Source organism: Actinomadura sp. 7K507 (assembly GCF_004348425.1).
Classification (GTDB): Bacteria; Actinomycetota; Actinomycetes; order Streptosporangiales; family Streptosporangiaceae; genus Spirillospora.
The window spans coordinates 1-57,298 of record NZ_SMKK01000006.1 but is presented as its reverse complement, the minus strand read 5'-3'; the positions used below and the strand labels follow the sequence as shown (position 1 = coordinate 57,298).

50 protein-coding genes are annotated in these 57,298 nt (G+C 71.2%); 32 read left to right on the top strand and 18 right to left on the bottom strand.

Annotated features, from left to right (window positions below):
* The first annotated feature begins 191 nt into the window (after window positions 1-191).
* Entirely contained in the window at window positions 192-1,139 is a 948-nt protein-coding gene (locus E1285_RS02670; RefSeq protein WP_132147606.1) for a sensor histidine kinase, read from the top strand.
* Between the two features lie 36 nt (window positions 1,140-1,175).
* Here E1285_RS02670 and E1285_RS02665 read toward each other — a convergent pair whose 3' ends face one another.
* A complete protein-coding gene (locus E1285_RS02665; protein WP_132147603.1) occupies window positions 1,176-1,742 on the bottom strand; it encodes a hypothetical protein in 567 nt (188 codons plus the stop codon).
* 245 nt (window positions 1,743-1,987) lie between these two features.
* On the opposite strand from E1285_RS02665, the gene E1285_RS02660 reads away from it, so the two are divergent.
* The 3 genes from E1285_RS02660 to E1285_RS02650 all read left to right on the top strand — a co-directional run bounded on the left by E1285_RS02660 (window position 1,988) and on the right by E1285_RS02650 (window position 5,262).
* Complete coding sequence (locus E1285_RS02660; protein ID WP_132147600.1) at window positions 1,988-2,431, top strand: hypothetical protein; 444 nt, start codon at window positions 1,988-1,990, stop codon at window positions 2,429-2,431.
* A gap of 236 nt (window positions 2,432-2,667) precedes the next feature.
* Window positions 2,668-3,963 (top strand): acyltransferase, encoded by a 1,296-nt coding sequence (locus E1285_RS02655; RefSeq protein WP_165966424.1) that lies wholly within the window; start codon window positions 2,668-2,670, stop codon window positions 3,961-3,963.
* Between the two features lie 120 nt (window positions 3,964-4,083).
* The gene (locus E1285_RS02650) at window positions 4,084-5,262 is read left to right on the top strand and encodes a PucR family transcriptional regulator (protein ID WP_132147593.1); all 1,179 of its coding nucleotides are present in this window, start codon (window positions 4,084-4,086) and stop codon (window positions 5,260-5,262) included.
* Between the two features lie 13 nt (window positions 5,263-5,275).
* On the opposite strand, the gene E1285_RS45295 is transcribed toward E1285_RS02650, so the two are convergent.
* Both E1285_RS45295 and E1285_RS02645 read right to left on the bottom strand, forming a co-directional pair.
* On the bottom strand, window positions 5,276-5,431 hold the full coding sequence (locus tag E1285_RS45295) for a hypothetical protein (RefSeq protein WP_165966422.1): 156 nt from the start codon (window positions 5,429-5,431) through the stop codon (window positions 5,276-5,278).
* Between the two features lie 40 nt (window positions 5,432-5,471).
* The gene (locus E1285_RS02645) at window positions 5,472-6,395 is read right to left on the bottom strand and encodes a DMT family transporter (protein WP_132147590.1); all 924 of its coding nucleotides are present in this window, start codon (window positions 6,393-6,395) and stop codon (window positions 5,472-5,474) included.
* A gap of 163 nt (window positions 6,396-6,558) precedes the next feature.
* Here E1285_RS02645 and pfkB point away from each other — a divergent pair, with 163 nt between their 5' ends.
* From pfkB to E1285_RS02610, 8 genes are all read left to right on the top strand, one after another.
* Window positions 6,559-7,497 (top strand): 1-phosphofructokinase, encoded by a 939-nt coding sequence (gene pfkB / locus E1285_RS02640; protein WP_132147587.1) that lies wholly within the window; start codon window positions 6,559-6,561, stop codon window positions 7,495-7,497.
* Between the two features lie 72 nt (window positions 7,498-7,569).
* A complete protein-coding gene (locus tag E1285_RS02635) occupies window positions 7,570-8,760 on the top strand; it encodes a PTS mannitol transporter subunit IICB (protein WP_243722499.1) in 1,191 nt (396 codons plus the stop codon).
* 39 nt (window positions 8,761-8,799) lie between these two features.
* A complete protein-coding gene (locus E1285_RS47075) occupies window positions 8,800-9,099 on the top strand; it encodes a PTS lactose transporter subunit IIB (protein WP_243722498.1) in 300 nt (99 codons plus the stop codon).
* Window positions 9,083-9,586 carry a PTS sugar transporter subunit IIA gene (locus tag E1285_RS02630; RefSeq protein WP_243722497.1) on the top strand — a complete coding sequence of 168 codons (504 nt, stop codon included), beginning with the start codon at window positions 9,083-9,085 and terminating at the stop codon, window positions 9,584-9,586. The genes E1285_RS47075 and E1285_RS02630 overlap by 17 nt, the downstream gene beginning before the upstream one ends.
* Window positions 9,583-10,623, top strand: a complete 1,041-nt coding sequence (locus tag E1285_RS02625; RefSeq protein WP_132147584.1) for a zinc-dependent dehydrogenase — start codon at window positions 9,583-9,585, stop codon at window positions 10,621-10,623. Before E1285_RS02630 ends, E1285_RS02625 begins: the two co-directional genes overlap by 4 nt.
* A gap of 33 nt (window positions 10,624-10,656) precedes the next feature.
* On the top strand, window positions 10,657-10,941 hold the full coding sequence (locus E1285_RS02620) for an HPr family phosphocarrier protein (protein WP_132147582.1): 285 nt from the start codon (window positions 10,657-10,659) through the stop codon (window positions 10,939-10,941).
* Between the two features lie 50 nt (window positions 10,942-10,991).
* Entirely contained in the window at window positions 10,992-11,753 is a 762-nt protein-coding gene (locus tag E1285_RS02615; protein WP_132147579.1) for a DeoR/GlpR family DNA-binding transcription regulator, read from the top strand.
* 323 nt (window positions 11,754-12,076) lie between these two features.
* Entirely contained in the window at window positions 12,077-12,955 is an 879-nt protein-coding gene (locus E1285_RS02610) for a PHB depolymerase family esterase (RefSeq protein ID WP_132147576.1), read from the top strand.
* 2 nt (window positions 12,956-12,957) lie between these two features.
* Here the strand turns inward: E1285_RS02610 and E1285_RS02605 are convergent, their stop codons facing one another.
* The 4 genes from E1285_RS02605 to E1285_RS02590 all read right to left on the bottom strand — a co-directional run bounded on the left by E1285_RS02605 (window position 12,958) and on the right by E1285_RS02590 (window position 27,681).
* Window positions 12,958-13,155, bottom strand: coding sequence for an MbtH family protein (locus tag E1285_RS02605; RefSeq protein WP_132147573.1), 198 nt, complete (start codon window positions 13,153-13,155; stop codon window positions 12,958-12,960).
* The gene (locus E1285_RS02600; RefSeq protein ID WP_132147570.1) at window positions 13,155-14,474 is read right to left on the bottom strand and encodes a lysine N(6)-hydroxylase/L-ornithine N(5)-oxygenase family protein; all 1,320 of its coding nucleotides are present in this window, start codon (window positions 14,472-14,474) and stop codon (window positions 13,155-13,157) included. Before E1285_RS02600 ends, E1285_RS02605 begins: the two co-directional genes overlap by 1 nt.
* A gap of 72 nt (window positions 14,475-14,546) precedes the next feature.
* Window positions 14,547-15,563, bottom strand: coding sequence for an iron-siderophore ABC transporter substrate-binding protein (locus tag E1285_RS02595; protein ID WP_132147567.1), 1,017 nt, complete (start codon window positions 15,561-15,563; stop codon window positions 14,547-14,549).
* Between the two features lie 142 nt (window positions 15,564-15,705).
* On the bottom strand, window positions 15,706-27,681 hold the full coding sequence (locus E1285_RS02590; protein WP_165966423.1) for a non-ribosomal peptide synthetase: 11,976 nt from the start codon (window positions 27,679-27,681) through the stop codon (window positions 15,706-15,708).
* A 124-nt stretch (window positions 27,682-27,805) separates the two neighbouring features.
* On the opposite strand from E1285_RS02590, the gene E1285_RS02585 reads away from it, so the two are divergent.
* The 4 genes from E1285_RS02585 to E1285_RS02570 all read left to right on the top strand — a co-directional run bounded on the left by E1285_RS02585 (window position 27,806) and on the right by E1285_RS02570 (window position 32,440).
* Entirely contained in the window at window positions 27,806-29,116 is a 1,311-nt protein-coding gene (locus E1285_RS02585) for a salicylate synthase (protein WP_243722496.1), read from the top strand.
* A 562-nt stretch (window positions 29,117-29,678) separates the two neighbouring features.
* The gene (locus E1285_RS02580) at window positions 29,679-30,203 is read left to right on the top strand and encodes a peptidase inhibitor family I36 protein (protein WP_132147561.1); all 525 of its coding nucleotides are present in this window, start codon (window positions 29,679-29,681) and stop codon (window positions 30,201-30,203) included.
* 9 nt (window positions 30,204-30,212) lie between these two features.
* On the top strand, window positions 30,213-31,499 hold the full coding sequence (locus tag E1285_RS02575) for a hypothetical protein (RefSeq protein ID WP_132147558.1): 1,287 nt from the start codon (window positions 30,213-30,215) through the stop codon (window positions 31,497-31,499).
* Window positions 31,500-31,597: 98 nt separating this feature from the next.
* A complete protein-coding gene (locus tag E1285_RS02570) occupies window positions 31,598-32,440 on the top strand; it encodes a hypothetical protein (RefSeq protein ID WP_132147555.1) in 843 nt (280 codons plus the stop codon).
* Between the two features lie 51 nt (window positions 32,441-32,491).
* On the opposite strand, the gene E1285_RS02565 is transcribed toward E1285_RS02570, so the two are convergent.
* Entirely contained in the window at window positions 32,492-32,857 is a 366-nt protein-coding gene (locus E1285_RS02565) for a YciI family protein (protein WP_132147552.1), read from the bottom strand.
* 248 nt (window positions 32,858-33,105) lie between these two features.
* Between E1285_RS02565 and E1285_RS02560 the strand changes: the two genes are divergently transcribed.
* From E1285_RS02560 to E1285_RS02540, 5 genes are all read left to right on the top strand, one after another.
* Complete coding sequence (locus E1285_RS02560) at window positions 33,106-34,305, top strand: FAD-dependent oxidoreductase (protein WP_132147549.1); 1,200 nt, start codon at window positions 33,106-33,108, stop codon at window positions 34,303-34,305.
* A gap of 17 nt (window positions 34,306-34,322) precedes the next feature.
* Window positions 34,323-35,270 (top strand): sigma-70 family RNA polymerase sigma factor, encoded by a 948-nt coding sequence (locus E1285_RS02555; RefSeq protein WP_132147546.1) that lies wholly within the window; start codon window positions 34,323-34,325, stop codon window positions 35,268-35,270.
* Between the two features lie 129 nt (window positions 35,271-35,399).
* The gene (locus E1285_RS02550) at window positions 35,400-35,780 is read left to right on the top strand and encodes a hypothetical protein (RefSeq protein ID WP_132147543.1); all 381 of its coding nucleotides are present in this window, start codon (window positions 35,400-35,402) and stop codon (window positions 35,778-35,780) included.
* Window positions 35,781-36,410: 630 nt separating this feature from the next.
* A complete protein-coding gene (locus tag E1285_RS02545) occupies window positions 36,411-37,226 on the top strand; it encodes a hypothetical protein (protein WP_132147540.1) in 816 nt (271 codons plus the stop codon).
* Window positions 37,227-37,714: 488 nt separating this feature from the next.
* Complete coding sequence (locus E1285_RS02540) at window positions 37,715-38,086, top strand: YciI family protein (RefSeq protein ID WP_132147537.1); 372 nt, start codon at window positions 37,715-37,717, stop codon at window positions 38,084-38,086.
* A 177-nt stretch (window positions 38,087-38,263) separates the two neighbouring features.
* On the opposite strand, the gene E1285_RS02535 is transcribed toward E1285_RS02540, so the two are convergent.
* Window positions 38,264-38,836 carry a hypothetical protein gene (locus E1285_RS02535; RefSeq protein WP_132147534.1) on the bottom strand — a complete coding sequence of 191 codons (573 nt, stop codon included), beginning with the start codon at window positions 38,834-38,836 and terminating at the stop codon, window positions 38,264-38,266.
* A complete protein-coding gene (locus E1285_RS02530; RefSeq protein ID WP_132147531.1) occupies window positions 38,833-39,267 on the bottom strand; it encodes an ATP-binding protein in 435 nt (144 codons plus the stop codon). Before E1285_RS02530 ends, E1285_RS02535 begins: the two co-directional genes overlap by 4 nt.
* A gap of 555 nt (window positions 39,268-39,822) precedes the next feature.
* Between E1285_RS02530 and E1285_RS02525 the strand changes: the two genes are divergently transcribed.
* From E1285_RS02525 to E1285_RS02495, 7 genes are all read left to right on the top strand, one after another.
* Window positions 39,823-41,298 (top strand): hypothetical protein, encoded by a 1,476-nt coding sequence (locus E1285_RS02525; RefSeq protein WP_132147528.1) that lies wholly within the window; start codon window positions 39,823-39,825, stop codon window positions 41,296-41,298.
* Entirely contained in the window at window positions 41,282-41,731 is a 450-nt protein-coding gene (locus E1285_RS02520; RefSeq protein ID WP_132147525.1) for a hypothetical protein, read from the top strand. Before E1285_RS02525 ends, E1285_RS02520 begins: the two co-directional genes overlap by 17 nt.
* Window positions 41,716-42,216, top strand: a complete 501-nt coding sequence (locus E1285_RS02515; protein WP_132147522.1) for a hypothetical protein — start codon at window positions 41,716-41,718, stop codon at window positions 42,214-42,216. Before E1285_RS02520 ends, E1285_RS02515 begins: the two co-directional genes overlap by 16 nt.
* A gap of 323 nt (window positions 42,217-42,539) precedes the next feature.
* Entirely contained in the window at window positions 42,540-43,421 is an 882-nt protein-coding gene (locus E1285_RS02510) for a helix-turn-helix transcriptional regulator (protein ID WP_132147519.1), read from the top strand.
* A complete protein-coding gene (locus E1285_RS02505; RefSeq protein WP_132147516.1) occupies window positions 43,418-43,609 on the top strand; it encodes a DUF397 domain-containing protein in 192 nt (63 codons plus the stop codon). The genes E1285_RS02510 and E1285_RS02505 overlap by 4 nt, the downstream gene beginning before the upstream one ends.
* 516 nt (window positions 43,610-44,125) lie before the next feature.
* The gene (locus tag E1285_RS02500; RefSeq protein WP_132147513.1) at window positions 44,126-45,007 is read left to right on the top strand and encodes a helix-turn-helix transcriptional regulator; all 882 of its coding nucleotides are present in this window, start codon (window positions 44,126-44,128) and stop codon (window positions 45,005-45,007) included.
* Entirely contained in the window at window positions 45,004-45,195 is a 192-nt protein-coding gene (locus E1285_RS02495; protein WP_132147510.1) for a DUF397 domain-containing protein, read from the top strand. The genes E1285_RS02500 and E1285_RS02495 overlap by 4 nt, the downstream gene beginning before the upstream one ends.
* Before the next feature lie 36 nt (window positions 45,196-45,231).
* On the opposite strand, the gene E1285_RS02490 is transcribed toward E1285_RS02495, so the two are convergent.
* The 4 genes from E1285_RS02490 to E1285_RS02475 form a co-directional block, all read right to left on the bottom strand.
* Window positions 45,232-46,500, bottom strand: coding sequence for a cytochrome P450 (locus tag E1285_RS02490; RefSeq protein ID WP_132147507.1), 1,269 nt, complete (start codon window positions 46,498-46,500; stop codon window positions 45,232-45,234).
* A 1-nt stretch (window position 46,501) separates the two neighbouring features.
* Window positions 46,502-46,702 carry a ferredoxin gene (locus E1285_RS02485; RefSeq protein WP_132147504.1) on the bottom strand — a complete coding sequence of 67 codons (201 nt, stop codon included), beginning with the start codon at window positions 46,700-46,702 and terminating at the stop codon, window positions 46,502-46,504.
* Complete coding sequence (locus tag E1285_RS02480) at window positions 46,699-47,316, bottom strand: TetR/AcrR family transcriptional regulator (protein WP_132147501.1); 618 nt, start codon at window positions 47,314-47,316, stop codon at window positions 46,699-46,701. The genes E1285_RS02485 and E1285_RS02480 overlap by 4 nt, the downstream gene beginning before the upstream one ends.
* A gap of 74 nt (window positions 47,317-47,390) precedes the next feature.
* On the bottom strand, window positions 47,391-47,717 hold the full coding sequence (locus E1285_RS02475) for a helix-turn-helix domain-containing protein (RefSeq protein ID WP_132147498.1): 327 nt from the start codon (window positions 47,715-47,717) through the stop codon (window positions 47,391-47,393).
* 189 nt (window positions 47,718-47,906) lie between these two features.
* Here E1285_RS02475 and E1285_RS02470 point away from each other — a divergent pair, with 189 nt between their 5' ends.
* Window positions 47,907-48,551, top strand: a complete 645-nt coding sequence (locus tag E1285_RS02470; RefSeq protein WP_132147495.1) for an NAD(P)-binding domain-containing protein — start codon at window positions 47,907-47,909, stop codon at window positions 48,549-48,551.
* Between the two features lie 92 nt (window positions 48,552-48,643).
* Entirely contained in the window at window positions 48,644-49,567 is a 924-nt protein-coding gene (locus tag E1285_RS02465) for an AraC family transcriptional regulator (RefSeq protein WP_347814057.1), read from the top strand.
* Here E1285_RS02465 and E1285_RS02460 read toward each other — a convergent pair.
* The gene (locus E1285_RS02460; RefSeq protein WP_207946356.1) at window positions 49,545-50,111 is read right to left on the bottom strand and encodes a TetR/AcrR family transcriptional regulator; all 567 of its coding nucleotides are present in this window, start codon (window positions 50,109-50,111) and stop codon (window positions 49,545-49,547) included. The two genes, E1285_RS02465 and E1285_RS02460, sit on opposite strands and share 23 nt — an antisense overlap.
* Window positions 50,112-50,207: 96 nt before the next feature.
* Between E1285_RS02460 and E1285_RS02455 the strand changes: the two genes are divergently transcribed.
* Window positions 50,208-50,723 carry a DUF2867 domain-containing protein gene (locus E1285_RS02455; protein ID WP_132147486.1) on the top strand — a complete coding sequence of 172 codons (516 nt, stop codon included), beginning with the start codon at window positions 50,208-50,210 and terminating at the stop codon, window positions 50,721-50,723.
* A 7-nt stretch (window positions 50,724-50,730) separates the two neighbouring features.
* Here the strand turns inward: E1285_RS02455 and E1285_RS02450 are convergent, their stop codons facing one another.
* The gene (locus tag E1285_RS02450; protein WP_132147483.1) at window positions 50,731-52,335 is read right to left on the bottom strand and encodes an AMP-binding protein; all 1,605 of its coding nucleotides are present in this window, start codon (window positions 52,333-52,335) and stop codon (window positions 50,731-50,733) included.
* 8 nt (window positions 52,336-52,343) lie between these two features.
* Complete coding sequence (panD, locus tag E1285_RS02445; RefSeq protein ID WP_132147480.1) at window positions 52,344-52,751, bottom strand: aspartate 1-decarboxylase; 408 nt, start codon at window positions 52,749-52,751, stop codon at window positions 52,344-52,346.
* A 77-nt stretch (window positions 52,752-52,828) separates the two neighbouring features.
* On the opposite strand from panD, the gene entS reads away from it, so the two are divergent.
* Window positions 52,829-54,118, top strand: coding sequence for an enterobactin transporter EntS (gene entS / locus E1285_RS02440; RefSeq protein ID WP_132147476.1), 1,290 nt, complete (start codon window positions 52,829-52,831; stop codon window positions 54,116-54,118).
* Here entS and E1285_RS02435 read toward each other — a convergent pair.
* The coding region (locus tag E1285_RS02435; protein WP_132147473.1) for a non-ribosomal peptide synthetase at window positions 54,110-57,298 on the bottom strand (3,189 nt) is incomplete at its 5' end. The genes entS and E1285_RS02435 overlap by 9 nt on opposite strands.

Sequence of the window (57,298 nt, the reverse complement as noted above, 5' to 3'; positions counted from 1 at the left end):
ATTTTACGGTCATCACCTGGTTTTCGTGGGTCACCAGCGGGTAATCGTGGAGTTGGCCGTTGTTCAGCAGAAGTATTCGTCTGACCTCGGGGGATGCGCGTGCAGGTCGCCCTCGCGCGAGCGTCCCCCGCCGCGTACCCTCGATCTGATGCACGTGCATTCGACATCGTCCCGAACGGAGTGACCGCGCGATGAGCCAGAGGCCCGGGGGGCCGGGTCGGCTGCCGCGCGGCGCGTTCGCCCACCCCGCTCTCCTCTACCGCGACGACGGAGAGTACCTCGCCGGCACCGTGCCGTTCGTCCGCGCGGGCCGCGAGGCCGGCGAGCCGGTGGCCGTGGCGGTGCCGGGCGCCCGCCTGGGCGCGCTGCGCGCGGCACTGGGCCCGGCGGCCGACGGGGTCACCTGGCTGGACATGTCCGAGGCGGGACGCAACCCGGGCCGCATCATCCCGGGGGTCCTGCGCGAGTTCGCCGACCGGCACACCGCGGGGCGCGTGCGGATCATCGGCGAGCCGGTCTGGCCCGGCCGGTCGGTCGCCGAGTACCCGGCCTGCGCCCAGCACGAGGCACTGATCAACCTCGCGTTCGAGGGGCGCGAGGTGTCGATCCTGTGCCCCTACGACGTGGCCGGCCTGCCGCCGGCCGCGATCGCCGACGCCCGCGCCACCCACCCGGTGGTGATCGACCACCGCGGCGAGCACGTGAGCGGCGACTACGCGCCCGACCGGATCGTGCGCGCCTACAACCGTCCGCTGCCGGAGCCGCCTGGCGCCGTCTCGATGAGCTTCGACCTCGACGCGCTGCCGCTCGTCCGCGAGTTCGCCTGCCGGCACGCGGCGCGCCTCGGCCTCGCCGCCGACGCGGTGGGCGATCTGGAGCTCGCCGTGAACGAGCTCGCCGCCAACTCCTGCCTGCACGGCGGCGGGGCGGGCACCGCGCGGCTGTGGGCGGAGGACGGCCACGTCCTCTGCGAGATCCGGGACGCCGGGACGATCGCCGACCCGCTCGCCGGGCGGCACCCCTCCGACATGCGCCCCAACGGCGGCCGGGGCATCCTCATGGTGAACCAGGTGGCCGACCTCGTCCGCGTCCACACGGGCCCGGACGGCACCGCCGTCCGCGTCTACATGCGCAAGTGAGGCGGGCCGCCCAGGGGCGTTCATGACCGGGGCCGTTCACGGCCGGGGGCGCCGCCGGCCGATGCGGCGGCGCGGCTTGTACACCGACAGGGCCGTGGCGGCGAGGAGCATGACGGCCTGGGCGGAGACGACCGCGACCTGCGTCCACTGCCGCCCGGCGGACGGGCTCGCGCCGCCGGCGGTGGCGTCCGCCATGACCTCGGGCGTGAACAGCACCATCCCCACGAGGACCACCCCGATCAGCAGCAGCAGCTTGGCGAACACCCAGTAGTGGCGGGCGACGCCCCACCGGCTCCCGAGGCCGAGCGCGATCCCGCTGAACAGCGAGATGAAGCTGAGGGGGATGCCGCCGCCGAACACCAGCACGCTCATGAGCCGGTAGGCGGAGTGCGCGAGCGCCGCGTCGGAGGTCTGCGTCGCGGTGAGGTTGAGCAGCACCAGGACCCACACCTCGCCGAGCAGCGCGACGGACGAGACCACGTGCACGACCGTGATCAGCTTGCGGGTGGAGGGCCTGGGCCGCCACCACTGCCGGTCTGCGGCGGACGGACCGGGCCGCGGCCGTAGGCCGGCGGAGTGCGGCTGTGACTGGGTGACCGACATCTCGACGCTCCTGACTTCTGTGGCGACAGCCAGATCGTCCGGCGGCGGTACCGGGTCCGTCGTCGGGCCGCCGGAGGCATCCGGCCTGCTTCCGGAGGCGCAACCCCGCTCCCGGTTCCTGCGCCCGGCGCGGTAGGCGGCGGAGATGGCGGGACTCGGCGGGACTCGGCGGCTGGACCAGGTGTAGCGAACGCACGACGGGAATGATCCGTGCGGTCGTTCACTTTCGATCGTCAGGGGGAACAATGCGCATTCTCGCTCGCGCTCACCAGATGCCCGTCAGGCTGATCGTCGGCGCCTTCGTGCTGAACTCCGGCGTGTCGAAGCTCAAGGGCGTCGAGGAGGCCGCCGAGCCGACCCACGGCATGGCCAAGACCGCCTACCCCTTCCTGGAGAAGCAGGACCCTCGGGACTTCGTCCGCAAGCTCGGCGCCGCCGAGGTGGCGCTCGGCACCGCGCTGATCGTGCCGCTGGTCCCGTCGGCGCTCGCGGGCGCGGCGCTCACCGCGTTCTCGGGCGGGCTGACCGGCCTTTACCTGCGGATTCCCGGCATGCGGGAGCCCGGCGGGCTGCGTCCCACCCAGCAGGGCACGGCGCTCGCGAAGGACAGCTGGCTCGTCGGCATCGGCTCCGCGCTCGTGCTGGAGGAGCTCGGCCGGGCCCGCGCCGAGCGCCGCGCCCGCTGCTGAACCGGCGACGGCAGGGGCCGGGTTCGCGCCATTGGCGCCGTAGCTGTGGGATTGCTCACAGTGAGCGATGCCGCGGCTCCTCTCCGGCATCGCCGCCGCCCGCACGGCAGCCCTGCTCCCGCCGGTCTTCCGGCCTTGCGCTCGCGTCACGCTGAGTCAGCCGCGCGTGCGCCGCGTTAGGGCGATGTCCCTTCGCCCGTCAGAGACGGCGACCGTCCGCACCTATGGTGGCGCGGATGGCGGCGAACACCCTCACCCCGCGAAAAGGACAGATCGGCTCCCGCGCGGAGCAGGCGCCCCGGATGGGCTGGCTCGACGCCCTGCGCGGCATCGCCGCGATGGTGGTGGTGTTCGAGCACTCCCTGGACGTGCTGCTGCCCGAGGTCCGCCAGACGGCCAGTCCCTGGTTCGACTTCGGCCGGTACGGGGTGTTCGTGTTCTTCATCGTCAGCGGCTACGTCGTGCCGTTCTCCCTGGAGCGGCGGGGAAGCGTCCGGGAGTTCTGGGCCGGGCGGTTCTTCCGGCTGTACCCGGCCTGGTTCGTGGCGGTCGCGCTCGCCCTGCTGCTCGGCGCGGCCGGCGCGTCCTACGGGCTGCCGGGCGGGCTCGGCGACCGTCCGTGGGCCTCCGCCGTCGCGCACCTGACGATGCTCCAGGACCTCCTGGGCGTGCCGAACGTCGTCAACGTCTTCTGGACGCTCACCTACGAGATGGTCTTCTACCTGCTGGTGACGGCGATGTTCGTCGCCGGCGTCCACCGTTCCAGCGCCCGGGTGGCGCTGGGGTTCGGCGTGGGCGCGGCCATCATGGGCGTGGCGCTGCCGTCCGGCCTGCTGGTCTCCCGGTGGCCCGACGGGACGATCCTCGTCACCGTGCTGCTCCTGGCCGGCGGCCTGGCCGCGATGATCAGCGGGCGGCGCGGGGCGCGCCGGGCCGGGGTCGCGGTCGTGGCGACGCTGGCGCTGACCCTGCTCGTCCTCAACAGCCGCATCGGCGCGATCGAGAGCCTGTGCATCATCGCCACGATGTTCGCCGGGACGGCCGTCCGCGGCGTCCAGGACGGGCGCCTGCGCACCTGGCCCGCCATCGCGATGATCGCGGTCGTCCCCGTCTTCACGCTGGCCGCGGGCCTGCGCAGCCCGACCACGTGGGCGCTGCACGCCAACCCGGACCCGCTCGGCGTCGACTGGTCCATCGCCGTGGGCGCCGCGTGGCTGACGTTCCTGGGGGGCCTGGCGCTGCGCCGCCACCGGATGCCCCGGTTCCTCGTGTGGTCCGGGCTGATCAGCTACTCGCTCTACCTGCTGCACCCGCTGGTCATCCAGGGGATCTGGCACGCCGCCGGGCGCGACCCGGGCAGCCTTCCCGGGCTCGTCCGGCTGGGCTGGGGGGTGGCGCTGGTCGCGGCGGTGCTCGTCTCCGCGTCCCTCGCGCACCGCTATGTCGAACGTCCGGCGCAGCGCCTCGGACGCCGCCTGACCGCCCGGTGGTCGTCCCGGCGCCGCGGCGCACCGGAACCCGCCCGATCTTGACCGAGGCCGGCCCGGACCCCGGGCGGCGGCGGCCTTCAGGGTGATGACAGCGTTTCGTTTTCTTGCTTAAGGTGAGGCCGGTCCACCCCCAGCCAGCCCCCACGGCGGAACGGATAGCGGATGTCACAAGGGCCGATGCCCGCCGAGCTGCCCGACCTGTTGCGCCAGCACCTCCAGTCCGCTGTCGCCGAGATGGAGCGGGAGATCCGCGACCAGGTGCCCGAGTACGCGGGCGACGACGGCGGCGAGTACGCCCAGCGCGTGGAGCGGACGGTCAGTGACACCGTCGCGTTCTTCGTCGACTCCGTCGACCACCCGAACGCCGACGCGCGGAAGCTGACCGAGCTGTACATGCAGCTCGGGGAGCAGGAGGCCAGGTCGGGCCGGAACCTGGACGCCCTGCAGAACGCGATGCGGGTGAGCAGCCAGGTCGCCTGCCGCCGGTTCATCAAGGACGCCTACCGGCTCGGCTGGTCGCGCGAGACCCTGGGGCGGCTGACCGACTCGCTGTTCATGCTGCTCGCGCGGGTCGCCGACGCCGCCGCACAGGGGTACGCGCGCCAGCAGGGGCAGCTCGCGACCGAGCGGGAGCGCCGCCGGGACCGGCTGCGGGACCAGCTGATCGCCGAGCCGCCGCCCGCGCCGGAGGCGATCTCCGAGCTGGCGGTGGCCGCCCGCTGGGACCTGCCGAAGAGCATCGGCCTTGTCGCGCTGCCCGCGGGCGCGCCCGCCGGGGCGCGGATCCTGCCGCCCGGGGTGCTGGCCGACTGGGACGCGCCGGTCCCGTTCCTCGTGGTGCCCGACCCGGAGGGCCCCGGGCAGGACCGGCTGTGGCCGGCGCTGCGGCGGCTCGGGACGGCGGCGATCGGGCCGACCGTCCCGCTCGGGCAGGGCGCCGTCTCGCTGCGCTGGGCCCGGCACGCGCTGACGCTGGCGGAGCGGGGACTGCTGCCGGGCGGCGCCCCGGTCCGGTGCGTGGACCACATCGCGCCGCTGGCGACGCTCGCCGCGGAGGAGCTGGTCGGCGCGACCGCGGGGACCGTCCTCGGGCCTCTGCTCGACCTGGCTCCGGCGCGCCGCCGGCCGCTGGCCGAGACCCTCCTGACGTACCTGCAGTGCGGCGACAACGCGGTGATCGCGGCGGAACGGCTGCACATCCACGAGCAGACCGTCCGGTACCGGCTGCGCCGCATCGCCGAGCTGACCGACGGGCGTTTCACCGAGCTGGACGGCAGGCTCGACGTGATGCTGATGCTGAGCTGGCTGGTGCGGACCGCCCGCGCCGAGGAGACGGCGTAGCGGCCGCCGGCCCCTACAGGAACGCGGCGACGCGCTTGCCGAAACTTCTCCGGGGCGACGGTCTCGACGCCGAGCCCGAGTAGCGCCCCGAGGCGGCGACGGCGGTCTGGACGGCGGCGGCGTAGGCGGCCTGGTCGCCGATCTCGGTGCTGGCCGGTGTCTCGGTCATGACGACATCATGCCTGGTGCCACCGACATTTCCGGGCGCGTCAGGGTCCCCTGGACGGGCCCTCGCGGTGCCTGGCGGCGGCCGCGGAGCGCGACAGCAGCGCCACCCCGGCGGTGAGGAGGACGGCGCTGACCGAGACGGCGGCGAACGCCGCCGCCGTCCGGGGCGGCATCGTGTCGAAGGCGAGGACGGCCACCAGATAGGAGGCGATCGGGTTGGTCATCGTCATCGCCGTCATCGCCGCGGGCAGCGACCCGGCGGCGAACGCCCGCTGCTCGATCACCAGCCCGAGCAGGGTGCTTCCCGCCAGGGCGTAGCCGGGCCAGTCCGCGGCGGTGGCCGCGACGCCCTCGTCGACGAGACTCGCGGTGGTGAGCTTGATCAGCACGGCGCTCGCGGCGAAGCACAGGCCCGCGCAGACGCCGAGCAGCGCGGCCCGCACCGGTCCCCTGCGCAGCCACGCGGCCCGGGACAGCACGATGATGAGCGGCGCGGCGATCAGCCCGGCGAGCAGCAGCCGCGGCCGCGACGGCTCGCCCGCGGGCGGGATGGCGCCCGGAACCGTGAACAGGACCGCCAGGCCCGCCGACACGGCGATGCCGCCGAGGACGTCCATCCGGGCGGGGCGGCGGCCCGTTCCGGCCGGCCCGAGCAGGATGGTGAAGACCAGCTGGGTGACCAGCAGCGGCTGCACGACGGCGGTGGAGCCGAAGTGCAGGGCGGTGGCCTGGGCGAAGAACCCGGCCATGTTCACGCCCCAGCCGGTGAGCCAGACGGGGTCGCGGAGCAGCCTGCGGGTCAGGCCGTGCGCGGCGGTGGCGTCCATGCCGCCGTGCACGGCGCGCCTGGCGGCGCGGTACTGGATCGTGGCGGCCGCGGCGAACAGGAACGCTGCGAGCAGGCCGAACCCTGCCGGCAGCGCCATCTCCGCACCGGCGGCGGCCGCCTCGGACCGGACCACCATGCCTCCCGCGTCCTCAGACCACGCGCCGCCCCGTTCCGATCATCCTTCCCCACCTCCGGCCGTTTCCCGCGAACCTCTTGACCTCGGCGGCAAACGGGCATAAATACAAGAGAAACAAAATCAAACGGGAGGGAAACCACATGAACCGGGGAACGGCGCCCGCATGATCGTCACGGTGACGCTCAACCCGAGCCTCGACCGCACGATCGACGTGGACGTGCTGACCCGCGGCGCGGTGATCCGGGCGCGGTCGGCGCGGCTGGACCCGGGCGGCAAGGGCGTCAACGTCTCCCGGGCCCTGCTGGCCAACGGCGTCGCGTCCACCGCCGTGGTCGCGGTCGGCGGCACCGACGGCGACCAACTGCGCCGGCTGCTGGAGGCCGAGGGCATGCGGGTCCGCGCCGTCCGGGTCGCGGGCCGCACCCGGTCCAACGTGACCGTCGTCGAGCCGGGCGGCGTCGTCACCAAGCTGAACGAGCCCGGCGGCCCGCTCGACCCCGGCGAGCTGGACGAGATCGGCGCCGTCGTGGAGGCCGAGGCCGGCGCCGCGAGCTGGGTGGTCGGCTGCGGGAGCCTGCCGCCCGGCGTCCCCGACGGCACCTACGCCGAGCTGTGCCGCAGGTTCGGGCCGGACGGCATCCGCGTCGCGGTCGACTCCAGCGGCGCGGCGCTGCGCGCGGCCGTCCCCGCCGGGCCCGATCTGATCAAGCCGAACCGCGAGGAGCTCGCCGAGGCCGTCGGCGGCCCGGTCGGCACCGTCGCCGACGTCGTCGGGGCCGCCGGGGAGCTGCGGGCCCGCGGGGCCCGCGCGGTCCTGGTCAGCCTCGGCGCCGAGGGCGCGGTGCTCGTCGACGACGACGGCGTGCTCACCGGCGATGCGCCCGTCACCCGGCCGCGCAGCACGGTCGGCGCCGGCGACGCGCTGCTCGCCGGGTTCCTCGCCGCCGGCGCCCGCGGACCCGGCGCCCTGGCCGAGGCGCTCGCCTGGGGCGCGGCGGCCGTCTCGCTGCCCGCGAGCCGGGTGCCGGGCGCGGCCGACATCCGGCGCGACATCGTCCGCATCCATCCCCGGCCGGACCTCACCCGGCCGCTCGTCACCTAGCCCACGCCCGTCTCACCGACCCCGGTCACCGACACCCCGCAGCACCCACCCCCGATCGACAGGAGGCCCGGGATGGCCACCGATTACACCCCAGAGCCCACAGGCAGCGGGCTCCGAGCGCAGGTCCAGCGTTTCGGCGGCAAGCTCGCCGGGATGGTCATGCCGAACATCGGCGCGTTCATCGCCTGGGGCCTGATCACCGCGCTGTTCATCCCCACCGGCTGGCTGCCCAACGAAGAGCTGGGCGAGCTGGTCGACCCGATGATCAAGTTCCTGCTGCCGCTGCTGATCGGCTACACCGGCGGCCGGATGGTGCACGGCCAGCGCGGCGCGGTCGTCGGCGCGGTCGCCACCGTCGGCATCATCGTCGGCTCCGACGTGCCGATGTTCCTCGGCGCGATGATCATCGGCCCGCTCACCGCGTACCTGCTGAAGCAGTTCGACGAACTCGTCCAGGACCGCATCCGGCCCGGGTTCGAGATGCTCGTCGACAACTTCTCCGCCGGGATCGTCGGCGGCGCCATGGCGGTCGCGGGCAACCAGGGGATCGGCCCGGTCATGAACACCTTCTCCGAATGGGCCGGGGACGGGGTCGGCTGGCTTGTCGACCACGACGTGCTGCCGCTCACGTCCGTGCTCATCGAGCCCGCGAAGGTGCTCTTCCTCAACAACGCCGTCAATCACGGCGTCCTCGGCCCGCTCGGCGTCCAGCAGGCCGCCGAGACCGGCAAGTCCGTGCTGTTCATGCTGGAGTCCAACCCCGGGCCCGGCCTGGGCGTCCTGCTCGCGTACTGGTTCTTCGGGCCGCGGCGGCTGCGCCCGACGGTCCCGGCCGCCGCGATCATCCACTTCTTCGGCGGCATCCACGAGATCTACTTCCCGTACATCCTGATGAAGCCGCGGATGATCCTCGCCGCGATCGCGGGCGGCATGACCGGCGTCGCGATCTTCATGGCGTCGGGCACCGGCCTGGTCGCGACCCCGTCGCCCGGCAGCATCTTCGCCTATCTCGCGCAGACCCCGCGCGGCGCGGGCAACTGGATCGGCGTCTACACCGGCATGCTGGCCTCCACGGCCGTCTCCTTCGGCGTCGGCGCCGCGCTGCTCGGCTTCGGCAAGCTCGCCGAGCCCCGCGCCGACGGCGACGACTCCGAGGAGAAGGCGGCCGAAGACAAGGCGGCCGACGAGAAGGCGGCCGACGAGTCCGCGACCGAGGAGAAGGCCGCCGAGGAGAAGGCCACGGAGGAGACCACCGCCGGCTGACACCGCCTGCCAACACAACCCCGTCCGAAAGGCACCACGATGAACGGCAAGGACATCCGCAAGCTCGTCATCGCCTGCGACGCCGGCATGGGCAGCAGCGTCATGCTCGCCGGGCAGCTCCGCAAGGCGCTGAAGAAGACGGACGTGACGGTCGTGCACACGCCCGTCGACTCCGTCCCCGGCGACGCCGACGTGATCGTCACCCACACGGGCCTCGCCGACCGCGCGCGGCGCGGTTCCGGCGACGTCCCGGTCATCGCGTTCGAGGTCTACATCGGCGACCCCGCCGTCGACCGGCTGGTCAAGGCGATCAAGGACGGCGGTGAGATCGGTGCCTGACAAGGCCGCCGGGCTGCTCGCCCCGGAGGCGATCAGGCTGGACGCCCGCGCGGACGGCCGCGACGACGCCGTCCGGGTCTGCGGGCAGGTGCTGGTGGACATCGGCGCCGTCGAGCCCGGCTACATCGGCGCGATGCTGGAGCGGGAGCGGTCGATCTCCACCTATCTCGGCGAGGGGGTGGCCATCCCGCACGGCACGAACGAGGGCCGCGACCTCATCCGCCGGGACGCGCTCGCCTTCGTCAGGTTCCCCGAGGGGACGGACTGGAACGGGAACCCCGTCACCGTCTGCATCGCGATCGCGGCGCGCGGCGACGGGCACATGGAGATCCTCGCCGAGCTGGCCCAGGTGCTCATGGACCCGGGCAAGGCGCGCGACCTGCGCGAGGCCGCTGAGCCGGACCGGATACTCGCCCTCCTCGCCCCGCAGGACGACGAACAGCAACCGACAGATCCGCTACAGACAGGACAGGGACACGCCGTATGAAGGTCGCCCGTTTCTACGCACCCGGCGACATCCGCCTGGAGGACGCGCCGGAGCCGGTGCCCGGCCCCGGCGAGCTGAAGATCCGCGTCCGCAACTGCTCGACGTGCGGGACCGACGTCAAGATCTCCCGGTTCGGGCACCACCACATCGCGCCGCCGCGGGTGATGGGGCACGAGATCGCGGGCGAGGTCACCGAGGCGGGCGCCGGCGCCGGGGGCTGGACGGCGGGCGACCGCGTCCAGGTCATCGCCGCCGTCCCGGACGGCGGGTGCGCCGAGTGCCGCCGCGGCCGGATGACGGTCTGCACCGCGCAGGAGTCGATGGGATACCACTACGACGGCGGCTTCGCCGAGTACATGATCGTCCCGGCGAAGGTCCTGGCGGTGGACGGGGTGAACCGGATCCCGGACGGGGTGTCGTTCGCGGAGGCGTCGGTGGCCGAGCCGCTGGCCTGCGTCCTCAACGGCCAGGAGCTGGCGGGCGTCGGCGAGGGCGACGACGTCGTGGTGTTCGGCAGCGGGCCGGTCGGCTGCCTGCACGTGCGGGTCGCCCGGGCGCGCGGCGCCGCCCGCGTGTTCCTCGTCGAGGTCAACGCCGAGCGGCTCGGCCGGGCCGCGGCGATCGTGAAGCCGGACGCCGCGATCGACGCGAGCACGACCGGCGTCGTCGAGGAGGTCCTCGCGCGCACCGGGGGCCGCGGCGCGGACGTCGCGGTCACCGCCGCCGCGTCGGGCGCCGCGCAGGAGCAGGCGCAGCGGCTCGTCGCGCCCGGCGGGAGGGTCAGCCTGTTCGGCGGGCTGCCCAAGGACGACCCGGTCATCTCCGTCGACGCCAACCGCGTCCACTACAAGGAGCTGTCCCTGGTCGGCGCCAACGGGTCGAGCCCCTCCCACAACGCCCGCGCGCTGGAGCTGATCGCCTCGGGGCAGGTGCCGGTGGAGGACCTCATCACCCACCGTCTTCCCCTGGACGCCCTGCACGAGGCCCTCGACCTCGTCACGCACGGCGCCGCGATCAAAGTGACGATCGAACCCTGATCCGGGGCGAACCCCGACCGAAAGGAGGCAGCCGTGCCCGAACGAACCGTCGTCATCGGCTCGGCGCAGGGGCTGCACGCCCGCCCCGCGCAGATCTTCGTGCACATGGCCGCGCAGCAGCCCGTCCCGGTGTCCATCCGGGTCGGGGACCGGGCGCCGGTCCCCGCGAGCAGCATCCTCGGCGTGCTGTCGCTCGGCGCCGCCCAGGGGACGGAGGTGATCCTGTCCGCCGACGGCGACGAGGCGCCCGCCGCCCTGGAGGCGCTGGCCGGCCTGCTCGCCGGCGACCTGGACGCCGAGGAACCCGACCATGTCTGAGGCGGCCCTGTCCGAGGCGGCCCTGTCCGAGCCGTGGTAGGACGGCGGTCATGTACGCCGAAGAACGACAGCACGCGATCCTGGCGCTGGCGCGCTCGAAGGGCCGGGTGGACGTGGTCGCGCTCGCCGAGGAGTTCTCGGTGACCACCGAGACGATCCGGCGCGACCTGACCGTCCTGGAGCGGGCCGGGACGGTCCGCCGCGTCCACGGCGGGGCGATGCCGGTCGAGCGGCTCGGCTTCGAGCCCGAGCTGGCGGCGCGGGACGCGGTGATGACGGAGGAGAAGCAGCGCATCGCCAAGGCGGCACTGGAGGAACTGCCCGCCGACGGCTCGATCATCGTGGACGCCGGGACGACCACCGCCCGGTTCGTGCAGCTGCTGCCGACCGACCGCGAGCTGACCGTGATCGTGAACTCGCCGCCGCACGCCTCGGTGCTGGCCACCCGCCCGAACCTCACCGTGATCATCCTGGGCGGGCGGGTGCGCGGCCGGACGCTGGCCACCGTGGACGACTGGGTGCTGCGCCCGCTGGCGGACCTGTGGGTGGACGTGGCGTTCATGGCGACCAACGGCTGCTCCGTCGAGCGCGGGCTGACCACCTCCGACCAGGCCGAGGCCGCGGTGAAGCGGGCGATGATCGCCTCGTCGCGGCGGCGGGTGCTGCTCGCCGACCGCACCAAGATCGGGCACGACCATCTGGTGCGGTTCGCCGGCCTGTCCGACATCGACGTGCTGATCACCGATACCGGGCTGGACACCGACCTGGCCGCCGATCTCGCCGCCGAGGGCCCCGAGATCGTCCGCGCCTGAGTCCCCGGGCGGGCGGTTCCGGATCGGGGACGGGTCCCCGGCCGGCGGGCGGGAGGGCCCCGCGGCGTCCGCCCCGGCACCGCGGGGCCGTCCAGCCCGCCGGCGGGTCGCCGGCGCGTGCGGCTGACGCGCGGGCCCCCCTCCTGCCCGCCGGCACCGCCACGATCCGGCCCCCACCGAGCACAGCGCCTACGCCCCGTGATGTGTCACACACGCCGCGGTCACCGGTGCGGCCACTGTGGGGCCGTATGCCAAAAACGCGCCCGTCTTTTGTGCGCATGACGATGTAGCCGGGAGGGCGGCGCGGGCGTTGGATCGGCGCTATGAAGATCGCCGCGCGGGCGGCGATGGTCGTCGTGACCCTCCTCGCGACGCTCAGCGCCCACCCCCTGCCCGCCGGGGCGTCCGACGACGCTCCAGGAACATCCGAGCGCACCATCGCCATGGGCGACTGGGATCGCCGCTACCTCCTGCACGTCCCGCCGGAACGCGCCGAAGGCAGGGCCGGTGGACCGCGGCCGCTCATCGTGGCGCTGCACGGCGGCCTGAACGATCCCGAGTACGTCCGGGAGCAGAGCGGGCTCGACGAGGCCGCCGACGAGGCGGGCTATGCCGTCGCCTACCCCGAGGGCCTGCTCGGCACGTGGAACGCGGGGGCGTGCTGCTGGTTCGCCCGCTGGTCGGGCATCGACGACGTCGCGTTCCTCGACAGGCTGATCGACACGCTGGTGCGGGAGGGCGTCGCGGATCCGCGCCGGGTCTTCCTGACCGGCTTCTCCAACGGCGGCGGCATGGCCTACCGGTACGCGTGCGAGCGTTCGGCGCGCGTCGCCGGGATCGCCGTGGTGTCGGGCGCCCTCGCGATCGGCTGCACCCCCCGCCACCCCACGTCGGTCCTGGCGTTCCACGGGACGTGGGATCCGTCGGTCCCCTATCACGGCGGCGGGAACATGGACGCGGACGTCGAGTTCCCGTTCTTCTCCGTCCAGGTGACCATGGAGTACTGGCGGTGGCTGAACGGGCTGCCCGCGCTGTCGTGGCCGGTGCCGGGCGGACCGGACGGCTGCGTCGGCACCGGCCCGGGGCCGCTCCTGGTCGCGCTCTGCACGAAGCAGCAGGGCGGTCACGAGTGGCCCGGGTACGCCAGCGAGATGATGACCGAGTTCTTCACCGCCCGCCCGTCGCTCCCTAAGGCCGCCTGACCTCAGGCGGTCAGGCTCCGGGGGCGGAGGTCGGTCCAGGTGCGGTCGATGTGGCCGAGGCAGTCGTTGCGGGACGCGGGCCCGAACGCCGCCGTCCAGCCCGGCGGGACTTCGGCGAACTCCGGCCACAGGGAGTGCTGGCCCTCATCGTTGACCAGGACCAGGAACGTTCCGTCGGGGTCGTCGAACGGGTTGGTCATCATGCCCCTTTCTGGAGGACGCCCGGTTTCTGGAGGACGCCGGGCGCGACGCGGGCGGAGCGGCGGACGATGGAGCCGACGATCTCCCCGGTGCGCACGGCGGTCATGGACAGCAGCGACGACGCGATGCCGTGGCTGTGCTCGGTGGCGCCCTGCAGGTAGACGCCCCACTCCCGGCCGGGTTCGGTGGCGATCCGGTAGTCGCGTTCCATGACGGGACGCCCGTCCGGGCCGGTCCGGCAGTGCGTGCCCGCCTCGCCGAGGAGGTCGAACGGGTCGCGTTCGCGGTATCCGGTGGCGTAGACGAGGGCGTCGGCGTCCAGGTCCGTCACCTCGCCGCTGGGCAGGAAGCCGACCCGCGCCCGCAGCCCGCCCGCGCCGTCCTGGACGTCGCGCACCTCTTGAACGTCCAGGACACGCGAGACGTTGAGGATGCGGAGCCGTTCGGCGCCCGCGACCTTCTCGGCGTAGGCGCGCCGGTACAGCTCGTCGATGAGGTCGAGGTCCACCACGGAGTAGTTGGTGTTGCGGGAGTACTCGAACAGCATCCGCTTCACGTCGCCGGAGGCCGCGTAGTAGTGGTCGACGGCCTCCGGGTCGAAGATGCGGTTGGCGAACGCGCTGTCGTCGGCCGGCGAGTACCCGTACCGGGCGAACACCGCGCACACCTCGGTCTCGGGGAACGTGCGGTGCAGGTACTCGACGGCCTCGGCGGCGCTCTGCCCGGCGCCGACCACGACGAGCCGCTTCGGGGTCCAGCCGGGCCGCTCGTCCAGCCGGGTGAGCAGGTCCTCGGTGTGCCAGATCCGCTCGCCCGGCCGGATCCCCTCGGGCAGGACGGGTTCCAGCCCGGCGCCGATGACGACGTTGCGGGTCAGGTGCGTCTCCAGTTCGTCGTCGCGGCGCACGACGACCTCGAGGGTCTCGTCGTCGTGCGGCCGCAGCGCGACCACCTCGGACCGGTAGCGGACGCGGTCGGCGAACGCGGCGGCGGTCCATTCGAGGTAGTCGTGGAACTCGATCCGGGTGGGGAACATCGTCTTGTGGTTGACGAAGTCGACCAGCCGGCCCCTGGCGTGCAGGTACGAGAGGAACGAGTACGGGCTGGCGGGGTTGCGCAGCGTCACCAGGTCCTTGAGGAAGTGGACCTGCATGGTGGCCCCGTCGATCAGCATTCCCCGGTGCCAGCCGAACTCCGGCTGCTTCTCGAAGAACACCGCGTCCACGCCCCCGCCGCGCTCTTCGTCGAGAGCGACGGCGAGGGCCAGGTTGGACGGGCCGAACCCGATTCCCACCACGTCATGGACGGCGGTCTGCACACGTACCTCCGGCGTCTTTCATCAGACGGACTCGATCCTCGGGCGGGCTCGGTCCTCGGGCGGACTCGGTCCTCAGGCGGACTTCGCCTTGGCGGCGGCCTCGGCGATCTTCGGGACGATCTGGTCGATGACGTAGGGGACCGCCAGAGGCGAAGGGTTGCGCAGCGGCCAGAACGCCTTCAGGTCGAGCGCCACGTACGAGTCGCGCTCGACGACGCCCAAGCCGGCGAACAGCTTGTTGTCCTCGACCTTCTTCTGCGTGGCCGGGTCGTCGTTGTAGTGGCTCATCAGCACGTCCACGTCCAGCACCGAGACCTTCTCCATGCTGAGTTCGGCGGCGAAGCCCTCCCCAGGGAGTTTCTTCAGCGAGTCGGGCAGCACCATGCCGAACTGGCTCAGCAGCTTGACGCTGGTGTCCTCTTCGGACTTCATCACGCCGATGTTCCCGTTCGGGAAGACGCTGGTGAACGCGAACGTCTTGCCCTTCAGTTCGGGGTGCTTGTCCTTCACCTGGGCGATCTGGCCGTCCACCTTTCCGACCAGGGCCTTTCCGTCGTCGGAGCGGCCGATGGCCTTGGCGACCTGCAGGGTGATCTGCTGCCAGGCGTCCTCGGCGGGGCCGGTCTGGTACGCGACGGTCGGGGCGAACTTGGAGAGCTTCTCGTACTCCTTGTCGATGTAGAAGTCGCCGGCGGCGAGGATGAGGTCGGGGCGCAGCGCGGCGACCTCCTCCAGGTTGAACCCGGCCTCCCCCGCCTTCAGGAGCTTGGGCTTCTCGCCGGTGAGCTTGGACTCGGTCCAGGGGGCGAGGCCGTCGTCCTGGACGCCGGTCAGCTCCGACATGCCGACGGGTGTGACGCCGAGGGCGAGCAGCGCCTCCTGGTCGACCGCCCCGAGGGCGACGATCCGCTTGGGCTGGGACTCGATCTCGGCCGTGCCGAGCTTGTGGGTGATCGTGACGGGGAAGGCCCCCGCGGACCCACCGCCGGACGCCTCGTCCGCGGGTTCGTCGTCGCCGCACGCGGCGACCATGCCCAGGCTCAGGACGAGTGCCGCGGTGACGGCCGCACGCCGCATCATGGTGCGCATAAGGACCGGTGTCCTTCCACATTTCTCAGGGGGAGCCGCAATGGAGGTTTTCGACCGAGATCTTAGGTTAGGCTCACCTAACCATGCAATGGGTTCGGCGGTATGAGCCGCCTCACGGGAACGGGCTCATCGCGGGCGGGCGTCACAATCGGGCGAGCAGTCCCGCCACGGTCGGCGCGGCCATCAGTGCCGCGATTCTCGCGGATTCGCATCCGGGCTCCCTCCTGATCCGCCGGACGAGTTTCATGGCGAGCAGCGAATGGCCGCCGAGGTCGAAGAAATCGTCGTCCGGCCCGACGTCGGGGACGCCGAGTTCCTCGGCGAAGATCCGGCGGAGGACGGCCTCCCGGTCGTCTTCGCGCCTCTCCCCCGTCCCGCCTGCGGACGGGGCCGTCTCGGCGGTGACGGAGCGGGCGGTGAGCACGGCGGGCAGCGCGCTCACCCTGATGCCCGGATCGGCCGCGACCGGGTCCAGCAGCGCGATCAGGCCGTCCGCCAGCGCGGCGATCGTGTCCCGGTCGAACAGGTCGGCGGAGTAGTCGACGATCAGCCGCATCTCGTCCGTCCCGCCGCCCTCGCGGAAGATGAAGTCGAGGTCGAACTTCGCCGCGCCGGGCCCGAACAGCGCCTCGCGCTGCTCCAGCCCGGGGAACCGGACGTCGCCGACGCCCTGGTTCTCGTAGCCGACCATGACCTGGAACAGCGGGTTGCGTCCGGGCACGCGGCGCGGCCGCAGCGCCTCGACGACGGCCTCGAACGGGAGGTCCTCGTTGGCGAGGCCCGCGAGGTCGGCCTCGCGGACGCGGGCGAGCAGTTCGGCGAACGCGGGGTCGCCGGACACGTCGGCGCGCAGGACGAGCGTGTTGACGAAGAAGCCGACCAGGTCCCGCGCCGCCTCCTCGCCGCGTCCGGCGACGGGGCTGCCGAGCGGGATGTCGTCGCCCGCGCCCGTGCGGTGCAGCAGCGCGGCGACGGCGGCCTGGCAGACCATGAACATGCTCGCCCCGGCGTCGCGTGCGACACCGCGCAGCCGCCGCGCCAGGCCGGGAGGCAGGTCGGCGGTCAGCGTGCCGCCGTGCTGCCCGACGGTGCCGGGCCGCGGCCGGTCCACCGGAAGCGGGATCTCCTCCGGGACGCCCGCCAGGGCCCGCGCCCAATGGTCGAGCTGCCGGGCGTGGACGCTTGCGGGGTCGAGCGGGTCGCCGAGCAGCTCCCGCTGCCACAGCGCGTGGTCGGCGTACTGGACGGGAGGCGGCTCCCACGCGGGCGCCTCCCCCGCCAGCCGCGCCGCGTACGCCTCGGCGACGTCGCGGGCGAACGGCCCGAACGACCATTCGTCGAACGCGATGTGGTGGAAGACCGCGAGCAGCAGATGCTCCCGCTCCCCCTCCGGGAAGACCGCGGCGCGCAGCGGTATCTCCTTGCCGAGGTCGAACGGCCTGGCGATGACGTCCTCGGGCGGGCACGTCGCCACCTCCAGGACGGGACGCGCGTCCTCGGGGTCGAGGATCCGCTGGTACGGGACGCCGTCGTGCTCGGCGAAGATCGTCCGCAGGCTCTCGTGGCGCGCGGTGACGTCGGCGAGCGCGGCTTCGAGGGCGGCGAGGTCGAGGTCGCCGCGGAGCCTGACGGCGAGCGGCAGGTGGTAGGCGCCGCGCGGCCCGTCGTCCTCGCGGAGGAGCTGGTCGAGCAGCCACAGGCGGCGCTGGGCGGACGACAGCGGGACGCGTTCCGGGCGCTCCCTCGGTTCCAGCACGGGCCGGGCCGCCCCGTCGACGGCGGCGCGGTGGATGCGCCCGGCCAGTTCCGCGACGGTCGGCGCCTCGAACAGGTCGCGGATCGCGAGTTCGGCCCCGAGGGCCTTGCGTGCCCGCCCGACGAGCCGGGTCGCCAGCAGGGAGTGCCCGCCGAGGTCGAAGAAGTCGTCGTCGATGCCGGCGCCGGGGGCGTCCAGGATCTCGGCGAACAGCGTGCACAGCAGCCGCTCGACGGGCGTGCGGGGCGCACGGCCCGCCCGCGTGTCCAGCGGGCCGCCTTCCCGCCGCGTCTTGTCCCGCCCCGGGTCGGGGAGGGCGCGGCGGTCGAGCTTGCCGTTCACCGTCAGCGGGAGCGCGCCGAGGGTCATGATGGCGCTCGGCACCATGTAGCCGGGCAGCCGCGCCTTGAGCGCCTCGCGGACCCGGCCGGAGAGGATCCCGTGGTCGCGCGCGGCGACGGGGTCGTTGGCGTAGGACGCGGAGGCGCGGCCGGGCTCGGCCGGAAGGCAGGCCGCTCCCCCGCCGAACACGGCGTCGTAGTGCCCGATCCGGTCGGACGGCGTGAGGACCACGTCCGGGTACATCGCATACAAGGTCTCCGGCTCGATCCCGCCGGGCGGCGCGGAGAGCATCTCGCGCGCCTCGTCCGGCGGCGCCCCGTCGCGGAGGGCGTTCAGCGCGGCGACCTCGCCGGACAGACGCGGATCGGGGATGCCGCACACCCGCAGCGGGCCCGCCTGCCTCGTCTCCAGATCGTCCAGGCCGCTCCAGTCGACGACCGGTGTCTCCGGGGCGGGAGTCACGGACTTCCAGAGGACGACGTCGTAGCGGTGCCGGGTCAGCTCGTTGTGGTGCGTGCCCCGCTTGGTGAGCACATCGACGCGCGCCGGGCCGTCCAGGGCGGCGAAGAACGCGGGATCGAGCAGCAGTTCCTTCTCCATCCGGACGGCGCGCTCCACCGCGTCCAGGTCGCCGCCGCCGCGTCCGAGCTGGATCGCCGCGTGCAGGCACCGGACCGTCCGCAGGTCGCGGACGTCGCCGAGGAACAGCGCCCCGCCCGGCGCGAGCAGCGCCATCGCCTTGCCGATGACGTCCTGGAGGTAGCCGGGACCGGGGAAGTACTGCGCGACCGAGTTGACGACGACGGTGTCGAAGTGGCCTTCGGGCAGCCCGCCGGTGTCGTGCGCGGGCCGGTGGCTCAGCCGCACCGGCGAGTCCGCGCCGAGGTCGGCCCGGAGTTTGGCGATGACGGGCTCGGAGAAGTCGGTCCCCCAGTACTCCTCGCTCTCGGGGGCCAGGCGGGTGAGGACGAGGCCCGCGCCCACGCCGATCTCCAGGATGCGGCGGGGCCGCAGGGCGCGGATGCGCTCGACGGTCGTCTCCCGCCATTCGCGCATGTCGTCCAGGGGGATGGGGGCGCCGTCGTAGCTGCTGTCCCAGCCCGCGAACTCCTCCTGGTGGACGACGGTGCCGACCTCGGTGTACTCGGCGTCGTAGATCTGCCGCCATTCGGCGAGCTGCTCGCCGGCGGCGCCCTCGCGCGACCCGTCCGGGACGATGTAGCCGACGAGGCGCTTCACGCCGGGGACGCCGGTGTCGGCCGCGACGACCGCGGCCTGCCCGACGCCGGGTTCGGCGGCGAGCGCGGTCTCGACCTCCTCCAGCTCGACGCGGTAGCCGCGGATCTTGACCTGGTCGTCGGTGCGGCCGAGGAAGTCGATGTTGCCGTCCTCGCGGACGCGGACGAGGTCGCCCGTCCGGTACATGCGCGAGCCGGGCGGGCCGGACGGGTCGGCGACGAAGCGCTCGGCGGTCAGGGCGGCGCGGCCGAGGTAGCCGCGGGCGAGGCCGGCGCCCGCGATGTACAGCTCGCCGGGGGCACCGGGCGGGACGGGCCGCAGCCGCCCGTCGAGGACGTAGCCGCGGGTGTTCCAGATCGGCTTGCCGACGGTCGGGGTGGCGCTGTCCCCGGTGCCGCCGCCGAGCGTGTTGATCGTGTACTCGGTCGGGCCGTAGAGGTTGTAGCCGAGGACGCCGTCGGCCTGGGCGAGCCGGTCCCACACCGACGCCGGGACGGCCTCGCCGCCGAGGAGGACGAGCGGCGGCCGGTGGTCGCCGTCCAGGAGGCCCTCGTCCAGGAGTTGCTGGGCGTAGGTCGGGGTCACGTTGATGACGTCGATGCGGTGGCGCCGGAGGTAGGCGGTGAGCGCTTCGGCGTCGCGGCGCAGCTCCTCGTCGCAGACGTGCACCTCGTGGCCTTCGATGAGCCAGAGGAGCTCTTCCCACGACATGTCGAAGGAGAACGACACGGTGTGGGCGATGCGCAGCCGGCGTCCCGCTGACTCGACGACGGGGTCGAAGATGTTGGCGCGGTGGTTGAACTGCATGTTCGTGAGGCCGCGGTAGGGCGTCACCACGCCCTTCGGGCGTCCGGTCGATCCCGACGTGTAGATGACGTAGGCGGGGTGGTGGAGGCGGCCGGGCGTGCCGGGCGCGAAGCCGGGCAGTTCGTCCGGCGTGAGGTCCCCGCCGGGGAGGTCCGCGAGGCCTTGGGCCGTACCGGGATCGTCGAGCGCGAGCGTGGCGCCCGCATGGGTGAGTCCGGCGGCGATGCCGCGGTGCGAGACGAGGCAGGCCGGGGCGGCGTCCTGGAGCATGTAGTCGAGCCGGTCGGCCGGGTAGTCGAGTTCGAGCGGCAGGTAGGCGGCGCCCGTGCGCAGGACGGCGAACAGCGCGACGACCATCTGCGCGGAGCGGGGCAGCGCGAGCGCGACGACCCGTTCGGGTCCGGCGCCGTGCGCGAGCAGGAGGCGGGCGAGACGGTTGACCTCGGCGTTCAGCTCCCCGTAGGTGAGGCGGACGTCGGGGAGGGAGACCAGCGCCAGGTCGTCCGGCTGCTCCGCCGCGCGTTCGGCGAGCAGCTCGGCGACCGTCAGCTCCGGGACGTCGCGGCGCGCCTCCTCCCAGTCGCGCCGCAGGCGGTCGTGCTCCTCGGGGACGAGCAGGTCGAGGCCGTGCCACGGCGCCTCCGGCGACTCCGCGAGCGCCCGGAGCACCTGCACGTACCGGTCGGTGACGCGTTCCGCCTCGGCGCCGGTGAACGCGTCGCCCCGGTACATGACGCGCAGCCCCGCGCCCGGCTCGACGACCATGGTGATCGGGTAGTGGGTGGCGTCGCGGACCTCGCGTCCGAGGACGCGGAGGGCGCCGTCCGGGCCGAAGCCGCGGTCGGTGGGCATGCCCGGGAAGTTCTGGAAGACGAACAGCGTGTCGAAGAGCGTGCCGAGCCCGGTGGCGCGCTGGACGTCGGCGAGCGCGACGAAGGAGTGGTCGAACAGCTCCGACCGGGCGGCCTGGACGCGCTCCAGGACGGAGGCGAGCGCGTCCGCCGGCGCGGCCCGCACCCGGACGGGGATCGTGTTGAACAGCAGGCCGACCATGGATTCGACGCCGTCCACGTCCGGGTGGCGGCCCGACACGGAGGCGCCGAAGACGACGTCGTCGCGTCCGGTCATGCCCATCAGGGCCAGGCCCCACGCGGTCTCGAAGAGCGTGCCGGGTGTGATGCCCCGGTCCCGGGCGACGGCGTCGAGGCGTTCGGCGAGTCCGGGCGGCAGCGCGCGGTGCACCTCGCCCGCCGCCGAGAGGTCGGCGGGGCGGCCGACCAGGCCGGGGCGGACCAGGGCGGGCTCGTCGAAGCCGTCGAGGGCGCGGCGCCACGCCTCCACGGCGGCGGCCTTGTCGCGGCCGTTCACCCAGTCCAGGAACGCGCGGAACTGCGGTACGGGACGCGCGACCTCGGCGGCGGCGTCGGTGTAGGCGTCGAGCAGCGAGGTGACGAGGAGTCCGCCCGACCAGCCGTCGAGCAGGATCAGCTCGGAGGTGAGGATCAGCCGGTGGTCGCCGCTTCCCAGGCTGGCGAGGGCGAAGCGGATCAGCGGTGGTTCGGCCGGATCGAACGGCTCGGCGCGCTGGGCGTCGACGAACGCATCCAGTTCGTCCGGCGACACTTCGGCATGCGTCCAGGGGACGCCGAACCGTTCGGGGACGAACTGGACGGCGCGGTCGCCGTCCGTCCGGAACCCGGCCCTGAGGTTGGGGAACTTCTCCAGGACGGCGCGTGCCGCGTCCGCCATCCGGCCGGGGTCGACCGGCCCGGACAGTTCCACCACGGCCTGCTGAACGTAGATGTCGCGGCCTTCGCCGGCGAGCATCAGGTGGAAGAGCAGCCCCTCCTGAAGCGGGGAGAGCGGCAGTTCGCCCGGCGTGCCGGTCTCCGGGGCGGCGCCTTCCGGAGCCGAGGGGGCGGCGGCCTTCGCGAGGGCCTCGACGGTCCGCAGCCGGAAGACGTCCCGGACGGTGAACGACAGCCCGGCCCGGCGGGCGCGGGCGACGAGGAGGGCCGCGCTGATGCTGTCCCCGCCGGTGCGGAAGAAGTCGTCGCCGGCGCCGACGCCGTCGCGGCCGAGGACCGCTGCGGCGAGCCGGGCGAGGACGCGTTCTGGTTCGGTGGCGGGCGCCCGTCCGGCGGCGGGCCGTCCCGGCTCGGGCAGGGCGCGCCGGTCGACCTTGCCGTTCGGGTTGAGCGGCAGCTCGTCCAGGACGACGAGGTCGGCCGGGACGAGGTAGCCGGGCAGCAGCGCGCGGAGGCGTTCGTCCAGTTCTGCTGTGTCGACGTCCCCCACGACGTATCCGGCGAGGCGGGAGCCGTGCGCGGCGACGGCGGCGGACCGGACGCCGGGCTGCGCGGCGAGCACGGCCTCGACCTCGCCCGGCTCGATCCGGAAGCCGCGGATCTTGAGCTGCGCGTCGGCGCGGCCGAGGAAGTCGAGCCCGCCGTCCGGGCGGCGCCGCACCCGGTCGCCGGTGCGGTAGAGGCGGGAGCCGGGCGGGCCGAACGGGTTCGCGACGAACCGCTCGGCGGTGCGGGCCGGGTCGCCCAGGTAGCCGCGGGCCAGCCCGTCGCCCGCGAGGTACAGCTCCCCGGCGGGGACCTCGCGGAGCGAGGAGTCCAGGACGTGCGCGCGGGTGTTGGCGATGGGGAGCAGTCCCCCGTTCTCCGCGATGAGGCTGTCCCCGGCGGCCTCCGAGCACCCGTAGAGGTCGATCAACCTGGCCGGGACCTGCTCGGCGAGCGCGGCGGGCAGGGCCTCGCCGCTGCTGATCCAGGTGGTGACGGACGGCGGCAGCCCGTTCTCGGCCAGCGCCGACAGGAGGCTCGGGACGAGCGTGACGAGCCCGGCGCCGTGCCGTTCGATGAAGGCGGCGAGCGCGACGGCGTCGGTGGCGGTCGCGTCGTCCGCGATGACGACGGTGTCGCCCGCGGCGAGCCCGCCCAGCAACTCGGTGGTGCCGTCGATGAAGGCGGGCGAGCTCTTGGCGACGCGGACTCCCGGCGCGGCCAGGTCCGCGCCCCAGGCGAGCCGGTTGGCGAGGGCCAGCTGCGTGCCGACGACGGCCTTGGGCGTCCCGGTCGAACCGGACGTGAAGATGACGTAGGACGGGTGGCCGGGGCGGATCTCGGGCCGTTCACGGCGGGGCGCGTCGCGGGGCGGCTCATCGCGGCCGAGGACGAGGAGCGGCCGCACGGCGTCCAGCATCGTCTCCACCCGCGCGGGCGGGTACTCAAGGTCGATGGGCAGGTAGGCGGCGCCCGTCTTGAGCACGGCGAGCAGCGCCACGGCGAACTCGTCCGAGCGCGGGAGGGCGAGCGCGACGACGCGTTCCGGGCCCGCGCCCGCGGCGGCGAGCCGGTCGGCGAGCGCCTCGGCGCGGCGGTCGAGCTCGGCGTAGGTCAGCGCGGTGTCCCCGAAGACGACGGCGGTCCTGCCGGAGGTCCGCGCGGCCTGCTCCTCGATGAGCGCGGCGACAGTGCGCACGGGCCAGTCGCGAGCGGTCCCGGGATGCTCGACGGGAGCGCCGAGGCTGGACAGCCTCCGTCCCGGGTCGGCGGTGACCTGGGTGAGCAGCTCGTCCAGGCCGCCGAGGAGCCGCCCGACGGTCGCGGCGTCGAAGAGGTCGGCGGCGAACGCGGCGAACCCCTCGACCTCGTCCTCCCCCTCAGCGAAGTAGAGGTCCAGGTCGAACTTCACCCCGCCGGTCTCCGGCAGGAACGGCTCGGCCCGGACGCCCGGCAGCGCGAGCCGGACGTCGTCCAGCCGCTGGTGGACGACCATCACCTGGAACAGCGGGCTGCGGGCCAGGGAGCGCTCGGGGGCGAGCCGGTCGACGACCCGCTCGAACGGGACGTCGGCGCGGGAGAACGCGGCGAGGTCGGCGGCGCGGACCCGTTCGAGCAGCTCGGTGAAGGCCGGGTCGCCGGACAGGTCGGTGCGCAGGACGAGCGGGTTGACGAAGACGCCCACGAGTTCGGCGAGATCCTCGTCGGCACGTCCCGCGATCGGCGACCCGAGCGCCACGTCGTCGCCCGCACCGGACCGCTGCAGCAGCGCCGCGACCGCGGCGTGCAGGACCATGAACACGCTGGTCCCGGTGTCGCGCGCCAGCCGCCGCATCCCGGCCGCCGGGAGGCGGAACGGGACGAGGCCGCCGCGGTGGCTCGCCTCGGCGGGGCGCGGCCGGTCGAACGGGAGGACCGTCTCCTCCGGCAGCCCGGCGAGCGTCTCCTCCCAGAAGTCGAGCTGGGCGGTGGTGTCGGGTGCCGCTTCGCGCTGCCAGGCCGCGTAGTCGGCGTACTGGACGGGCAGCGGCTCCCAGCCGGGTTCGCGGCCGTCCCGCCGGGCCTCGTAGGCGCGTGCCAGGTCGGCCAGCAGCGGCGTGAACGACCATTCGTCGGCGGCGGCGTGGTGCAGCAGCAGGATCAGCGACCATTCCGCGCCGCCCGTCCGGACGAGGGTTCCCCGGACCGGCAGGTCGCGTCCGATGTCGAAGACGTGCGCGGTGGCGTCCCGCTCGATGGCCGCACGCCGGTGAGGGTTTTCGGCCCGCGCGTCGATGACGGCGAGGCGCACGTGGACGCCCGGTTCGAGGACGCGCTGGACGGGCAGGCCGTCGGGCCCTTCGACGAGCAGGGTGCGCAGCGCCTCGTGCCGGGTGACGACGTCGGCGAACGCGGCGTCCAGGGCGCCGTCGTCCACGGGGCCGCGGAGGCGGAGCCCGAGCGGCAGCGCGTACGAGGAGGAGGGGCCGCGCAGTCGCTCCTCCAGCCAGAGCCCCCGCTGCGCCGCGGACGCCGGGACGGTCTCCGGCCGTTCGACGTCGCGGACCCGCACCGCGTCGGTTCCCACCAGCCGGGGCGCCAGCGCGGCGACGGTCGGCGCCTCGAACACGTCCGCGATGGACAGGGTCCCGCCGAGGACGGCGCGGGCCTTGGCGGCGACGCGGGTGGCCAGCAGCGAGTGCCCGCCGAGCGCGAAGAAGTCGTCGTCGATGCCGACCCCCTCGACCCCGAGGAGCTCGGCGAAGATCGCGCAGAGGGCCGTCTCGCGGGCGTCGCGCGGGGCCCGTCCGGAGAGTTCCGCCTCGGGGGCGGGGAGCGCGGCGCGGTCGAGCTTGCCGTTGACCGTCCGGGGCAGCGCGTCCAGGGCGATGAGCGCGGACGGAACCATGTACTCGGGCAGCGCGCGGGCGAGCGCGTCCCGCAGCTCAGCCTCGTCCTGGTCGTCATCGGGGACGTAGTAGCCGACGAGCCGGGGCTCACCGGGACGGTCCTCACGGACCACGACCGCGGCCTGCGCGATGCCCGGCCGCGCGGCGAGGACGGCCTGTGCCTCGGCGGGCTCGATCCGGAAGCCGCGGATCTTCACCTGGTCGTCGGTGCGGCCGAGGTACTCGATGCTCCCGTCCCGGCCGCGCCGGGCGAGGTCGCCCGTCCGGTACATGCGTGAGCCGGGCGGGCCGTACGGGTCGGCGACGAACCGCTCCGCCGTCAGATCGGGGCGGGCCACGTAGCCGCGGGCGAGCTGGGCGCCCGCCAGATAAAGCTCGCCGGGCACGCCCGGCGGGACCGGACGCAGCGACGCGTCCAGGACGTGCGCGCGGGTGTTCCAGAACGGGGCGCCGATACCGGACGAGGGCAGGTCCGCCGACGTCGCCCAGATCGTCGCCTCGGTGGGCCCGTACATGTTGGTCGCCAGCGACGCCGACGCCTCCAGGGACTCGGCGAGCGCGGCGGGCAGCGCCTCACCGCCGACCAGCACCCGCAGCCCCTTCAGCGCCGCCGGGTCGAGCGTGCCGAGCAGCGACGGGGTGCCCTGCACGACGGTGGCGTCCGCCAGCAGCGCGGCGAGCGCGGCCGGGTCCCGGACGGCCTTCCGGTCGGCGAGGACGACCGTCGCGCCGCTGATCAGCGGCGCGAACAGCTCCAGGGCGGCGATGTCGAACGCGATCGTCGTCACCGCGACGAGCCGGTCACCCGCACCCAGGTTCAGCTGCGCGCGTGTGGTGAGCAGGAAGTTCGTGAGCGCGCCGTGCGGGACGGCCACGCCCTTGGGGCGCCCGGTCGAGCCGGAGGTGTAGATGACGTAGGCGAGGTCGTCGCCGCGCGGTCCGGCGGACGGGACCGCCGGCGCGTGCTCCCTGGGGCCGTCGAGAACGAGCAGGCTCGCCGTCTCGGGCAGCAGGCTCGCGGTCTCGTCCGTGACGATCGCGCAGAGGGGCCCGGCGTCGTCCAGCATGTAGGCGAGCCGGTCGGCGGGATGGTCCAGGTCGAGCGGCAGGTAGGCGGCGCCCGCCTTCAGGACGCCGAGAAGGGCCACAGCCAGGTCGGGCGTGCGCGGCAGGGCGAGCGCGACGACGCTCTCCGGCCCGGCGCCCCGGGCGCGCAGTTCCGCCGCCAGTGCCGACGACCGGGCGTCCAGCTCGGCATAGCTGAGGGACTCCCCTCCGGACTCGATCGCCGACGCGTCCGGGCTCCGCGCGGCCTGCTCCTCGAACAGCGCGACCACGTTCGTGTCCGGAACCGCACGGCCGGTGGCGTTCGCGGCCTCGATCAGGCCGCGCTCGCCCGCGTCCATGACGTCGAGGGCCCCGATCGGACGGTCGGGATCTGCCAGCGCGTCCTTCAGGAGCGTTTCCAGGTGGCCGAGCAGCGCGTCGATGCGCTCGTCGTCGAACAGCTCGCGGCGGAACGTGGCCTCGACCGCCATGCCCTGCGGCCGGACGAAGGCCTCAAGGGACAGGTCGAAGTGCGTGGTGCCGTTGTGGACGTGCGTCCAGCTCGACGCGACGCCCGGCAGGTCCAGCTCGCCGATCTCCTGGGCGAGGAACAGCAGCATCGTGTCGAAGAACGCGGAGCGGCCGCGCGCGCGAGCGGGCCGGAGCTCCTGGACGATGCGGTCGTAGGGCAGGGCCTGGTGCGCGAACCCCTCGGCGCACGTCCGGCCGGTGCGACGCAGCGCCTCCCGGAACGTCGGCGTTCCCGACAGGTCGGTGCGCATCACGAGCGTGTTGCCAAAGTTGCCGGCAAGGCGCTCGATCCCGGCGTGCTCCCGGTTCATCACCGCCGACCCGATCGCCACGTCCTCGGCGCCGGTGTAGCGGTGCAGGAGGACGGCGTAGGCGGCGAGCATCACCATGAACGGGGTGAGGTTCTCCTCGGCGGCGAGCTTCTTCATCGCCTCCGTCACGGCGTCGTCGATGACCCGTGCGCGCCGCCCGCCGCGCTCGGAGACCGTGGCGCCGCGCGGATGGTCGGCGGGGAGGTCGAGCGGCGCGGGCGGCGGGTCGAGGCGGGCCCGCCAGTACGCGAGGTCGTCCTCGGCGACGGGCCGCCGCTGCTCCCACTCGGCGTAGTCGGCGTACTGGACGTCCAGCGCGGGAAGTCCGTCCGGCTCCCCCGTCACGGCCGCGCGGTAGAGGGCGGAGAGGTCACGCGACAGCGAGCCCCACGTCATGCCGTCCCACGCGATGTGATGCACCACGAGGACCAGCGCGTGCTCGTCCTCGCCGAGCCGGAGCAGTTCGAGCCGGACGGGCCGCTCGCTTCGCAGGTCGAACGGCATCGCGGCCAGCTCCGCCGCCCGCCGGCCGGCGTCCGCGCATTCGACGGGTGCCAGCTCCAGCGAGTCGTCGTCCCCGACGATCTGGACGGGACCGGCGTCCTCCCGATCCGCATACGTCGTGCGGAGAACGGCGTGCCGCCGGATGAGCCCGCGCAGCGCCTCCCGCAGCGCGGCCGCGTCGAGCGTGCCTGACATGCGTATGAGCAGGCAGACGTTGTACGCGGGGCTGTCCGGGAACGTGCGGTGGTGCAGCCACATGCTCTGCTGCGCGTACGAGAGGGGCGCCGGTCCGTCGGATGGTCTAGGGGTGAGCCTGGCGGTGTCCGGGCCGAGTCCCGCCTCGGCCATCATCCGCCGCATCAGCTCGCGTCGCCGTGCCGCCGTCGTCTGCTCCTGCACGCTCAACTCTTTCGTTGTCGGCATCGCCACCGCCGGTTAGGTTAGCCTTGCCTATGAAAATCACACAAGGTTAGCCTTACCTAAGTTTGCGACCTTTCATCCCCGCATAAGGGAGTTGGCTGCCTTGTCCTCTGGTCTGCGCACCGATGCCGAACCCGCCGAGCTGGTGGTCGAGAGCACCACGGACCCCCTCGGGCTCATGGCCAGGCTGGCCGGATCCGGGCTGTTCGACGACTACGTCGTCTACGAGGGTTCCGGCCGGTGGACGTTCGCAGGCGGCACGCTCGCCGAGGTCGTCCTGGACGCCGATGCCGTCCACACCCACTGGCCGGACCGCCCCCCGATCAGCCGGACCTGGACGGGAAGGCCCGCCGACGCGCTCCGCGACACGTTCGCCGAAGCGCCGTTCCCCACCTGGAACGCCTACGGCTGGATAGCGTTCGAGTTCGCCGCGCCCCGCCCCTCCGGACGCCTCGCGCACCTGATCGTCCCCCGCACCGAAGTCCGGGTCGAAGACGGCCGCGCCACCGTCACCGGAATCGACACGGCCGAGACAGAACACGTCGCCAAGCTGCTGACCAGCGCCGACACACCACCCGTGGCCGCAGCATCCCCGGTAGACGTCCGGGTCGACGGCGACCCCTACCGCGCACAGGTCGCCCAAGCCATAGCGGAGATCAACGCGGGCCATTACCAAAAGGTCATTGTCTCCCGCCGGCTGGACATCTCTTACCCCGTCGACATCGTGTCGACCTACGTCCGGGGCCGCCGCGCGAACACCCCCGCACGCTCGTTCCTCCTCGACCTCGGCGGCTTCCAGGCCACCGGATTCAGCCCCGAAGTCCTCGCGAGCGTCGACGCCTCGGGCCGCGTCATGACGCAACCCCTCGCCGGCACCCGCGCGTTCGGCCTCGGCACCGCCGACGACGCCCGCACCCGCCGCGACCTTGAGACCGACCCCAAGGAGATCTACGAGCACGCCGTCTCCGTCCGCACCTCCCAGGACGAGCTGTACCGCGTCTGCGCCCCCGGAACCGTCCAGGTCACCGACTTCATGACGGTGAAGGAGCGAGGCAGCGTCCAGCACCTCGGCTCAAGCGTCAGCGGCGCCCTGGCCCCCGGCCGCACCTCATGGGACGCCCTGGACGCCCTGTTCCCCGGCGTCACCGCGTCCGGCATCCCGAAACCCGAGGCGATCGAGGCCATAACCCGCCTGGAAGAACGCCGCGGCCTCTACTCGGGCGCCGTCATCACCGTCTCCCACGACGGCGCACTCGACTCGGCCCTAGTCCTCCGCGCCCTCTACAACGAGAACGACCGAGCCTGGCTCCGCGCCGGCGCCGGCATAGTCAGCGCCTCGACCCCCGACCGCGAATACGAGGAAACCTGCGAAAAACTCTCCAGCATCGCCCCCCACGTCGTCCCGCTCACGTAGACGAGGACGGCGAGCAGGTGCCAGGCCCGATCGTCCCCGCAGACGGCGCGCCCCTCGTCCGCGACGACCACGTGCAGCCCTCGGAAGGACCAACCGGGCCTTACGTCCGCCGGCGGCGGCTTTGAGGCCGCCGCCGTTCAGCGGGCCCTCCTCGATGAGCGGTGACCCCGTCTTTCAGGATTCCCCTTGAACACCCGGCTACCTGCGTGAACGTTACCGACGCCCTCTGGTGGTGTGGGCTGCGTTACCGGCAGGCCAACCTGTCAATGGCCATGGAAATCGGTGCAAGCGGCTTCGGTGATCCGGCGCGGATGCTGTTGATGCGCGTGGGCGCCGTGAGGCATGAGGTGAAAGCGGTCCGACTCCTGTCCCCTGCTGTTAGTTGACATCGGTGTGTGGCCTGATCTTGCCTGCGCAGGCCAGAGCGAAGGTAAATCTTCCTTTACCTTCATTACTCCTTGTTGACGGGGGAGTCGATCTACGGTCAAGGCGCGAAGATCACTCCGCCACCCTGTTCGATTCAAATGGATCGAGCCGGGTGTCCCCCATCAGGAGGAGACGCATGAGAATCCCCCACCTCACCCGGGCCGTCACCACCGTCGTGGCCGTCGTGGCCACCACCGCTACGGTGCTGGCCGCGCCCGCACATGCCGCCACCGGCGGCGCGCAGGCGGACGTGCAGCGGCAGGTCGACCAGGTCGTGGCCGGGCATCCGGGTGCCCAGCAGACCGGGTCGGGAACCGTCAGATTCGCCGACGGCGTCGAACTGACCATCCCCGCCGCCGGCTCCACCGCCGGCGTGTGCGACGCGGGAGCGTACTGCTTCTTCCAGTGGGACGACTACGAGGGGCGCAAGCTCACCTTCAGGGACTGCGGCCCCACCGGCCTGTGGCAGTACCTCACCGACTACGGGTTCGGCAACTACACCACCTCCTGGCAGAACTACACCGACCACACCGTCGTGGTGTACGACCAGGCCACCGCGCCGCCCACGCATCTGTGGACCGAGAACCCCGGCGCGGAATCCACCTACGTCGGCCCGTCCGTCGACAACAAGGCCGACAGCTTCCAGACCTATTGCGGCTGAGGAGCTTCGATGAGATTCGCGCAGGCGCGCAACACCACCGTGGTGGCCGTCGCGGTCACCTGCCTGGCGCTGGTGCTGTCGGCGTTCACCCCCGGCCCCCCGTCGTCCGGCACCCCTGGCCAGCAGAAGGTCCATCCGCGCGTACAGGAATGGGCCGATGGGCTGCCGAACGCCAAGCAGGAGCCGGGACCGAAGAAGTGCACCACCAAGCAGGATGAGAAGGGGCAGGAGACCACGCTCTGCCTGGAGAAGGTGGACCCAGAGGAGGCGCCGCCTCTTCCGCCGATGCCCAGGACCGCCGATCCGGTTCCACCGAGTATGTGCTACGTCAAGCCGGGGCAGGTCAACTATGACCGGTTCAACGCGTGCCAGCAGAGCACGCTCAAGGTAACTGTCAATAGCGGTTCAGGTGAACTCGGGGGGTATGTCTGGTGGGGGGTATGGGAGACCCTCGACGCCAAGAGCCGGTCGTGGAAGATGAATTTCGGGATCAGGCCCTACGAATGGGATGCACTCCTGATCCACGCAGACCCTGTCGCGGCCGTCGCCACGCAGTGCACCGGAAACTGCGACACTCCCGACCCGGAACAGAAGAACCTCGGAGTGAACAATGAATACCTCTACTTCGGCGAACAGGACGTCGCGTCTCCAGGCGACGGGATCAATTACTCCAACCCCTGGGTTGGACTAGCCCTGCAATTCGACGAGGACGTGGTCAACTGGCCTCACTTCGTCTCCTGGGACGATCTCACGACGCCCATCAACATCCGCTGCGACAGCGAGTCCTACATCGGCAGCAACGGCGGCTGCGTCCACTACATGGGACATTCCGCCATCCCCATCTACAACATCGACTACAACGGCCCCTATGCCGAGGTCGCCAAGAACGCGCTATATGGAATGACCGTCCAGGATCCCGTTTACCATTACGGCAACATCCAGTACGGCAACCCGCTGACCCGCGCTGCCCCGCGTGACATCCCTCCGCATCGCAATTCGATCTGCACCAAGAGTATCAAGGCGAAGGCGACGGCGTTGGGGTTGACCTGTGACGAGTGGCCTTACGCGGCCAGCGAGCAGGGCGGTAGCGGAAACCCGCGGTTCTCCTGCGCGTTCGTGCCAGGAGACCAGAACTCAAACCAGGGTAGCGACCTGACCAACCACTTCTTCGTCCCCAATCGGATCCTGCCCGCAGACGATGAAGCTGACCCATACGTTCCCGGAGATGCCTTCTGGGTGTGGGTGACCAACGCGCCGGCGAATCCGCCACCGGTCAAGCAATGCAACACCTACTGATGGCCCCGAAACCGGGCCGGAGGTGATCCGTGACGGCCAGGAAACCATGCCACATCGGTATCCTGGCCGTCCGTCTCCCACTTCGAAAGGATTGCCGCATGACTGCTACCGGTCGAACCTGGCCCGTGACCCTCACCAAATCCCAGGCAGAGGACATTGCCATGGTCGTCGGCGAAGAGGCGATCATCGAAGCCGAGAAGGGCGACCCCCGCAACGTCGTCGACGCCTGCACGGCGGTCAGCGAATTCATCAGATCGCAACCTCGGGAGGGCGACCAGGTCGAGGTCGCTTTGACTGCCGGGTGGTGGGACATCGCCGTCGCGGCACTCGACCAATCTGTCTTCTACGCCCTGCACAGAGGTGACCTCGATGAGGCCGACTCCCCGGCCCGGGTTCGTGACGCGGTGCTCGCACAGGTGGCCGAGCATCTGCCCGCCCGTCCCCGGCAAGAGGCCACCGCGCGGCACAGTCTGATCGTTGAGAACGCGTATGGGTACATCCTCTTTCAGCCTTCACGGCGTGGCCGGTACCGCTTCAAGTCGATCGACGCGTCGATGCTGCATGACTACGGCACGCCCAGTATCAGCACCGTCCTCAATGGCGCGGCGGCCGTAGTCCAAGTACGCACTAGGGAAGTGAATCTCCAGGTCCAGGTTCTGCCCGCAGCGCCCGAACTCGACCGTGCCGCATGGGAGTCGATCGCCGAGATCACCCAACTATGGGCCAGTTTCCCCTACCCCGAACTGGTTCTGGCCGTCCCCGGCCAGGAGGGGACGGTGCTGTGGGATTTGACGACGGAGTTGTGGCCGCACGTCACCTACCGCATGCGGCTGAGCCTCAACGCCTCCGGCCGCGCCGCAGAAGACCACCTGCTGCAGATGTGGCCGGACCACACCACACCGCCCACCGTGCACAAGGCCGCGCACAAGCCGGACCGATAAGCGGGTTCCCTCCCGAGGGACACCAACTCGACTCCGGCGCGCCTCCTATGGCTACTCCGGCACCTCCTGCAGGGCCCGCACCTCGACTCGGGCACCCAGCGCCTGCGCGCCCTGCTTCGCCCACTCGATCGCCGCTTCCTCGTGCTCGGCCTCGATGACCCAGAACCCGCCGAGGTACTCCGCGGCCTCGACGAACGGGCCGTCGTTGACGACCGGGGTATCGCCGGTGCCGTCCACGGTCTTGGCGGTCGAAGGCGGCTGGAGCCCGCCGGCGGCCACCAGGGCCCCCCGCTCCTGAAGGTCGGAGAGGAACTTACCGGCCTTCGCCATCATCTCCTCAAGCTCGGCGGGGTCCATGCTCGCCATCGTCGGCTCTTCTTCGGAGTCGTGCGGCAGGCTCAGGAAATACTGGGGCATCGGTGCCTCCTCAGGTCGGACTGCCACGGAACGTGGTTGCAGGCAACGCTTACACCGAAGTGGGCCACGCCAAGGCACGGAACTCATCGGCACGCCGGGAAATCTTCTCAAGGCGAGACACTGGGCGGCCGGTTCGACGGGCGAGGCTTCGCCGCTCTGTGACCTATGCCACAACCAGTTCCTGTCAGGAATCGGGACGCTGCCCCGCTCAGGTCACAAAGGGCAGAACGAACCGATAGGAGCAGGACGTGAAGCACCGCATCGTCGTCCTCGGTTCCGGCTATGCCGGGGCCTACGTGGCCGGGAACCTCGCCCGCCGAATGTCCCCGGCCGACATCGAGATCACCGTGGTCAACGCCGTGCCGGACTTCGTCCAGCGGCAGCGGCTGAACCAGCTGGCGGCCGGCCGGGAGATCGAGGCTCCGAAGCTCACCGACGTCTTCGCGGGCACGGGGATACGGCTGCGCCTGGCCCGTGTCACCGCCGTCGACCCTGAACGCCGGGTCGTCGCCGTGGCCGACGCCGACGGTGGCGGCGAGGTCGGCTACGACACGCTCGTCTACGCGCTCGGCAGCCACGTCGCCGGCCAGAGCGTCCCCGGGGTGGCCGAGCACGCCTTCGACGTCGCCGGCCGGCCCTCGGCGCTGCGCCTGCGCGAGCACCTGGACAGACGGGGCGAGGGCGGGAGGGTACTGGTCGTCGGCGACGGGTTCACCGGCATCGAGACCGCCACCGAGATCGCCGAATCCCGGCCCGGCGTGTCGGTGGCGCTGCTCGCCCGTGGCGAGCTGGGCGCCCGGCTCTCCGCCGGAGCCCGCGGTCACCTGCGCCGCGCCTGCGACCGGCTGGGCGTGGCCGTCCTGGAGCACACCACCGTCGAAGCCGTCGAGGCCACGCGGGTGCGGTGCGCCGACGGCACCGTCCTGGCGTCCGACGCGACCGTGTGGACGGCCGGGTTCGCGGTCAGCCCCATCGCCGCCGGCGGCGGTCTCACGGTCACCGAGGACGGTCAGGTCATCGTCGATCGCACCATGCGGTCGGTATCGCACCCGGACATCTACGCCGTCGGCGACAGCGTCCACATCCTCGGAGACAACGGTCGGCCGCTGCCGATGAACTGCGGTTCGGCCGGGTACACCAGCCGGCAGGCCATCGAGGCGATCGTGGGACGCCTGACCGGCCGCGAGATCGCGAATATCAAGCTGCTCTACCGGTACAACGCCATCAGCCTCGGCCGGCGGGACGGGATCCTGCAGCTCATCGACGGTGCGGCGCAGGCAAGGCCGAAGTACATGGGCGGACGGAAGGCCGTGCGGGTCAAGGAGGGCATTCAAAGGGGTGCGTTGTGGGGCACCTCGCACCCGACCTTCTTCCTGCCGAAGCGCAAGCACCGCCTGACCGCCGCACCGGACACGGCCGCCGCGTCCGCTGGAACGTCTGCCACGTAGCCGCCTAGGTTGTCCGCGTGGACCGTACCGCCACCGACCGCTTCGACACCCGTCGGTTCGAGGCCAGCCGGAACCGGCTGGCCTCGCTGGCCTACCGGATGCTGGGCACGGCCGCCGACGCCGAAGACGTCGTCCAGGACGCCTTCCTGCACTGGCAGGGGGCCGACCGGCAGCGGATCGAGGTGCCGGAAGCATGGCTGACCAAGGTCGTCACGAACCTGTGCCTGGACCGGCTCCGCTCGGCACGAGCCCGCCACGAACGCACCGCCGGCGCCTGGATGCCCGAACCGCTCCTGGACGGCGACCCGATGCTCGGACCGGCCGACACCTTCGAGCAGCGTGAATCGGTCTCCCTGGCCGTGCTGACGCTCATGGAGCGCCTGTCACCCCCCGAGCGGGCCGTCTACCTCCTGCGCGAAGCGTTCTCCTACAGCCACGCCGAGATCGCCGAGATCCTCGGCATCACCGAGTCGACGAGCCAGCAGCACCTGCACCGGGCCCGGCGCCGCATCACCGCCTCGCGCCGCCGCGGCGGCGAGGTCGACCCCGCGTCCGCCCGCAGGATCGTCGAGGAGTTCCTCGCCGCCGCCTCCTCGGGCCGCACCGAACGGCTGATGACGCTGCTCACCGACGACGCGACCGCGGTCTCCGACGGCGCCGGCCTGACCGCCAAGCTGCTCCGCTACGACACGCCGCAGGGCATCGCCGCCATCGCACAGGCCGGCTTCAGACCCACGCTCGCGAAACGGCGGCTCGGCGGCACGCCCACCGTCCACTTCGCGCCCGTCAACGGCTCCCCCGCCCTCCTCTTCGTGCTCGGCGACCAGGTCGTCGGCGTCGTGGCGTTCGACATCGCAGGCGGCAAGGTCGCAACCGTGCACGGCATCGCCGCCCGCGCCCGTCTCGCTCGCATCACCGACGCCTGGCTAAACGAACAGGACACGACTCCCATCATCCAGTGGTGACCCTCGCGCCACCCGTACACCACCGGCCGATACCACGACCGGGAGGGTCCTGAGGACTCGGTCCCAGCAGACCCACCGTGGCCAGTGGACATGTTCACCCTCGTCCAGTCGGCCACCAGGACCGGCGACATGCGCCGGGCCGTGATCCGCACCAGGTACGGGAGGCGCGGCAGGGCCGAGGATCCCGAGTACGGCATCAAGAACCTGCTGGTGAAAAACCTTGAGCACCTCACACCCGGCCGATTCGACAAGATCATGAACCGGCTGCACCGGTTCTACGCCTGGTGCGCCGACCACGACGACATCGCCGAACTGGTCACTCTGGCCACCACGGTCTCACTGGCAGGACGAGAGCGTCGCCGCCGTGCTCACCGGCGTCACCAGCGCCCGCTCCGAAGGCCTCAACCGCGTCGCCAAAGCTGGAGGGCCCGCGAACACGGCCCCGGTGAATTCGTGGACCCCACAAAGGTCCTCTGCTGCGACATCGCCGCAGGTCGCGGCTATATCTGACCGGACTCTTGTCAGCCCTACAGAAACCCATGGCACAATCCGGTCAACCACGTGGGCGACACCACGGCTGCGCGGCGACGTTCTCAACCGCTGCCTGGCGTTGGGAATCATGATCTCTATGCGGATGGAACGCAACCATACATAGGGCCTAAGAAGAGGGAGTTGCCGACTGTTATGACGGACAGTCAACCACCACCTACAGATGCCGCTCTAGTTGATCTAGCCCAGAGAATGGCCCGGTTGAATGGCGAACTAAAGCCGACTGACATTACCGTGGTAGATACCACTCGTCGCAAACTGGCGCTGGTTGACCAGTCAACCAGCGGTGCCGACGATCTTATCATCTACAAAGAACCCAGAGACATCTCGGCGCTAGGGGAACCCCGCCGCCTGAAGAGTTGACCTGGTGTCGAGTGATCGCCGCGCTGACACCCACCACGCCTGCACCCCGGATGCGGTGCTGACGATCTGTTCCGACGGCGGGCTCCGGCCCTGCCTACTCGTCGGCCGGTCGTGTCGTCGATGACGATCACCGAGGTATGTCCCGACGCCTCTACTTCGGTTCCCTGACCGTCTTGGCGCACTCCGGAGAGGATTCTCGCATGACGATTTCACGATCGGCCTTGGCCCGTGACCCTCACCATATCCCAGGCCGACAACATCGGTATGGAGAGTTCGGAAGAGGCCGTACTGGCGGCCAAGACAGGCGACCCTCGCAACATCTCCGACGATTGCATGGCGATCGGACAGGCCATCAGATCACAACGTCCTGACGGTAGCGACCGGTTCGGGCTTTCCCTGACTGCTCGGCAGTTGGACCTCACCATCGCAATACTCGACAAGTCTATCTTCAATTGTCTCCGCAACGATGAAGCCGACCTTGCCGACTCTTTCATCCAGACCCGTGACACCGTGCTTGCTCAGGTCGCAGAGCACCTACCCAGCCGTTCCAGACAACAAGCCACTAAACGGCGTTCTCTCGTTCTTGAGGACATGCCCGGGTACCTCCTCTTCCAGCCTGGGCGTCGCCGCCGCTACAGCTGGGCGGGTTCCGCGCCGATCCCCGACGACTTCGGTGCTCCGCGCATCAGCACGTTCGGTCGCGGCAGAGGGGTCATGGTCCAAGTGCGCGCCGACGAGGTGAACCTCGAAGTCCAGGTCCTGCCCGCAGCACCCGAACTCGACCGTGCCCCATGGGAGTCGATCGCCGAGATCACCCAGCACTGGACCAGTCTTCTGTACCCCGAACTGGTTCTGGCCGTCCCCGGCCAGGAAGGAACGGTGCTGTGGGACCTGACGACCGATGTGTGGCCGCACGTCACCTTCCGCATGCGGCTGAGCCTCAACGCCTCTGGCCACGCCGGAGAAGACCACCTGCTGCAGATGTGGCCAGACCACACCACACCGCCCACCGTGCACAAGGCCGCGCACAAGCCGGACCGATAAGCGGGTCCCCTCCCGAGGGACACCAACTCGACTCGGCCCTCGGCCTGCGCGCCCTCCAACGAGAACGAGCGCGCCAGGTACCGGCCCCCGGCGACCTCCCACACGTGAAGGTCGCCGCCGGTGTGCGCCGCGGCAAGGAGCGTCCCGTCGGGGAGAACGCCATCTCCTCGATTTGTCGCCGACATGGGACTCTCTGGACGGTGGCGTCCTGAGCGTCGCTCCGGCGGTGAGGCCGTCCGGGTGACCATCGGTGCCTCCGCGGGTCGGACTGTCACGGACCGTCGTTCCGAGCCACGTAGACGATCTCGCCGGACGCGCCGCCATCGCGATCTCGTAGTAGTGGCGCAGCGTGCGCAGCATCAAAACGGCCGCCCATACCGCGTCTCGAGAAGAATCTTCCGCGTCAACGATGAGTTCGGCACCTTGGCGTGGTCGAAGTTGGTGTATGCAGTTTCAGCAACGACGTTCCGTGACTCGAGGAGGCACCGATGCCCCAGTATTTCCTGAGCCTGCCGCACGACTCCGAAGAAGAGCCGACGATGGCGACCATGGACCCCGCCGAGCTTGAGGAGACGATGGCGAAGGCCGGCAAGTTCCTCTCCGACCTCCAGGAGCGGGGAGCCCTGATGGCCGCCGGCGGGCTCCAGCCGCCCTCGACCGCCAAGACCGTGGACGGCACCGGCGACGCGCCGGTCGTCAACGACGGCCCGTTCGTCGAGGCCGCGGAGTATCTCGGCGGGTTCTGGGTCATCGAGGCCGAGCACGAGGAAGCGGCGCTCGAGTGGGCGAAGCAGGGCGCGGAGGCGCTGGGCGCCCGGATCGAGGTGCGGGCCCTGCAGGAGGTGCCCGAACAGCCCTAGTGATGCGCTGATCCACCGGGGGGCCGGGACCGGAGCGATCGCTGCCGAGGAGATGCCGGCCCTCTGGGAGCGGGGGCACGTAACGGCATGCTCGAAACTGGCGGCGAAACCCGCGCACGATCCACGTGGCCGCCGAACCGGGCGACGTCGATCTCGGCCGCCAGGGACTCGGCCCGTTCAAAGCTCCCCGCGTTTGTAGGCGTTGTAGTGGGACGCAAGGGCGTCTGTGTCGTAGGCGGGCCACAGGGTCAGGGCGCCGGTCTCGCGGTCGACGATGAGCACCTGGTCGGGGACCTCAGGCGGCGGGACGGCGGGCCGGGCGACGAAGCCCTCGCCGAACGGTTCGACGCCGAGCAGGACAGGACGGCCCGCCCTGCCCGCATACCAGGCATCGGCGCGGCGCCACGCTTCGGCACGGTCGACCGCGCGGGTCTGGAGGCCGTAGGCGGCCAGGACGTCGGAGACGCCCCGGACGGTGCGGCATCGGTCGATGCCGCAAGCCGCGCAGACCAGGCGGTCGTAGGGGTCGCGCCCGTACCGGTGGATGGTGAGGACGCCGGTCAGCGCCGCGGACGTAGCCAGCGTCAGTGTCCGCGCGGTCCGCAGGAAGGAAGCGCTGTGCTGGTCGAGGGAACCGGCCCCGGCCTCGGCTAGCCGGTCCAGGGCTCGCGGGTCGGTGCGCATGGCGGCGGTCATGGCGGACCGCACCTGGGCGGCGGTCCACTCGTGCAGGTCGTAGGCGCCGCTCACGCGGCCTCGCTCAGAACGGCGCCGAACAGGGCGGTCACCGTGCGGGAACGATCGTTGCCGAACCAGCCCCAGCAGGCGGCGATCAGGGAGACGGTCCGCAGACCACGGCCGGACTCGGCGTCGTCGCCGGCGTCGGTGGCGACGGGTTCGGACGAGCCGCCCTCGTCGGTGACGGCGACGGTGACCGTGCCGTCCCAGCGGGTGATCTCGACGGTGAAGGCACCGCCGGGCTGCCCGGACTTGGTGTGCCGCAGCGCGTTCACGACGAGTTCGTCCACGGCCAGGAGGACCTCGTCGAGCTGCGGGCAGCCGTCCAGGAGCGTCGCGGTGAAGCGGCGGGCGGCGCGAGCCTGGATCGGCTCGCCGGGGAAGGCGCGCCGCCAGCGCTGCGTGCTCGCGGGGACGGGCGTGAGCGGTATCGGGTACGACATCGTTTTCCTCAGCGCATAGTGGCCGGTTCGTCATCGTGCGTGTTCATCGTGACCGCACACACCGGCTCGAACACGCGAAATGCCACGTCAGGCCGTCGATCGGCACACGCCGAAGCCGAACGTCGGACGCCTGGACACGCGCCCCCCGGACGCCCTAGCGCCTGAAAGTTCACCCGCTGGGGCCACTCGGCGGAATGAACGGCCCTCGGCGGACGCGAGCGGCATGGAGCGCCGCCGATCACCCCGGTCGACCGCCCCTTCCCCATCCATTGGATTAGCCCCGCTGCAGCGAACGCAACGCCACGAGTTCCCATGTGGAGTGCACGAAGAACATGTCCAGCCCATGGCGGACCAGTCGACTCGACAGGACGGCGACGAACATGCGGATCCTGAACGTGCAAATCATGAACACGCGCGATTACATGGACGGCGGCACAAGGGATGTCGACCCCGCGCATCTCCTCGTCCGACATGTTCCGAAAAGGGCGATAAGTCCACTGTCAGGCTGATCGCGAATATGCAGGACTCCGTCCCCCGGCGGAAAGGGCTGAAAGCGTGGGCGTCGAGAAGACCAGCGGGACCGACACCCGCGCCGAGAACGCCGAGCAACCGCCGTCCCGGGACAACCCACCGGGCCCTCCACCCGACCGGCCGGGGTCACCGGGCCAGCCGTCCCGCCTCGAAAGCCTCCGCGCCGCCCGTGAAGCCCAGGAGGCCCGCAGAGCCGAGGCCCAGCAGACCACAGCGCAGGGAACCAACACCGATCAGCGCGACGAACGCCAGGAAGCAACGTCCGAACCCACCGCCGAGAAGGAGGAGGCCCCGGCCGACCCGAAGGAGACGCCGGAGACCGAATCCGCTGACGCCTCTGAAAGCGACGAGCGCGACCGGGAGAGCGGTCTCTTCAAACCCGAGGCTGGCGAGACACAGCCGGACGGACGCGTCGAACCCACGCCGGAGACGAACGCGGAGCCGGACCGGGAGCCCGAGGATGAGAACGCCGAGTCGTCCCTCGCAGAACCCAGCGGTGAGAAGCCAGACACACCGGCCGAGCCACAGAACGAGGAGAGTCAGCCGGAGCTAGGCGAATCAGAACGTGAAGCCGAGGAGGCGGAACCACCGGAAGGACGCGGTGAAGGACTCCACGCCGAGGAAGCCGGTGGGAACACCCCCGAACCGCTGGACGAACGCGACCAGCCCCAGCAAGGCGCTCAAGCACCCGGTACCGACGCTGACCGGGAACCCGCCACCGAACACACCACCCAGGCCGAGGACGAACCGACCCACCACGAGCGGGCACCCCTGGACGACCCCGCGCCCACCCCAGCCAAGCAGCAGGACGACAGTGCGCAGAACGGCCAGTCCGCCGAAGGTGGTCAGCAGCGGCCCCCCGAAGACCAACCCCGCACCGCCGAACCCCCTCAACAGCCCGACGGACCAATGCGCCAAGTCGCTTGGCCATCGGCAGCGGAGGAAGGCGTCACACGCTGGACGTCCCCGGTCGTCCACTTCAACGACAGAACGCCGAGCACCCGGGTCCAGCGTCGTGATACGAATGCCGAAGGCCAACCGGAAACCCCGGACGCCACGGACCCTGAATCAAACGAATACCGCAAAATACCCGAGATCCCCCGGCACGGAACACCTGGACGCGGCGAACTTCGCCGCCCCGAGGATGATCCTGAGGGCCAGGACCTGCGCGAGCCCGATCCCGACAGGACCAGACGCAGTGATCGGATCAGGCGCCAGGCCGGCAGGCAAAGCGAGGACGCGGCCAACGCCAGCAAGAAGATCGGTAATAAGGTAGGCGAATTCCTGGGCGACCGTCCGCCCGGCCCATTGAAGACAAGTACAGGTCGCGACTCCATTCCGGATCTGAATGCACCGAACCAGACCATGAAGCTAGGGAATGCTGCAATCGGCTTCGCCATTGGTACGGTAGTGTTGGTCAAAGCGGGTCAGCGAATCTACGGAAGAAGCAAGAGCAAGGTAAGCGAGCTTCCAGGAAGGCGTCATGGCAGTAACGGATGATCAGCTGGAAACCCTGCGGGCTCAACTTGAAGGACGCACCGAAGAGCATCTCCGGATGCTTGACCAGCTCGACCCCGCCGAAGCCAACACCGGCTACGCAATGCTGATAGGCGCCGCCTTCTTTGAGGCCGCCGAGCGGCGTTTCATCAGGAACGGAAAGTATGTTCCGGACGACGAGGTCATCGACTTCGTCGCTGCGGTGCGCTCCGTGAACGAGGACACCGCCACAACACTCGATCCAAGCATCGCCGAACGGATACTCTTCGCCGTCCTCGACAAAGGGGATATTGCCGATATCGACGACGACACCGTCCTCGGCTATGAGATCTTCTTGTTGGCGGCGATGATTTCTGACGAGAGCCTCAGCGCCGACGACCTCGACGCCTTCCTCGCAGAGGCCCGAAAGACAGCAGATCGATGGCTCACCCTGTAATCGACTGCACGGGCGTCGAGGTAAGAGAAGAGCACGTAGATGCACTGCGCTCACTGCTCAAAGAAGAGCCTCGCGCATGGGATCCGTTCGAGCGGGCCGAATCGGAAGCGGAAGCCATTGCTTACCACGTAACGTTGTACGCAGCTTTCACCGTTGCGGTGGGGAGGAAATTCTCACCGCGATACTCCTTTTCCCAGGTGATCCGGTTTGTCGCAGACTTGCGAATCAATCTCAAAAAGGGCGCAGAGAAAGTCCACCCACGCGTTGCGGAGGAAATGATCCGCGAAGCTTTGGGAGAGCCCAATCTGGAGTCGATAGACCTCTTGGACGGCGAGACTGCAATAATGGCGGAGGTCGTCGTTCTATTGACCCTGTTGGACGAAGCGGAGCTGGATGAGGCGGGCTTGGAGGAGTTCATCAAGGATTCTGTCGACTTCGCCAGAGGATGGGTGGCGGCCCGGCAAGGCGAATCTTCGGGAAGCTGAGGAGCATACGCACGCTCAGCCTAGCCGAAGCGCAAGGGCAGCCTGTCTTAGCCTGTGCCGCGACGTTCGCAGTTGAGGGCCTGGCCGGTTCGGACGCCATGAAGGAAACGCCGATTTCGCGGAGGTTCAAGCCGGGCGAGTTGCGGCGCGCCGGATCCGAACCGCGAGACAGGCGCGATCGACCGTCCGAGCACATACGAGCGTGTTCGATATAGAAGTGTGGCCGTGTTCGGCCTGACCACCCGTTCATTCTCCTGCCGGAGGGTTCAACCGTCGTGTACACAGGGTAGTCAGACTGTCACCTTCCTGCCCTGGGGGTCGCCATGATGAGCCCGTTCGTACGACGCCATCGCCTCGCAGCCAAACTCCGCACGCTCCGCGAAGAGCGCGAGATGACGGCGGACGAACTCGCCAAGGGGATCCACTACTCACGCACCAAGATCAGCCGCCTCGAGAACGCCTACGGCCGCCCTGACGTCGGCGACGTCATCACCGTCCTCGACGCACTCGACGTCGCCGGTCCGGAGTGGGAAGAGATAGTGCGTCTCGCGCGTGACGCCTCAAGCAAGGGCTGGTGGGATCGCTTCGGCGATTCCATGGGCAGTCGCCAGAAACTCTATGCCGATCTCGAGGCCGGCGCCGCAACCGTACGCGACTACAGCCCCACGGGCATCCCTGCCGTGCTCCAAACACCCGAGTTCATCGATGCACTGGTCAAGCTAGACAAGAGTAATCGGCCGATCAGATACACCCCGGCCCGCATGACCGAAGCTCGCCGTCAGAGGCAGTTGCACTTCCTACGACCAGACGGCCCAACGTACGACACCGTCCTGGACGAATTCGTGATCCTGCGCCTGGATGTACACGCAGACGTGATGATCAAGCAGCTCAGACACATGGTCGACATCGTCTCAGCCGAGGAGCGGCTCACCGTTCGTTTCCTTCGCTACAACGCCCGCATCACCGGCGGCCTCCTGCCCAAGTCGTCGGTCGCGCTCTACACCTTCCCTGCCGACGAGGACCCTGCTATGGCAGTTGTGGAGACTGTCACGAACGATCTCGTTCACACCGACCCGGAAGAGCTGGCAAGGTATGACGGAGACTACAAGCGTCTCCAGGAGGCTGCACTGGCCCCCGAAGAGAGTCTGGCCTTCCTCTCGGAGACGGCCGACCGACTCGCGAACGAGATGAGACAAAGGGTATGACCCCGAAATTCTCCGGATGGCGGAAGTCCAGCTATAGCGACCCTGACGGAAAGTGCGTGCAAGTAGCTAGAAGCAGCAGCGGCACTGTCGGTGTTCGCGATACTAAAGAGCTTGATAGAGGACCGATTCTTGAGCTGACTTCCTCGGAATGGACCGCGTTCCTCACAGCGATCCGAGCAGGTTCGTAGGACGCCGTAGATCATCAGGTGCTTGGACGACGGCCGTGGTCAGGTCGTCCACTTCAACGACAGAACGCCGAGCACACCCAAGTCGAGCCCCGTGATAGAAATGCCGAGGGACACAGAGGATGGATCGCTGTTCGGCGAGAAGACGCCTCGGGCGTCTGAGCTGAAGCCATCCGCTCAGGCAGGATGGCCACGGCACGGCTCCGGCTCGTCCAGTTCCGCAGCATCCACAGCCGATGGCATTCACGCAACCATGCTGATCATGGTGACAAGGGCTGGCGCCTCGTACGGGCCTGTGGCATGCCCACCGCCGCCTTCTCATGGGCGGATGACATGGCGCGCACCGACTCCGGAACGCGAGACACGGTCGATTGAACGTCTGGGCACATACGAGCGTGTTCGATAGAAAAGTGTGGCCGTGTTCGGGCTGACCACCCGTTCATTCTCCCGCCAGAGGTCACGACGATCATGTACACAGGGTAGTTGGATCGTCACGTTCCTTCTCCCCCGGGGGTCGACATGGTCAGCCCGTTCGTACGACGGCATCGTCTCGCAGCCCAACTCCGCACGCTCCGTGAAGAGCGGGAGATGACGGCGGACGAACTCGCTAAACGCATCCACTACTCACGCACGAAGATCAGCCGCCTCGAGAACGCCTACGGCCGCCCCGACGTCGGCGATATCGTCAAGATCCTCGACGCACTCGGAATCCCGAATGATCAATGGACGAGCATGGTCCGTCTCGCTACGGCTGCCACTGAAAAGGGCTGGTGGGACTCTTACGGCGATGCCATGGGGCCCCGCCAGCGCCTCTACGCTGACATCGAGTCCGGTGCCGAAACGATACGCGGATACAGCCCCAGTTCCATACCCGGTGTACTGCAAACCCCAGAGATGATCGCCGCCATGATCGACCTCGCAAAGGCAGAGGGCTCGACTGACTTCGCGCCTGCAAAAATGACCGAAGCGAGATTGCGTCGACAAGAGCAGATCCTGCGTCCCGGCGGCCCGAAGTACGACTTCATACTGGACGAGGTCGTCCTACGCCGCATCATCGTCCCCGAAGAGATCTTCGTGGACCAGGTACGCCACATCGTCCAGACGGTGACCGAAGCACCGCGCTTGAACGTGCAACTCCTGCCGGTGGACGTCAGGGTCCAGGGGTACCCACTCCCCACCGTCCCGTTCTTCCTTTACACCTTCCCGGACGTGGACGATCCTCCGATGACCGTTGTGGACACGGTCACGGCAGACATCGTCCACATCGAACCACAAGACGTCGAGCGGTATACGCGGAGGTATGATCACCTCAGCGGGGCCGCCCTCTCCCCCGAGGCCAGCCTGGCAAGGCTGAACGAAGTGGCGGATCAGCTGATCGAGCAGACGGGATCCAGTGAATGAGGAAGAACTACCCCCACTGGCGCAAGGCACGTCGCAGCGAAGCTGGAGCCGAGTGTGTCGAAATAGCGCTGGCCACCGACCATCAGACCGTAGGAGTCCGTGACTCCAAGGAAAATGGCCGTGGCCAGATCCTGGAGTTCACACGACCAGAATGGGCTGCACTCCTCACGACAGTTCGGGGTTCGTAGGGCGTCGTCGATCATCTTCTTGGGCGACGGCCGTGGTCAGGGGAGGTGGATGGGGAGGGTGCGGGGGCCTCGGACCTGGCCTGCGGACCAGGTTACGGCGGACGGGTCTTCCAGGGTGAACGTCGGGATGCGTTCCAGCCACACCTCCAGGGCTACGCGGAGTTCCATGCGGGCCAGGTGGGAGCCGACGCAGCGGTGGATGCCGAGGCCGAACGCGGAGTGCCGGTTGACCTCGCGGTCGATCACCACCTCGTCCGCCCGGTCGAACTGCGCCGGGTCGCGGTTGGCGGCCGGGAACGACAGCAGCACCCAGTCGTCGGCCCTCATGTCCACCCCGCGCCAGTGCATGTCCTCCTTGACCAGCCGCGCCATGGTGACGGGTGCGTAGGCGCGCAGGAACTCCTCCATCGCGGTCGGCAGCAGGCCGGGGTCGGCGGTCAGGCGTTCATGGTCGGACGGTGTCTTCGCCAGGTGCCACAGGGAGGCGCCGATCGCGCTCCACGTGGTGTCGATGCCGGCGATGAGCAGCAGCGCCATCGTCCCGGAGACATGGGACGGTTCGAGCTTGCGGCCGTAGAGCTCGGCGTCGATGAGGTAGGTCGTGAGGTCGTCGCGCGGATTGTCGATGTGGTCGCGAATCTGCGCGTGGAGATAGTCGAACAGCGCTTCCATCCGCTGGATGCGCTCCTCCGGCGGCAGGTTGACGCCTTCCAGCGCGTCCTCGACGAACCGGCGGAATCGCGGGCCGTCCTCCGGCGGGAAGCCGAGCATGTCGGCGATGACCCGCACCGGGATGTGCTGGGCGTAGTCCTGCGCGGCGTCGACGACGTCGCCGTCGAAGGAGTCGATGAGCGCGTGGCAGAACGCCCGGGTCGCCGGCTCCAGCCGCCCGACCGCGGACTTGGTGAACGCCGGGAGCAGCAGCCTGCGCGCGTCCCGGTGGAACGGCGGGTCGGACGAGATCGGCGGGACGCCGCCCACCGGGGCGATCTCCCTCGGCGGCCGGAAGTTGCTCATGATGATCGACCGCGACGAGAAGTGCTCGGTGTCGTAGGCGATCGCCGCGACGTCCTCGTGCCGGGTGGGCAGCCAGCCGCCGCCGAACCGCTCGGTGCGCGCGAACGGGCACTGCCGCCGCAGGTCGTCCTGGATCGCGTACGGGTCGGCCGCCCATTCCGGTTCGAGGTGGGAGAAGTCGGTCGTCCAGTCCGAGACGGGACCTGTGACGATCTCGTTGCGGACGCCGAGCGGACGGCTCCCGCGCATCTCCTCGAAGCCCTGGTCGAAGCGGTCGTCGGCGGTCATGTCAGGCCTCCCCGGTGAGGTCGATCGCCCGCTCGGGGCAGTTCGCGACCGCGCGGCGGGCCTCGTTCTCCCGGCCCGGTTCCACGGCGCCGTCGCCGAGGACCGTCCCGTAGCCCTCGTCGTCCTCGCCGAACAGGCCGGGCGCCAGGTCGTAGCAACGGCCATGCCCCTGGCAGCGCTCGGGGTCTATCTGCACCTTCATCGCGTTCCTCCCGTCTGTGCCGTGGAGCCGTCCGGCGCGAGCGCGGCGACGATTCGGGCGAGGAGCGCGGACCACTCCTCGTCCCCGACCGCGTGCAGGTCCGGCGTGACGAGCGCGCTGCCCATCCCCAGCAGGAGGCAGAGGTGGGCGAGCGCGTTCGGAGAGACGGCGGTGTCGAGCTCGTCCCCGGCCTGCGCGATGCGCACCAGCCCGGCGAGCCAGTCGCCGCGTTCCCCCACATAGTCGCGCATGGGCTGGGCGACGTCCTCGTCACGGCGGGCCGCGACGAGCGCCTCCACGATCAGGTACCCGGGGACGTCGAGCGGCCGCGGAAGCCACCGTCCGGCGGCGAGCAGCAACTCGGTGACCGGACGGTCCGGGTCGGCGGCGAACAGTTCGCCGAGCAGCCGCCGCCCGTGCGCCCGCAGCGCCGCCACCAGCAGCTCGGCCTTCGAGTCGAAGTGCGCGTAGAGCGCACCGTTGCTCACGCCGGCGGCCCGCGCGATGTCGGCGACACGCGTCCCGTCGTACCCGCGCTGCGCGAACGCGTCCGCCGCGGCCCGCAGCAGCCGCTCCCGCGTCTCCGCCGCGGTGACGCCCGCGATACGTCCCATGACGCAAATTAAAAGACCGTTCATTTGATGGGTCAAGGACGGCACGGCGGATCCGCCACCGGCTCGCCGGCGGGTCAGGCGTGTTCGGCGGCCCAGGCGCAGATGGCCGCAAGGGGCGCCTCCAAGGACTTGCCGAGGTCGGTGAGGGAGTACTCGACGTGCTGCGGAGCGGTCTCCTTGTAGACGTCCCGGGCGACGAGCCCGTCTGCCTCCATGCCGCGCAGCGTCTCGGTCAGCACCTTCTGGGTGATGCCGGGGACCCGGTCGCGGAGGCGGGCGGGGCGCTGCGGGCCGTCCATGAGGGCGTAGATAAGCAGGATCCGCCATTTGGCCGCCAGCCGTTCCAGAGCCTGGCGGGTGGCGCAGGACTCCTCCAGCACGTCGGGAATCGCCAATGCCACGAGGCACCTCCGGCGGGGGCGTGAAGGGCACCTCAAAGTGCCCTCTTCAAATGCGGATGGCCCGAATCCTATGGTCGACGGCACCGAGGACGGAAGAAAGGGAGGCCCGATGACCGATCTCCAATGCCGTGTCCACACGGCCGCCGGCCTGGCCGCAGAGGTTCACGAGACGCAAGAGGGGGCGGAGCGATGAAGATCGGGGTTCTGGGCACCGGGGACGTCGGCCGCCGCCTCGCCTCCGGGCTCGCCGGGCTCGGGCACGACGTGACCCTCGGCTCACGCACGGCGGACAATCCGGCCGCCGCCGGGTGGGCGCGCGAGCACGGCGGGCACCACGGCACCTTCGCCGACGCCGCCGCGCACGGCGAGATCATCGTCAACGCGACCGGCGGGCTGGTGTCGCTCGACGCCCTGAAGGCCGCGGGGTCCGCCAACCTGGACGGCAAGGTGGTGGTGGACGTCTCGAACCCGCTGGACTTCTCGCAGGGCTTCCCGCCCCGCCTCGCCGTGCCCGAGGCCGGAAGCGTCGGCGAGCAGCTCCAGCAGGCGTTCCCCGGCGCCCGCGTCGTCAAGGCACTCAACACGATGCACAACACGCTGATGACCGACCCGGCCCGGGTCGCGGGGCAGCACAACGTGTTCGTGTGCGGGGACGACGCGTCCGCCAAGGCCGACGTCGCAGACCTGCTGAAGTCGTTCGGATGGACCGACCGGCAGATCCTCGACCTCGGAGTCTTGTCCGCCGCCCGCAGCGTCGAGCCTCTCGTGCTGCTCTGGGTGACTCTCAGCGGCACGCTCCAGACGACCGAGCTCAATTTCGCGATCATCCATTGAGACCACGCTGCGGCATCGTGGCGAGATTCTTATGCATGGTCATGTCCATTTTTTAAGCGAACGTCTTGCCTCGTAGACTTCGCAGCGTGGACGTGTTGAGTGATGTCATCTTGAGCATGCGGATCGGGCAGCCTGGGTTTGCCCGGGCCGCGCTGTGCTCGCCGTGGGGTATGGCGTTCCCGCCGAGTCCGGGCACCGTGGGGTTCACGGTGGTGCTCCGCGGGACTTGCTGGCTGCTGGCCGAGGGGCGGGAACCGGTCGCCCTGGGTCCGGGCGATGTCATCTTCACCCCGCGCGGGGACGGCATCGGCCTGGCCGACGACCCGGGCACACCGCTGGTCGAGGCCGAGCACCCGCCGGAGCCGCCGGGAGGGGAAGCCGACGTGGTGACGCTCTGCGGCGGCTACCGTCTCGACCCGGAGCGGACCCACCCGTTGCTGTCCGACATGCCCGCCGTGCTTCACCTGCCCGCGCGGCTCGGGCGGCACGGGGAGCTGCGCGCGACGCTCGACATGCTCGGCCGGGAGGTCGAGGAGGCCCACCCCGGCGGCACTGCGCTCGTTCCGCTCCTGCTCGACATGCTGCTGCTGTACGTCATGCGCGCCTGGTTCGAGGACGAGCCAAGGGACCCCTCCGGCGCGGGCTGGGCCGCAGCGCTGGCCGACCGGCCGGTCAGCTCCGCGCTGCACGCCATCCACCGGGCGCCCGCGCGTGCGTGGACCGTCCAGTCGCTCGCCGACGAGGCTGGGTTGTCGCGAGCGGCGTTCGCCCGGCGGTTCACGGCGGCGACCCGGCAGCCGCCGTTGAGCTACCTGACCTGGTGGCGGCTGACGACGGCGGCCGGCCTGCTCCGGGAGTCGGACGCCTCACTCGAGCAGGTGGCGGCCCGGGTCGGCTACTCGTCCCAGTTCGCCTTCGCCAACGCGTTCAAGCGGGAGTACGGCGTCGCGCCGGGACGGTTCCGCCGCGCGGGGGCCGGGAGCAACGGCCCGCTCACCCGGAGCGGGGGCGGTTGAGCAGGAGGTCGGCCGCGTGGGCGAGGACCTGGGCGCGGGTGCGGCCGTTGTGGTCGGCGAGGAGGAAATGGCCGCCGATCGCCGCGCAGAAGGCGAGCAGGCTGCGCGCCTCGACCTCGTCGGGGTCGGAGCAGAAGGTGCCGATCATCTCGCGCAGCAGCGCCATGCGCCGGTTGTCGACCCGCCGCAGCCGCTCGGCCACCTGCTCGTCGCGCCGGGCCCAGTCGCGGATCGCGAGGTCGATGGGCAGCAGGCGGTCGCCGGAGAAGGTGAGCACGCCCGCGCGATGGATCTTGGTCTTCGGGTCGCCGCCCTCCCGCTCGATACGGTCGATCACCTCGTCGGTGCTCTCCCGCTCCCAGGTGTCCAGCATCGCGGACAGCAGCGCGTCGCGGTCGGCGAAGTATCCGTAGAAGCCGCCTTTGGTGACGCCGAGGGCCTTCGCCAGCGCCTCGACGCGGACGGCGTCCACGCCGCCGCCGGCCAGGGCGCGCAGCCCCTCTTCGATCCACCTGTCACGGGGCGTCCGAGCGGCTGCCGCCATGTGTTCCACCTCACCTGGATGCCGTATATACGCATGCGTATAAGAGGGTTAACGTCAGTTCTATACGCAAGCGTATAACCGAGGGAGGCAACGAGGATGACCACACGCTCACAGGCGAGGGGCCGGACTCCGGCCATCGTCGAGGCGGCCGTGGGCGCGGACGACGTTCCCGCCGCCGTCCGCGCTCTCAGTACGCTGCCCGACATCGACTACGTCGACCTGTTCACCCTCGCCACCGGCGCGGAGGCGACACCGGAGCAGTGGGCACGGGCGATGTTCGGCGACGTCCCCAGCACCGGCGAACGGCTGATCTGGCGAGGGGCGCTCGGTCTGCGGCTCAGCCGGGGACGGTCACCGGACACCGTGGCCGGATGGCGGATCGACGGACGTGGCGAGAACTGGGTCCGGCTCCAGGCCGCCTCCTGGTTCCTGAACTGCAACCTCGTCGTCCAGGCGGACGGCGGGCGGGTGTCGCTGGCCACGTTCGTGTACTACGACCGCGGCCTCGGCCGTCTCGTGTGGCCGCGGTTGTCGGCCGTCCACCGCCGGCTGGCACCCGGACTGCTCCGCGAATCCGAGGCGAAGATCCGGGCACTCGCGGCCGGCTCGTAGCGAAGGGCTACGAGCCGGCCGGGCCCGCCAGGCGGGCGGCCAGGGCCTTCTTGCTGATCTTGCCTACGGGGGTCCGGGGGAAGGCGTCGGCCGTTTCCAGGCGGTCGGGGAACTTGTAGGCGGCGACGCCCCGGGTGCGCAGGAAGTCCTTGACCTCGCGGAGGTCCGGCGCCTTCCCGTCCTTCCTGATGATGAGGAAGGCGCAGGTGCGCTCGCCCATCATCGGGTCGGGGAGGCCGACCACGGCGGCGTCGTGGATCGCCGGGTGGGTCAGGAGGTGGTTCTCCAGCTCCTCGGCGGAGATCTTGTCGCCGCCGCGGTTGATCTGGTCCTTCTCGCGTCCCTCCACGATCAGGTGGCCGGACGGGAGTTGCCGGACGAGGTCGCCCGTGCGGTAGTAGCCGTCCGGGGTGAAGGACCGGGCGTTGTGCTCGGGGGCGCGGTAGTAGCCGCGCAGCGTGTACGGGCCGCGGGTGAGGAGTTCGCCGACCTCACCGGCGGGCACCTGTGCGCCGTCGGCGTCCACGACGCGGATCTCGTCGGCGGGTGACAGCGGTCGGCCCTGCGTCCGCTCGACCAGGTCGCGGGAGTCGTCCAGGCGGGTGTAGTTGAGCAGCCCCTCCGCCATGCCGAAGACCTGCTGGACCTGGCAGCCGAGGACGCCGGGGACCTCGGCGGCGCGCTCGGCGGCGAACTTGGCGCCGCCCACCTGGAGGAGTTCGAGGGACGAGATGTCCTCGTCCTGCCAGGTCACGGCGTCCAGCCAGAGGAGGGCGATCGGGGGGACGACCGCGCAGACCGTGGCGCGTTCGCGCTCGATGAGGGGGAACGCCTCGTCCGGGGAGCCGGAGGGGGCCAGGACGACCGTGCCCCCGGTGGCGAAGACGCCGAGGATCCCGGGGCAGGCGAGCGCGAAGTTGTGCGCGGCGGGCAGGACGACCAGGTAGACGGTGTCGCGGGTGAAACCGCAGACTTCGGCGCTGGCCTCCAGGTTGTAGAGGTAGTCGCGGTGCGTCCGCGGGATGAGTTTCGGCAGGCCCGTGGTGCCGCCGGACAGCAGGAAGACGCCGACGTCGGACGGGGCGGGGCGTTCAGCGTCCACCGGGGCGGCGTCCGCCCCTTCGGCGTCCAGGGTCGCCAGCGGGGTGAACTCCTCCGCGTCGCCGTCCACGACGACGTGCTCGACGGGAAGCGTGCGGGCCATCGCGCGGTAGTCGAAGTCGCCGTCGCGTTCGCCGCAGAGGTAGGCGCGGGCGCCGGACAGCTCGCACAGGTAGCGGATCTCGCTCTCGCGGTGGGCCGGGAGCGCGAGGACCGGGGCGGCGCCGATCCGCACCAGGGCCAGGAACGCGACCACGAAGCCGGCGGTGTTCGGGAGCTGGACGACGACGCGGTCTCCGCGTGCGATGCCGAGGCGCAGGAGGCCGGCGGCGGTCCGGGCGGCGCGGCGGTCCAGGTCGGCGTAGGTGAGGCGGTCGCCGCCGGCGACCAGCGCGACGCGTCCGGGGTCGCCGCGCAGGACGCCGCCGAGCACGCGGTCGCTCCAGTAGCCCTCGGCCGTGTAGCGGGCTTCGAGGTCGGCGGGCCAGGGGGTGAAGCCGTCGGTGTCCATCGGCGGGCTCACCGCCCGGCGAGCTGGGCGGGGGCGCCGGGAACCGGTTCGGCCGGGTCGGTGCCGAGTGCGACGATGCGGTTGGCGGCGTCCACGTGGACGACCCGGGGCTCGTGGCGGTCCCTGCCCGCGTCGTCGACCGGCGTGTAGGTGATGATGATGACCATGTCGCCGGGCTGGACCTGGCGGGCGGCGGCACCGTTGACGCCGATGACTCCGCTGCCCGCCTCGCCGGTGATGGCGTAGGTGACGAGACGGGAGCCGTTGGTGATGTCGACGACGTGGACCTGTTCGCCCTCGACGATGTCCGCGGCCTCCATGAGATCCGCGTCGATCGTCAGGGAGCCCACGTAGTGCAGGTCCGCCTGGGTCACGGTCGCGCGGTGGATCTTTCCGTTCATCAGTATCCGCTGCACCGGTACGCCCTCTTTCTCAAGACCAACTAAGGCTAGGCTTACCTTAGCCATTCCCCCGGCAGAGGAGAACCCCCACGATGCTCCGGCGAGTGGTCATGGACATCGGTCCCCTGCGCGACAGCAAGCCGTTCCGGAACGTGTTCATCGCCCGCACCGTCTCGGTCTTCGGGATCGGCATGCTCGCGGTCGCGCTGCCCGTGCAGGTCTACGCCATGACGGGGTCGACCGTGCACGTCGGCGCGGTGGCCGCCGCCGAGGGTTTCGCGCTGCTCGCGGGGTTCCTGTGGGGCGGGGTGCTCGCCGACCGGCACGACCGGCGCAAGCTGATGCTGCGCGCCCGGACCGCCGCCGGGATCGGGTTCGTCCTGCTGGCGGTCAACGCGTTCCTGCCGACCCCGTCGGTCGCCGCCCTGTACGTGCTGGCGGCGTGGGACGGCCTGGCGACCGGTGTCAGCGTCACCGCCCTGCTGGCCGCGACGCCGTCCCTGGTGGCGCCGGACAAGCTGGTCGCGGCGGGAGCGCTGAACGCGCTGACCGTCCGGCTCGGGTCGATGGTGTCGCCCGCGCTCGGCGGGCTCGTCGTGTCGGCGTTCGGCGTCGGCTGGAACTACACGGCCGCGGCCGTCGGCACCCTCGGCACGATCGTCCTGCTGACCGGCCTGCCGCCGCTCAAGCCCGCCGTCGCCGAGGACGAACCGGAGCAGAACCCGCTGAAGGCGATCGGGGACGGCTTCCGCTTCGTCGCCTCGCACCGCGTCGTCGGCTCCCTCATGCTCCTCGGGCTGCTGTTCATGGTCGCGGGCGGGATTCCCGTCCTGATGCCCGCGTTCGCGTCGCAGAGCCTGGACGGCGGCCCCACCACGGTCGGGCTGCTGTTCGCGGCGCCGGCGTGCGGCGCGGTGCTCGCGTCCGTCACCAGCGGCTGGGCCGGGTCGGTCCAGCGGCCGGGGCTGGCGCTGCTCGTCGCGTCCGTCGCCGGGTTCACCGCGCTCGCGTGCCTGGGTTTCGCCCGCCATCCCGCCCTGGCCGTCGCGATCCTGTTCGTGTACGGGTTCGTCGAGTCGGTGGAGGAGATCCTCCGGTACGGGCTGATCCAGTCCCACACGCCGGACTCGCATCTGGGACGGGTCAACGCGCTCTGGGCGGCGCAGGAGACGGGCGGCGGCGCCATCGGGTCGCTGGGCGCCGGAGGCCTCGGCCGTTACCTCGCCCCAGGCGCCGCCATCGTCGTCTACGGGACGGTCAGTGCCGTGCTCGCGCTCGTGCTGGCACTGACCCTCACCGGTCTTCGCACCGCGACCATGCGGACGAAGCTCGAACCGAGCCCAGACCCGGGCCCCGAACCGAAGCCCGAGCCGTCACCGTAGGCGGGCGGCGAGTTCCTCGTCGGTCATGGCCTCGACCTTGAGCCAGATCGCCGCGACGGCCTCCAGTCGCCCCGGCGCCTCCTCCAGGTCGCGGAAGCGGCGGCAGGCACGCGCCACGGTGCGCTCCGCGAACAGCACCCGGACCGGCAGCGCGGTCGTGTCGAGCGCCTCGCGCAGCCGCGCGATCACGCTGGTGGCGAGGACGGAGTCGCCGCCGAGGGAGAAGAAGTCCGCGTCCGCGCCGACGCGTTCCCTCCCCAGCACCTCGGCGACGATCCGGGCCATGACCCCCTCCAGCGACGACTTCGGCTCGACGTAGCGGTCGGCGGCCTCCCCCGCCTCGGCGGCGGCCAGCGCGGTGAGCGCCCTGCGGTCGACCTTGCCGTTGGCGGTGAGCGGAAGCTCGTCCACGCGCACGAGCAGCTCCGGGACCATGTGCGGCGGCAGGAGGTCCCGGACGCGGGCGAGCACCGCGTCCCGGTCCAGGTCCGGGGGCGCCGCGACGGCGGCGGCGAGGCGGCCGTCCGCGAGCAGGGCGACGGACCGTCCCACGGCGGGATGCTCGCGCAGCGCGGCCTCGACCTCGCCGAGCTCGATCCGGAACCCGCGCACCTTGACCTGGTGGTCGCGGCGGCCGAGGAACTCCAGGGTGCCGTCCGGCCGGTAGCGGGCGAGGTCGCCGGTCCGGTACCAGCGGGTGCCGTCGCGGACGACGAACCGGTCCGCGGTGCGACCGGGGTCGCCGGTGTAGCCGTCGGCGACGCCCCCGCCGCCGATCCACAGCTCGCCCGCCACCCAGTCGGGGCGGTCGCGGCCGAGTTCGTCCACGACCCGGCACGCGACGCCGCGCAGCGGGACCCCGTACGGGACGGCGTGCCAGTCGGACGGCACCTCGCCCGCGACCTCCTGCACGGTGGAGTGGATCGCGGTCTCGGTCGTGCCGCCGAGCGCGACGAACCGGCATCCGGGCGCGCGTTCCTCCAGCAGCGCGGGAAGGTGCGTGCCGACCCAGTCGCCGCCGAGCAGCACGAGCCGCAGACTCTCCCACGGGCCTTTCCGGGGGGTGTGCGGGGTCGTCCCCCCACAAGGGACCGGGCCGGACCGCAGCAGCATCTCCAGCACGGACGGGACGCAGTTCAGCACGGTCACCGACCAGCGCCGTACGAGGTCGCCCCAGCGGGCGGCGTCGCGCCGTTCGCCCTCGCCCGGGAGGACGACCGCGCCGCCCGCCGACCAGGGCGCGAACAGGTCGAACACCGACAGGTCGAAGTCGAGCGCCGAGATCCCGAACGTCACGTCCCGCGGGCCGATCCCGAACCGCTCGACCAGGTCGCCGATGGTGTTCATGGCCGCGCCGTGCGACACCTCGACGCCCTTGGGCTCGCCGGTCGAGCCGGAGGTGAACAGCACGTACGCGACCTGGTCGGGGCGCGCCGCGACCGGCCCGTCCATCGGTTCGGCCGCCGGTTCGGCACCTGTGGTTCCGAGTCGGGTGATCGTGTCCGCGGTGAGCGACGCGGCGACGCCGGCGCTCGCGCGGATCCTGGCGCGGCGGGCGTCGGGCTGCTCGGTGCCGATGGGGACGTAGGCCGCGCCGGCGGCGAGGACGCCCAGCACCGCGGCGGCCTGGTCCGGCCCCTTCGGGAGTTCGATCGAGACGCGGTCGCCCGGACGCACGCCCTCGGCGGCGAGATCGGACGCGATGCGCAGGGCGCGGGCGGCCAGGTCGCCGTAGGTCAGGGTGTCCTCGTCGCCCCAGTGCAGGGCCGGGGCCGACGGGCTGCGGCGGGCGTGCTCGAAGAAGCCCTCGGTCAGCGTTCGCGGCGGTGGCGCCGGGGTGGAGTTGAGGCGGTGCCGGACACGGAGCTGGGACGGCGTGGCCGCGATGCCGAGCGGCACGTCCCAGTCGGCGCCGGGCGCTCCGAGCCGGGTGATCGCGGACGTGTAGGCGTCGAACATCGCCTCGGCGACGCCCTCGGGGAACGCGGGGCGGCGGACGTCCCAGTTCAGCAGCAGCCCGCCGGACACCTCGGTCACCTGCGCGTCCAGCAGCACCTGCGGGCCCTGCGAGATGATCCACTCCGGTTCGCCGAACCGCTCGCGGACCGCGCCGCCGAACAGCTCGCCGAGGTTGAGCGCGCTGGTGTAGACGATGGGGGCGAGCACCTGCTCGCCGCGCAGCCTGGACAGGTCGCGCAGCACCTCCAGGCCGGAGTAGTCGCTGTGCGCGCCGGCGGTGTGCAGGTTCGCCTGGACGGCGCGGGCGCGCTCGACGAACGGGAGGCCGGCGGTGAGGTCGGCCTCCAGCATGATCGACCCGGTGAAGTCGCCGACGACACTGTCCACGTCGGGGTGGACGGGCTCGCGGTGGAACAGCGGCAGGTTCAGCAGGAACCGGGGCGTCGCCGACCAGCCGCCGATCACCTCGGCGAACACGGCCGCGAGCGCCATGGCCGGGGTGATGCCCTCCGCGTGGGCGCGGGCGAGGAGGCGGTCCTTGCCGTCCGGCGGCAGCCAGTGGTGCATGCGCTCGACACGGTCGCCGGGTTCGGGGACGACGGGCAGCTCCGGCGGTCCGGGAAGGCCGGCGAGGCGTTCGGCCCACCACCGGCGGTCCCGCTCGCGGGCCTCGGCGCGCGGGTCGTCGGCGAGGTAGCGCGCGTAACCGTAGCGGATCGGCGCGAAGGCCTCGCCCTCGTACAGCGCGGCGAGGTCGGCCAGCATGACGCGGTAGCTCATCGCGTCGGCGGCGACCATGTCGACGTCCAGGTGCAGGCGGGCGGTCCCGGCCGGGAGCAGGCTGAGGCGGGCGTCGAAGACGCGGCCGTCCTCGATCGGGAGCCGCTGCTCGGACATCTGCGCGCGGATCGCCTCCAGCTCGGCGGCGGCGCCGGCGCCGGTCGAGCCGCGCAGGTCGTGGACGGTCACGGCCGGTTCCGGGCGCTCGGGCAGGATGCGCTGCGTGCCGTCGTCCGACACGGCGACGCGGAGCATCGGGTGGCGCCTCACCAGGTCGCGGACCGCCTGCTCGAACCGGGCGGGGTCGATGGCGCGGCCGTCCAGCTCGACGTACAGGTGCGCGGCGACGGAGCCGAGCGACTGGCCGGAGTCGCGGCCGATCCAGTACGCGTGCTGCATCAGCGCCAGCGGGAACGGCCCGTCCGGCTCGATGTCGGAGGG

Excerpts from the sequence above, each read along its gene's own strand:
- E1285_RS02670 (WP_132147606.1), top strand. The coding sequence starts at position 192 with ATGAGCCAGAGGCCCGGGGGGCCGGGTCGGCTGCCGCGCGGCGCGTTC.
- E1285_RS02665 (WP_132147603.1), bottom strand. The coding sequence starts at position 1,742 with ATGTCGGTCACCCAGTCACAGCCGCACTCCGCCGGCCTACGGCCGCGG.
- E1285_RS02660 (WP_132147600.1), top strand. The coding sequence starts at position 1,988 with ATGCGCATTCTCGCTCGCGCTCACCAGATGCCCGTCAGGCTGATCGTC.
- E1285_RS02655 (WP_165966424.1), top strand. The coding sequence starts at position 2,668 with ATGGCGGCGAACACCCTCACCCCGCGAAAAGGACAGATCGGCTCCCGC.
- E1285_RS02650 (WP_132147593.1), top strand. The coding sequence starts at position 4,084 with ATGTCACAAGGGCCGATGCCCGCCGAGCTGCCCGACCTGTTGCGCCAG.
- E1285_RS45295 (WP_165966422.1), bottom strand. The coding sequence starts at position 5,431 with ATGACCGAGACACCGGCCAGCACCGAGATCGGCGACCAGGCCGCCTAC.
- E1285_RS02645 (WP_132147590.1), bottom strand. The coding sequence starts at position 6,395 with ATGGTGGTCCGGTCCGAGGCGGCCGCCGCCGGTGCGGAGATGGCGCTG.
- pfkB (WP_132147587.1), top strand. The coding sequence starts at position 6,559 with ATGATCGTCACGGTGACGCTCAACCCGAGCCTCGACCGCACGATCGAC.
- E1285_RS02635 (WP_243722499.1), top strand. The coding sequence starts at position 7,570 with ATGGCCACCGATTACACCCCAGAGCCCACAGGCAGCGGGCTCCGAGCG.
- E1285_RS47075 (WP_243722498.1), top strand. The coding sequence starts at position 8,800 with ATGAACGGCAAGGACATCCGCAAGCTCGTCATCGCCTGCGACGCCGGC.
- E1285_RS02625 (WP_132147584.1), top strand. The coding sequence starts at position 9,583 with ATGAAGGTCGCCCGTTTCTACGCACCCGGCGACATCCGCCTGGAGGAC.
- E1285_RS02615 (WP_132147579.1), top strand. The coding sequence starts at position 10,992 with ATGTACGCCGAAGAACGACAGCACGCGATCCTGGCGCTGGCGCGCTCG.
- E1285_RS02610 (WP_132147576.1), top strand. The coding sequence starts at position 12,077 with ATGAAGATCGCCGCGCGGGCGGCGATGGTCGTCGTGACCCTCCTCGCG.
- E1285_RS02605 (WP_132147573.1), bottom strand. The coding sequence starts at position 13,155 with ATGACCAACCCGTTCGACGACCCCGACGGAACGTTCCTGGTCCTGGTC.
- E1285_RS02595 (WP_132147567.1), bottom strand. The coding sequence starts at position 15,563 with ATGCGCACCATGATGCGGCGTGCGGCCGTCACCGCGGCACTCGTCCTG.
- E1285_RS02580 (WP_132147561.1), top strand. The coding sequence starts at position 29,679 with ATGAGAATCCCCCACCTCACCCGGGCCGTCACCACCGTCGTGGCCGTC.
- E1285_RS02575 (WP_132147558.1), top strand. The coding sequence starts at position 30,213 with ATGAGATTCGCGCAGGCGCGCAACACCACCGTGGTGGCCGTCGCGGTC.
- E1285_RS02570 (WP_132147555.1), top strand. The coding sequence starts at position 31,598 with ATGACTGCTACCGGTCGAACCTGGCCCGTGACCCTCACCAAATCCCAG.
- E1285_RS02565 (WP_132147552.1), bottom strand. The coding sequence starts at position 32,857 with ATGCCCCAGTATTTCCTGAGCCTGCCGCACGACTCCGAAGAAGAGCCG.
- E1285_RS02550 (WP_132147543.1), top strand. The coding sequence starts at position 35,400 with ATGCGCCGGGCCGTGATCCGCACCAGGTACGGGAGGCGCGGCAGGGCC.
- E1285_RS02540 (WP_132147537.1), top strand. The coding sequence starts at position 37,715 with ATGCCCCAGTATTTCCTGAGCCTGCCGCACGACTCCGAAGAAGAGCCG.
- E1285_RS02530 (WP_132147531.1), bottom strand. The coding sequence starts at position 39,267 with ATGTCGTACCCGATACCGCTCACGCCCGTCCCCGCGAGCACGCAGCGC.
- E1285_RS02520 (WP_132147525.1), top strand. The coding sequence starts at position 41,282 with ATGGCAGTAACGGATGATCAGCTGGAAACCCTGCGGGCTCAACTTGAA.
- E1285_RS02515 (WP_132147522.1), top strand. The coding sequence starts at position 41,716 with ATGGCTCACCCTGTAATCGACTGCACGGGCGTCGAGGTAAGAGAAGAG.
- E1285_RS02510 (WP_132147519.1), top strand. The coding sequence starts at position 42,540 with ATGATGAGCCCGTTCGTACGACGCCATCGCCTCGCAGCCAAACTCCGC.
- E1285_RS02505 (WP_132147516.1), top strand. The coding sequence starts at position 43,418 with ATGACCCCGAAATTCTCCGGATGGCGGAAGTCCAGCTATAGCGACCCT.
- E1285_RS02500 (WP_132147513.1), top strand. The coding sequence starts at position 44,126 with ATGGTCAGCCCGTTCGTACGACGGCATCGTCTCGCAGCCCAACTCCGC.
- E1285_RS02495 (WP_132147510.1), top strand. The coding sequence starts at position 45,004 with ATGAGGAAGAACTACCCCCACTGGCGCAAGGCACGTCGCAGCGAAGCT.
- E1285_RS02490 (WP_132147507.1), bottom strand. The coding sequence starts at position 46,500 with ATGACCGCCGACGACCGCTTCGACCAGGGCTTCGAGGAGATGCGCGGG.
- E1285_RS02485 (WP_132147504.1), bottom strand. The coding sequence starts at position 46,702 with ATGAAGGTGCAGATAGACCCCGAGCGCTGCCAGGGGCATGGCCGTTGC.
- E1285_RS02480 (WP_132147501.1), bottom strand. The coding sequence starts at position 47,316 with ATGGGACGTATCGCGGGCGTCACCGCGGCGGAGACGCGGGAGCGGCTG.
- E1285_RS02470 (WP_132147495.1), top strand. The coding sequence starts at position 47,907 with ATGAAGATCGGGGTTCTGGGCACCGGGGACGTCGGCCGCCGCCTCGCC.
- E1285_RS02460 (WP_207946356.1), bottom strand. The coding sequence starts at position 50,111 with ATGGCGGCAGCCGCTCGGACGCCCCGTGACAGGTGGATCGAAGAGGGG.
- E1285_RS02455 (WP_132147486.1), top strand. The coding sequence starts at position 50,208 with ATGACCACACGCTCACAGGCGAGGGGCCGGACTCCGGCCATCGTCGAG.
- E1285_RS02450 (WP_132147483.1), bottom strand. The coding sequence starts at position 52,335 with ATGGACACCGACGGCTTCACCCCCTGGCCCGCCGACCTCGAAGCCCGC.
- entS (WP_132147476.1), top strand. The coding sequence starts at position 52,829 with ATGCTCCGGCGAGTGGTCATGGACATCGGTCCCCTGCGCGACAGCAAG.